Source organism: Gryllotalpicola daejeonensis, from assembly GCF_039538145.1.
Taxonomy (GTDB): Bacteria; Actinomycetota; Actinomycetes; order Actinomycetales; family Microbacteriaceae; genus Gryllotalpicola; species Gryllotalpicola daejeonensis.
This window is the reverse complement of the sequence record NZ_BAABBV010000001.1, coordinates 338,211-395,881: the sequence shown is the minus strand read 5'-3', so window position 1 is coordinate 395,881 and position 57,671 is coordinate 338,211. Positions and strand designations below refer to the sequence as shown.

The following is a 57,671-nucleotide window of genomic DNA, read 5'->3' as shown; positions in this document are numbered from 1 at the left end:
CGGAAGGCGAGCCGTACACCGTCGTCGGCTCGAGCCCCGAGGCGCTCGTCAAGGTCGAGGGCGGCCGCGCCTACTCGCACCCCATCGCCGGCAGCCGCCCGCGCGGCGCGACGCCCGAGAGCGATGCCGATCTTGAATCCAACCTCATCGCCGACCCGAAGGAGCGCGCCGAGCACCTGATGCTCGTCGACCTCGCCCGCAACGACCTCGCGAAGGTGTGCCGCGCGGGCTCGGTCGAGGTGACCGAGTTCATGCGGGTCGAGCGGTTCAGCCACATCATGCACCTGGTCTCGAGCGTCGAAGGGGACGTCAAGCCGGATGCCTCGGCCGTCGACGTCTTCCGCGCGACCTTCCCGGCCGGCACGCTCTCTGGCGCCCCGAAGCCGCGAGCGCTCGAGATCATCGACGAACTCGAGCCGGCCCAGCGCGGCGTCTACGGGGGAGTGGTCGGCTACTTCGGCTTCGCCGGCGACGCCGACCTCGCGATCGCCATTCGCACCGCGACCCTCATCGGCGGCATGGCCTACGTGCAGGCCGGCGCGGGCCTCGTGGCCGACTCCGACCCCGTCAGCGAGTACGAGGAGTGCCGAAACAAGGCCGCCGCGCCGTTGCGCGCCGTCGCGGTCGCCAACGCCATGAAGCGGGTCTCTGCCTCTGGAGTCGAGCAGTGACCGGCGGGCGCCTCAAGCTGATCACGATCGCAGTGGTGCTGGTGGGCGCCATCCTCGGCCTCGCCGGGGCGACGCAGACCTGGTTCACCGTGACGCTGACGAAGGCCTCAGGTCACCCGGCGCCGATCACGGTGAGCGGGTCGGATGCCTCGCCCGCACTCACCGCGCTGTCGCTGGCCGCCCTCGCCCTCGCTCTCGCCTTCGCGATCGCCGGGCGGGTCGCCCGCATCATCGTCGGCATCATCGGCGTGATCCTCGGGGCGTGCATCGTCTTCGCGGCGGCGGGCGACCCGAAGAACTCGGCCGGGGTGCGCGCGGCGATCTCGAAGGCGACCGGGATCACGGGCAACGCCTCGGTGCACCGCCTGACCGATCACGTCAGCGCCAGCGCGTGGCCGACGCTCGCGATCGTCGCCGGGGTGCTGGTCGCGCTGGCCTCTCTCGCGGCGCTCGTCACGGGCGGCCGGTGGCCCGGAGGGTCGCGGCGCTACCAGGCGGTGCACTTCGAAGAGGCCGTCGGCCAGGCATCCCCCGCGCCGAGAAAATCCACGCGCACGCAGCCGGAAGCCCGCCCCGGGGACGACGCCGTCGACGACTGGGACGAGCTGACCCGCGGCGACGACCCCACGGCCGACTAGCTAGACTTTCACCAGAAGCTCGAGACCAGGAGAGACATGAGCGGCACGACCAACGCGCACGAACACGAGGAACTCGGCGAAGGCCACTCGCCGGCCGCGTGGACGGCGGTGATCATCATGCTGCTGGGCTTCGTGCTGGGCACGCTGTTCTTCTGGTTCGACCAGCCGATCCTCGTCGCCGTCGTGGGCGGCGGCCTGGTGGTCGTCGGACTCATCGTCGGCTGGGTGCTCAAGAAGGCCGGCTACGGCGTGGGCGGGGAGAAGTACCAGCCCAAGGGTCACTAGTGTCGATCCTCGCCGACCTCACCGCCGGCTCGGTCGCCGACGCGAACGCCCGCAAAGAGCACCGCTCGAAGGCGGCCGTCGAGAAGGCGGCGCTCGAGCAGGCGCCTGCACTCGATGCGCTCGAGGTGCTCGCGCCCGCCGACCGCGTCAAGATCATCGCCGAGGTGAAGCGCGCGAGCCCGTCGCGCGGCCACCTCTCCGAGATCCCCGACCCTGCGCAGCTCGCCGTGACCTACGAGACCGGCGGCGCCAGCGCGATCTCGGTGCTCACCGAGGAGCGCAAGTTCAAGGGCTCGCTCGCCGACCTCGAGGCGGTGCGCTCTGCCGTCAGCATCCCGGTGCTGCGGAAGGACTTCATCGCCACCGAGTACCAGGTGTTCGAGGCGCGCGCCGCGGGCGCCGACCTCGTGCTGCTGATCGTCGCGGCTCTCGACCAGAAGAAGCTCGCGAGCCTGCACCAGCTGGTGCGCGAGCTCGGCATGACCGCACTCGTCGAGACCCACTCCGAAGACGAGATCGACCGCGCCCTCGAAGTCGGCGCGCAGCTCGTCGGCGTGAATGCGCGCGACCTCACGAATTTCGAGCTCGACAAGGACCTGTTCGGCCGGGTTGCCGACCGGATTCCTGCCGGGGTCGTCCGCGTCGCGGAATCCGCAGTGCTCAAGCGGAAAGACGTCGCGCGCTACCGCGAGGCCGGCGCCGACGTGGTGCTGGTGGGCGAGGCGCTCGTCACCGACGGCGACCCGATCCGCACGCTCGAGAAGTTCCTCTCGGTCTGACTCCGTCAGGCCCTCTCTGTTGGGAGAACCCATGACCCTCCGCGAAGTCGCCGGGCCTGATTTCGGCGCGTTCGGCGGGCGCTTCATGCCCGAGTCGCTGATCGCCGCTCTCGACGAGCTGACCGAGGCGTGGCACGCGTCGCAGAAGGACCCGGGGTTCGCCGCGGAGCTCGCCGAGCTGCACCGCACGTACTCCGGCCGCCCCTCGATCATCACCGAGGTGCCGCGCTTCGCCGAGCATGCGGGCGGCGCGCGGGTCATCCTCAAGCGCGAGGACCTGAACCACACCGGCAGCCACAAGATCAACAACGTGCTCGGCCAGGCGCTGCTCGTGAAGCGGATGCTGGGCAAGACCCGCCTCATCGCCGAGACGGGCGCCGGCCAGCACGGCGTCGCCACCGCGACCGCAGCGGCCCTGTTCGGCATGGAGTGCACCATCTACATGGGCGAGGTCGACACCGAGCGGCAGGCGCTCAACGTCGCCCGCATGCGTCTGCTGGGCGCCGAGGTCGTTCCGGTGAAGACCGGCTCGCGAACCTTGAAGGATGCCATCAACGAGGCGTTCCGCGACTGGGTGGCCAACGTCGAGACGACGCACTACCTGCTCGGCACGGTCGCCGGCCCGCACCCGTTCCCGACCATGGTGCGCGACTTCCACAAGATCATCGGCGAAGAGGCGCGCGCCCAGGTGCTCGAGCTCACCGGCCGCCTTCCCGACGCGGTCGCGGCGTGCGTCGGCGGCGGCTCGAACGCCATCGGCATCTTCCACGCCTTCCTCGACGACCCCGACGTGAAGCTCTTCGGCTTCGAGCCCGGCGGTTACGGAATCGAATCGGGCAAGCACGGCGCGACGCTCGAAGAGGGCCGCCCCGGCATCCTGCACGGGAACAAGACCTACGTCCTGCAGGACGAAGACGGCCAGACCCTCGAGTCGCACTCGATCTCGGCCGGCCTCGACTACCCGGGCGTCGGGCCAGAGCACGCCTGGCTCAAGGATCTCGGCCGCGCCGAGTACCGCAACATCACCGACGACGAGGCGATGCAGGCGTTCCGGCTGCTGTGCCGCACCGAGGGAATCATTCCCGCGATCGAGTCGGCGCACGCCCTCGCGGGCGCGCTGAAGCTCGGTCAGGAGCTCGGGCCCGACGCGCTGATCCTCGTGAACCTGTCGGGGCGCGGCGACAAAGACGTGGCGACCGCCGGGAAGTACTTCGGGGTTCTGGACGAAGGGGCTGGCCAGGCATGAGCGACACCACGACGTCATCCCCGGTCGCGCAGGCGGTCGCCGATGCTCGCGCGTCACGCAAGGGCGCGCTGGTCGGCTATCTGCCGATCGGATTCCCCGACCTGACGACCTCGATCGACGCGGCGGTCGCGCTCGTCGAGTCGGGTGTCGACATCCTCGAGCTCGGCCTGCCGTACTCCGACCCCGTGATGGACGGAACGGTCATCCAGGCGGCGGCGCAGCAGTCGCTGACGAACGGCTTCAAGATCCCGCACCTCTTCGAGGCGATCCGGCAGATCCGCGCGCAGGTCTCGGCGCCCGCGCTCGTGATGACCTACTGGAACCCGGTGCTGCAGTTCGGCGTCGAGCGCTTCGCCGACGAGCTGGCCGCGGCGGGCGGTGCGGGGCTGATCACACCTGACATCACTCCCGACTCGGCATCCGACTGGATCGCCGCCAGCGATCGCACCGGGCTCGACCGCGTCTTCCTCGCCGCGCCCACGTCGACCGACGAGCGCCTGCGTCAGGCGACGGAGGCCTCGCGGGGCTTCGTGTACGCCGTCTCGACCATGGGGGTCACCGGCGCTCGGGCGTCCGTCGACGAGGCCGCGCGTGGCCTCGTCGGCCGCCTGCGCACCGCGGGCGCCGACTCGGTCTGCGTCGGCATCGGAATCTCGACGGGCGAGCAGGTCAGCGAGGTGCTGTCGTACGCCGACGGTGCGATCGTGGGTGCGATGCTGGTGAAGTCGCTGGCCGACGGGGGAGTGGCGGGCGTGCGCGCCGCCGCATCGTCTCTCGCCGCCGGCACCGCGCGCTGAGTCGGGCGCTGAGCCGGGCGCTTCTGCGCCGATAGACTCCCCTCGCTGATTTCAAGGGCGAGAGAGGGTACCGGGGTGGCGGTTCTGCTGAGGCGTGCGGTCGTGCTGGTCGATGACCAGGATGCCGCGTTGAAGTTCTACACGGAGGCGTTCGGTTGCCGCGTGCTGCACGACGGGGTCGCCGAAGACGGGCAGCGCTTCGTGCACGTCGCTTTCGCGGGCGATGACGGGGGAGTGTGGCTGCTCCGCTCGCAGAGCGCGGAGGGCCTCGCCCGCGTGGGCGCGCAGACCGGCGGCGAGCCGGTCGCCGTGCTCTACACCGACGAGTTCGACCGCACCGTGGCGGCCTGGCGCGAGAACGGCGTCCGCTTCCGGATCGAGCCGACGTATGCCGCCGGCGCCCGGGTATGCCACGTGCTCGACCTCCTCGGCAACGAGTACGTCCTCGTCGAGAAGCAGGCCACCACCCGCGTCGGGACGGCGTTCGTGCCGGTGGCGGACCCCGCCGAGGCCGCGGAGTGGTACGCCAAGACGTTCAGGCTCTCTGCGGTAACCGTGACGCCGTGGTCGGCCGTGCTGGAAGGTGGCCCCGGGGCGACCCTCACGCTAATGGGGCCGCTCAGCGGGATGACCGCGCCCGGCCTCGGCTTCGCCACGCACAACCTCGTCGTCGCCGACCTCGACGCGACCCGAGCCCGGCTCGAGTCCGAGGGACTCTCGCCGACCGCGATCGAGGGCGACCCGGCGATGTGTCTCTTCTTCACACTGCGAGACCCAGACGGCAACATCCTGCTCGTCTGCGACCGCTGACCGCCCGTGAGCACAGCCGGTAGGACGTATCCCGAGCTGGCCGTGTGGCCCGCTGATGCAGGTGGTAGGTATCGGCGTTCCGAGATCTCTGCCGTCGTCGGCGACGGCGACAGCGCCTGGAAGCGCTGCCGGGACGCGCTGCTGCACTGGGGCGTCAAGACGCGCAGCGGCTTTCGTGTCAACTCTGCCGAGGCCGTGCGCCCCGGCACGCGGCTGACGATCACGGCGGGCGCTCTCGGCATCACGGTGCGCGAGCCGATCGAGGTCGTGCGGGTCGTGGACGAACCCGATCGAGTCGGCTTCTCGTACCGCACACTCCCGGGGCACCCAGTCGACGGCGAGGAGGCGTTCATTCTCGAGCGCTCCGCCGCAGGCATCCGTCTCATCGTCCGCTCGCTGACGCGCCCCGCCCCGAGCGGCGCCTGGCGCGTGCTCTTCCCCCTGTTGCTCATCGCGCAAACGATCGCCCACCGCCGCTATCTGCGAGCGCTTCGGTGAGCGAGGCAGCTGACTTCGACGCGGCACGGGCGGAGACCGTGCGCTATCACCGTGAGTTCTATGCGAGTGCCGATATCGGGACTCCGGGTTCGTGGCTCGCGAAGCCGCATCGGCTGGTTCTCGACGCGCTCGATCTCGTCGACCAGACGCGGCCGGTCATCGCCTATGACCTCGGTGCAGGCGTTGGTCGACACACGATCCCGATTGTCGAGCGTGTGCACAGTGGATCAACCGTCATCGCCGTGGATCTGCTGCCCGACGCGCTCGAAAGGCTGAAGTCGCACCTTCCGGCTTCTCCGCAGATCGAGGTGCAGACCGTCGCCGCCGATCTCGCGGACTATCAGTTCGACGAACCAGCCGATCTGGTTGTCGCCTTCTCAGCGATCGAGCACTTGCCTGACCTGGATACCATCGCCGCTCTTCTGGCGCGCATCGCCCGGGCGACTGCGCCTGGCGGTGTTGTTGCGATCGGCATCATCGGCGACAGACGCGAAGTCACCACGGACGGAGAGGAGCGACCGGCACTTCTCGAGAGCGGGATCACGAGCGATCAGGCATCGGCGCTCCTCAGCGGGGCGTTCACGGACTTCACCGTCATGCAGCAGTGGTCTGCGCCGGCGACGGTCAAGGAAAGGCGAGACGGTCAGGAGTACGTACTGACCTCGACGCTCGTGACGTTCCTTGCGCAGCGCCCCGCCTGAAGCATCCGTGGTTCGCCCCATCGAGGTGTTCCGAAGCGGGGGAATCAGCGCGCAAAGGCCCGTTTCGGCACACCTCGATGGGTGAGCACGCCGGCTCGCGAGGCGTCCGCCACCGCGTCCCGGCGTGAAGCACATAAGCTCGCCCCCTAGACTTCTCCCGGCCCCGCACCCCATCGGGGCGACTCCCCACGGAAGGCACCATCACCTTGCTGGAAGCGCTTGTCTCGAGCATCCCGAGCCCCACGGCCGCATGGCAGTCGTGGAAGATCGGACCCCTGACGATCCACCTCTACGCGCTGCTGATCCTGGCCGGCATCATCGTCGCCGCCTGGTGGACCCACGTGCGTCTGACGAAGCGCGGCGGCGAGCCCGGTGTGGTGCTCGATGTCGTGCTGTGGACGGTTCCGCTGGGCATCATCGGGGCGCGGTTCTACCACGTGTTCACGCACCCCCACGACTACTTCTACTCGGGCGCGAACCTCTGGAACGTGTTCGCCATCTGGGACGGCGGCAACGCGATCTTCGGCTCGCTGATCGGTGGCGCCGTCGGCCTTTGGCTCGCCTGCGCGCTGCCCAAGCACAAGCTGCGCTTCTGGTCGTTCGCCGACGCGCTCGTGCCCGGCCTGCTGCTCGCGCAGGCGGTCGGCCGCCTCGGCAACTACGTCAACAACGAGCTCTTCGGCCTGCCGACCAAGATGCCGTGGGGTCTGCAGATCTCGAGCGACAACAAGGCGTTCCCCGCCGGCCTGCCGAGCGGCACGCTGTTCCACCCGCTGTTCCTCTACGAGATCATCTGGAACCTCGTCGGCATCGCCGTGCTGCTGCTCATCGAGCGCAAGTACAAGCCGCGCTGGGGCATCTTCTTCGGCATGTACCTGATCTGGTACGGCGTCGGCCGCAGCTGGCTCGAGTCGATTCGCATCGACCCGAGCGAGTTCAGCTTCCTCGGCATCCCCACGAACGTCTGGGCCGCGTTCGGCGCGATCGTCCTCGGCATCGTGATCATCGCCGTGCAGAGCCACCGGCACCACGGCGCCGAGCCGAGCGTGTACCGCCGCGGCTACGAGTGGACGCCGGGCGAGAGCGCCGACCGCAACCGGGCAGGAGAGGGCGACCAGACCGGCCAGAGCGATGTCGTAGACTCGAACGAGCCCGTGCAGGGCGACGCCGAGGCCACAAGCCGCTCCGGCTCATAGAAATGCACTGTCGGCAAGGCACCCGCACCACTTAGACCGACTCCTCGTAGGGCCGAAGGCGTCCCCACCAGTCACTTTTCCCCATTCACGTGAGGACGGTTGAGAATGGCGCCTATGCAGCCCATGTCTTCCCAGGTCAGCGCTGTCTCGCGGTTCAGCACCATTCCCGCAGCACAGGGCATGTACGACCCGCGCTCAGAGAAGGACGCGTGCGGTCTCGCCATGGTCGCGACTCTGCGCGGCACGGCCGGTCACGACATCATCGACAACGCGCTCAACGCGCTGCGCCACCTCGAGCACCGCGGTGCCGTCGGCTCCGACGCGGGCACCGGTGACGGCGCCGGAATCATCACGCAGATCCCCGACGCGTTCCTGCGCGCCGTCGCGCCGTTCGAGCTGCCGGCGCTCGGCCAATACGCCGTCGGCAACGCGTTCCTTCCGATCGAGGAGGACGACCGCGCCACCGTCAAGGCCGCCGTCGAGAAGATCGCCGCGGAGGAGCAGCTGACCGTGCTCGGCTGGCGCGAGGTTCCCACGCGCCCCGAGGAGATCGGCAACCTGGCGCGCGGCGCCATGCCGGCGATCGAGCAGCTGTATGTCACGGCGGCGCACCCCGCCGACGACGGCTCGCCTCGCACCGGCATCCAGGTCGACCGCCTCTCGTTCCGCCTGCGCAAGCGCGCAGAACGCGAACTCGGCACCTACTTCGCGTCGCTCTCGGCGCGCACGCTCGTCTACAAGGGCATGGTCACCACGCTCCAGCTCGAGCCGTTCTACCCCGACCTCTCCGACGAGCGCTTCGCCTCGAAGCTGGCGCTCGTCCACTCGCGCTACTCGACCAACACCTTCCCGTCGTGGCCGCTCGCGCAGCCGTTCCGCATGATCGCGCACAACGGCGAGATCAACACGGTGCAGGGCAACCGCAACTGGATGCGTGCGCGCCAGTCGCAGCTCGAGTCGGAGCTGCTCGGCGACCTGCGCCCCCTGTTCCCGATCGTCACCGAGGGTGCGAGCGACTCGGCGAGCTTCGACGAAGTGCTCGAGCTGCTCAACCTCGCGGGCCGCTCGCTGCCGCACGCCGTCATGATGATGGTGCCCGAGGCCTGGGAGAACGCCACCGAGATCGACCCCGCCCGGAAGGCGTTCTACGAGTACCACTCGGCGCTCATGGAGCCGTGGGACGGGCCGGCCGCCCTCGTGTTCACCGACGGCGCGCTCGTCGGCGGCACGCTGGACCGCAACGGCCTGCGCCCCGCCCGCTACCTCGTCACGGACGACGGCCTGATCGTGCTCGGCAGCGAGACCGGCGTGCTCGACATCGACCCGGCGAAGGTCGTGCGCAAGGGCCGCCTGCGCCCCGGCCGCATGTTCCTCGTCGACACCGAGGCCGGCCGCATCATCGAGGACGACGAGATCAAGGCATCCCTCGCCGCCGCCGAGCCCTACGAGAAGTGGCTCGAGAACTCGATCAATCTCGCCGACCTGCCCGAGCGCGAGCACATCGTGCACACGCCCGCCTCCGTCCGGCGCCGCCAGCGCACCTTCGGCTACACCGAGGAAGAGGTCCGCATCCTGCTGACCCCGATGGCGAAGAACGGCGCGGAGCCGCTCGGCGCCATGGGCTCCGACACGCCGGTCGCCGTGCTCTCGAAGCGCCCGCGCCTGCTCTTCGACTACTTCACGCAGCAGTTCGCGCAGGTCACCAACCCGCCGCTCGACTCGATCCGCGAAGAGGTCGTCACCTCGATGCGCCTCGGCCTCGGCCCCGAGCGCAACCTGCTCACCGCCACGCCCGAGCACGCCCGCCAGGTGGTCCTCGACTTCCCGGTCATCAACAACGACGAGCTCGCGAAGATCCAGCACATCGACCCGCGCCCGGGCTCGAGCCTCACCACGGTGATCAAGGGCCTGTATCGACCGGATGCCGGTGAGAAGGCGCTCGAGGAGCGCCTCGCCGCGATGTGCGACGAGGTCGACGAGGCGATCGAGCGCGGCGCGGCCTTCATCGTGCTGTCCGACCGCGACTCGAACAAGGACTTCGCTCCGATTCCGTCGCTGCTCATGCTCGCGGCGGTGCACCATCACCTGATCCGCACCGAGAACCGCATGCGCGTCGGCATCGTCGTCGAGGCGGGCGACGTGCGCGAGGTGCACCACGTGGCGCTCCTCGTCGGCTACGGCGCCTCCGCGGTGAATCCGTATCTCGCCATGGAGACGGTCGAAGAGCTCGTCAACGCCGGCATGATCACGGGCATCACCGTCGAGAAGGCCGTCTACAACCTGATCAAGGCGCTCGGCAAGGGCGTGCTGAAGATCATGTCGAAGATGGGCATCTCGACCGTGGGGTCCTACGCGGGCGCCCAGGCGTTCGAGGCCGTCGGCCTCTCGCAGGAGCTCGTCGACAAGTACTTCACCGGCACCGTCAGCAAGCTCGGCGGCGTCGGCATCGACGTGATCGCTGCAGAGAACCTGAGCCGCCACCGCCAGGCCTACCCCGAAGAGAGCGCCGTGCGCGTGCACGAGCGCCTCAACACCGGCGGCGAGTACCAGTGGCGCCGCGACGGCAGCCCGCATCTGTTCAACCCCGAGACGGTCTTCCGCCTGCAGCACTCGACGCGCACGCGCCGCTACGACATCTTCCGCGACTACACCAAGCTCGTCGACGACCAGGCCGAGCAGCTCATGACGCTGCGCGGCATGTTCAAGTTCAAGCACGGCGTGCGGCCGCCGGTGCCGCTCGACGAGGTCGAGTCGGTGGCCTCGATCGTGAAGCGCTTCTCGACGGGTGCGATGAGCTACGGCTCGATCTCGCGCGAGGCGCACGAGACCCTCGCGATCGCGATGAACCGCCTCGGCGCGAAGTCGAACACCGGTGAGGGCGGCGAAGACAACGAGCGCCTGCTCGACCCGGAGCGCCGCAGCGCGATCAAGCAGGTCGCCTCCGGCCGCTTCGGCGTCACGAGCATGTACCTGACGCACGCCGACGACATCCAGATCAAGCTCGCCCAGGGCGCCAAGCCGGGCGAGGGCGGTCAGCTGATGGCGCAGAAGGTGTACCCGTGGGTCGCCCGCACGCGGCACGCGACGGCCGGCGTCGGCCTGATCTCGCCGCCGCCGCACCACGACATCTACTCGATCGAAGACCTGAAGCAGCTGATCTTCGACCTGAAGCGCTCCAACCCGAAGGCCCGCATCCACACGAAGCTCGTGTCGGAGAACGGCATCGGCGCGGTCGCGGCGGGCGTGGCGAAGGCCCTCTCCGACGTCATCCTGGTCTCCGGCCACGACGGCGGCACGGGTGCGAGCCCGCTGAACTCGCTCAAGCACGCGGGCACGCCGTGGGAGCTCGGCCTCGCCGAGACCCAGCAGACGCTCATGCTGAACGGCATGCGCGACCGCGTGGTGGTGCAGGTCGACGGCCAGCTCAAGACCGGCCGCGACGTCATCATCGGCGCCCTGCTCGGCGCCGAGGAGTTCGGCTTCGCGACGGCCCCGCTCGTCGTCGAAGGCTGCGTCATGATGCGCGTGTGCCACCTCGACACCTGCCCGGTCGGAGTCGCGACGCAGAACCCGGTGCTGCGTGAGCGCTTCACGGGCAAGCCCGAGTTCGTCGTGAACTTCTTCGAGTTCATCGCGCAAGAGGTGCGCGAGTACCTCGCCGAGCTCGGCTTCCGCTCGCTCGACGAGGCGATCGGCCACGCCGAGGTGCTCGACGTCGACCGTGCGATCGACCACTGGAAGGCCTCCGGCCTCGACCTGTCGCCGATCCTGCACGGGCCGGAGTTCTCCGACGACGAGCCGCGCAAGAACGTGCGCCAGCAGGACCACGAGCTCGAGAGGCACTTCGACGTGCAGCTGATCGATGCCGCTGCGGATGCCTTGAACAACGGCACCTCCGTCACGATCGCCCTGCCGATCCGCAACACCGAGCGCGCGGTCGGCACCATGCTGGGGCACGAGGTCACCCTGCGCCACGGCGAGAACGGCCTGCCCTCCGGCACGATCGACATCACGCTCACGGGCTCGGCCGGCCAGTCGTTCGGCGCGTTCCTGCCCGCGGGCATCACGCTGCGCCTGGTCGGCGACTCGAACGACTACGTGGGCAAGGGTCTCTCGGGCGGCCAGATCGTGGTGCGACCGGATGCCTCGGCCGGATTCGCGGCGGAAGAGAACGTCATCGCCGGAAACGTCATCGGCTACGGCGCGACGCAGGGCACGATGTTCATCCGCGGGATCGTGGGGGAGCGCTTCCTCGTGCGCAACTCGGGCGCCACGGCGGTCGTCGAGGGCGTGGGCGACCACGCTCTCGAGTACATGACCGGTGGTCTCGCCGTCATCCTCGGTGAGACCGGCCGCAACCTCGGCGCGGGCATGTCGGGCGGAACCGCCTACGTGTACCAGCTGCACGAGGGCCGGGTGAACCCGCAGTCGCTCGCCTCCGGCGAGCTACGGCTGCTTCCGCTCGAGAGCGTCGACGCCGAGATCCTGCGCGACCTGCTCGAGAAGCACGTGGCCGAGACGGGCTCACCGCTCGCCGCCGCGCTGCTGGCGGACTTCGAGGCGTCCGCCGCCAAGTTCGTGAAGGTGCTGCCCCGCGACTACGCCGCCGTCCTCGAGACGCGGCAGCAGGCGGTCAGCGAAGGGCTCGACCCCGACGGCGACGTCGTCTGGTCAAGGATTTTGGAGGCCACCAATGGCTGACCCGAAGGGCTTTCTGAAGGTCACCGAGCGCGAGCTGCCCAAGCGGCGGCCCGTCTCGGTTCGACTCATGGACTGGAAAGAGGTCTATGAGCAGGGCGACGCGACCCAGCTGCGCCGGCAGGCCGGCCGCTGCATGGACTGCGGCATCCCGTTCTGCCACCGCGGCTGCCCGCTCGGCAACCTGATCCCCGAGTGGAACGACCTCACGTGGCGCGGCGAGGGCCGCCAGGCGCTCGAGCGCCTGCACGCCACCAACAACTTCCCGGAGTTCACGGGCACGCTGTGCCCCGCCCCGTGCGAGTCGTCGTGCGTGCTCGGCATCAACCAGCCGCCTGTGACCATCAAGCAGGTCGAGGTCTCGCTGGCCGACGAGGGCTGGAGCAAGGGCTGGATCGAGCCGCACCCGCCGCAGCGCCTGACCGGCAAGACGGTCGCGGTCGTCGGCTCGGGCCCCGCCGGGCTCGCCGCGGCCCAGCAGCTGACCCGCGCCGGCCACACCGTCGCGGTCTACGAGCGCGACGACCGCATCGGCGGCCTGCTGCGCTACGGCATCCCCGACTTCAAGTTCGAGAAGCGGCGCCTCGACCAGCGCCTCGCGCAGATGACGGCGGAGGGCACGCGCTTCCGCGCGGGCATCGATATCGGCACCGACATCACGTGGAGCGACCTGCGGGCGCGCTACGACGCCGTCGTCGTCGCCACCGGCGCCATGGTGCCGCGCGACCTGCCGATCCCGGGCCGCGACCTGCCCGGCGTCCACTTCGCGATGGAGTACCTCACCCAGCAGAACCGCGCCGGGGCAGGCGACAGCGTCGCGAACCAGATCACCGCAGAGGACAAGCACGTCGTCGTCATCGGCGGCGGCGACACCGGTGCGGACTGCATCGGCACGGCGCACCGTCAGGGCGCGGCATCCGTCACCAACCTCGCCATCGGCGCCCGCCCGCCGCTCGAGCGCGCCGAGCACGAGCCGTGGCCCACCGACCCGCGCCTGTTCGAGGTGTCGAGCGCCCACGAAGAGGGCGGCAAGCGCGAGTTCCTCGCCTCGACCGTCGAGTTCCTGCGCAACGACGCCGGCGAGGTGCGCGCTCTGCGCGTCGCCGAGACCGAGTTCATCGACGGGCGCCGCGTGCCGAAGTCGGGCACCGAGCGCGAGATCCCCGCTGACCTCGTGCTGCTCGCCCTCGGCTTCACCGGCCCGGAGCAGCAGTTCCTCGCCGACCAGCTCGGCCTGCGCTTCGACGGCCGCGGCAACGTGGCGCGCGACGACGACTACGCGACGGCCGAGCCGGGCGTCTTCGTGGCGGGCGACGCCGGCCGCGGTCAGTCGCTCATCGTGTGGGCGATCGCCGAGGGCCGTGCCGCTGCCGCCGCGGTCGACCGCTACCTCGAGGGCGACACGGAGCTGCCCTCGCCTATCAAGGCGACCGAGCGAGGCATTAGCCTGTAAATGCGCTGAAGGCTGATCGCCCGCGCATTCCCCTCACGAAACGAAAGCTGAATACCAAGCATCATGAGACGAGCCAAGATCGTCGCCACACTCGGCCCTGCAACATCGAGCTACGAAGCGATCCGCGCGATCATCGAGGCGGGTGTCGATGTGGCTCGCATGAACCTGAGCCACGGCAGCTACGACGTGCACGAGGGCGTCTACGCGAACGTGCGCAAGGCGGCCGACGACCTCGGCAAGCCGGTGGCGGTCATGGTCGACCTGCAGGGCCCGAAGATCCGCCTGGGCAAGTTCGAGGCCGGGCCCTACGACCTGCGCGAGGGCGACATCTTCACGATCACCACCGAAGAGATCGTCGGCAACCAGGAGATCTCCGGCACGACGTTCAAGGGCCTGCCCGACGACGTGAAGCCCGGCGACCCGCTGCTGATCGATGACGGCAAGGTCGGCCTGCGCGTCGTCTCGGTCGACGGCCCGCGCGTCACGACCGAGGTCACGGTGCCCGGTGCCGTCTCGAACAACAAGGGCATCAACCTGCCCGGCGTGGCCGTCAACGTCCCCGCGCTGAGCGAGAAGGACGAGGCCGACCTGCGCTGGGGCCTGCGCCTCGGCGCCGACTACATCGCCCTGTCGTTCGTGCGCAACGCCAAGGACATCGACCGCGTGCACGAGATCATGGCCGAAGAGGGGCGCAAGATCCCCGTCATCGCGAAGATCGAGAAGCCGCAGGCGGTCGAGGCGCTCGAAGAGATCATCGACGCGTTCGATGCGATCATGGTCGCCCGCGGCGACCTCGGCGTCGAGCTGCCGCTCGAGCAGGTGCCGATCGTGCAGAAGCGCGCGGTCGAGCTCGCCCGCCGCATGGCCAAGCCGGTCATCGTGGCGACGCAGGTGCTCGAGTCGATGATCTCCAGCCCGCGCCCGACGCGCGCTGAGGCATCCGACTGCGCGAACGCGATCCTCGACGGCGCGGACGCCGTGATGCTCTCTGGTGAGACCAGCGTCGGCGAGTTCCCGACCATCACCGTGCAGACGATGGCGAAGATCATCGAGTCGACTGAGGAGCACGGCCTCGAGCGCGTGCCCCCGCTCGGCACCAAGCCGCGCACCCAGGGCGGCGCGATCACGCTCGCCGCGGCCGAGGTCGCCGAGTTCGTCGGCGCGAAGTTCGTCTGCATCTTCACCGAGTCCGGCGACACCGCCCGCCGCATGGCGCGCCTGCGCCACGCGATCCCGATGCGCGCATTCGCGACCGACGAGGCGACCCGCCGCCGCATGGCGCTGGTCTGGGGTGTGCAGTCCTCGCTCGTCGACACCGTGACCTACACCGACGAGTACTTCCGCCAGGTCGACGACGCCCTGATCGGCGAGGGTCTCGCGACCTACGGCGAGAAGGTCGTCGTCATCTCCGGTTCGCCTCCTGGGCTGCCCGGCACGACCAACGACATGCGCGTCTACACGGTCGGCCACGCTCACAACGAGGTCGCGCCGGCGTACGCCCAGTCCTGACCGCCCAGCGCGGCCCGCACCTCGTCTTCTGACACCTCGGGAAGTTCGGCGTACCACCGCCGAACGCTCGAGAGGGGTTCGGGCCGCGCGATCGCGTAGAGGTCGGCCGCGAGCCGCCCGAGGCTGAGCCGCCTCGGTGCGACGGGCGCGGCGGCGAAGACCTGCCTGGGGTGAGCCGCTGCGACGGTCTCGAGCGCGGCGCGCATCGTCGCGCCGGTGTTGACGCCCTCGTCGACGACGAGGACGGTTCGGTCTTCGAGGTCCGTCTCGGTCAGGCATCCGCTCGCCACTGCACCCAGCGGCGCCCCCAGCTCACGCGCGACGACCTGCGCGACCAGCACGCCGCCGGCCGGGATGCCGAGCACGACGGGCCTCGCCGCCCTCAGGTTCAGCAGCAGATCGGCGAGCATTCGGCCCGCCTCGTCGCGGTCGCGGAACAGCACGCTGGCAGGTTACGCGGCGCCGGCCTCGGGTGCGATAGGGCTCGGCTGTGAATCGGATTCGCGGTGGCTCAGGATCGCGACCGCGGCGCTCACCACGACCAGCGCGATGCCGGCGACCATCGCCAGGGTGAAGTGCTCGTGCAGCACGAGCCACCCGAAGACCGCCGCGACGGCCGGCCCGAACGCGGTCACGACGGCATAGATCCGCGGCGTCAGGCGTCGCAGCACGAACGCGTCGAGGCTGTAGGGCACGGCGCTCGACAGCAGGCCGAGCGCCAGCAGAAGCATCCAGTCGCGCATGCTCACGCTCTGCCACGAGATGGTGACGAGCGCGAGCGGCAGCGAGATCACGGTGGTCACGATGCTCGCGATCGTGATGCCCTCGAGCCCGGGCAGCGCGAGCGCGACGCGGCGCGAGAACAGGATGTAGGCGGCCCAGAACGCGGCGGCGGCCAGCGCCGCGACGACGCCTGCGGCGTTCAGGTGACCGGATGCCTCAGACAGCAGCACCACGCCGGCCGCGGCGCCGACGGCGCACGCCCCGTCGATGATCCTGCGCGAGCCCAGCACCGCGAGCGCGAACGGGCCGAGGTACTCGAGCACCGCGGCGATGCCGAGACCGAGCAGGTGCACGGCGAGATAGAACGTCAGGTTCATGGCGAGCAGGGCGACGCCGAGCGCGAGTGCCGGCCAGAGCCGGCGCCAGGTGAACCCCACTCGAGTGGGGCGCCAGAACGGCACGAGGGTCGCGACCGTCACCAGCTGACGCGCGGTGACGACCGGGACGACACCGACGGCGGGGATGATCAGGCCGGCGATCGCCGAGCCGAAGTTGACGCTGACCAGGCTGCCGAGCTGCACCGCCGAGCCGCTCCAGAGGCGGCGGCGTGCGGTCATTACTTCACCCTAGAGCGCAAGGGCCCTGCGGATGTCGGTGGTCGTTGCTTCACTGTCGGCATGGACACCGCAGATCTGCAGACCGTCTTCCCGAAGATCGTGGCGACCGTGCTCGACACGACCGATGTGCGCCGCCTGGCCGAGTTCTACCGAGAGCTGCTGGGCTACTCCTACTTCCCGGGCGATGAGCCGCCCGCCGAGGGCCAGCCCGACACCGCCGACTGGCTGCGCCTGCGTGAGAACGGCGGCTCGTTTCGGCTGTCGTTCCAGAAGGTCGAGAAGGTCGACCCGCCCACCTGGCCAGAGGGCCCGATTCCGCAGCAGCTGCACCTCGACTTCGCCGTCAGCAGCCCGGAAGAGCTGCAGCGGCAGAAGGGTCGGGCGCTCGAGCTCGGCGCCACGCTGCTGCGTGATCGCTTCGACGACCCCGACGAGCCGCTGTTCGTGTTCGCCGACCCGTCCGGGCATCCGTTCTGCATCTTCGTCGGCTAGCGTCGGAAGGGTGCGCCTGCTGCTCATCCGTCACGGTCAGACCCCTGCCAACGTCCTCGGCTCGCTCGACACGGCGGCCCCCGGGCCGGGCCTGACCGAACTCGGGCAGCAGCAGGCTCAGGCCGTTCCGGCGGCTCTGCGCGACGAGAACGTGCAGGGCATCTACGCCTCGCGGCTCGTGCGCACCCAGCTCACCGCCGCGCCGCTGTCGGCCGCGCGCGAGCTCGAGGTCGTCGTGCACGACGGGCTGCACGAGATCGAGGCCGGGGCCTTCGAGGCCAAGACCGACGAGCAGTCGGTGAAGGCCTACCTCGGCACGATCCTGAAGTGGGGAACAGGCGAGCTCGATGCGCGCATGCCCGGCGCCCACGACGGCCACGAATTCTTCGGCCGCTTCGACGCGGCCATCGCCGAGATCGCGACTGAACACGACGACACCGCGGTCGTGTTCAGCCACGGCGCGGCGATTCGCGCGTGGGTCGGCGCCCGCGCCCTCAACATCAGCGGCGAGTTCACGCTGCACAACCCGCTCGACAACACCGGTGTGGCGGCGCTCGAGGGCTCGGTCGAGCAGGGCTGGCGACTCGTCAGCTGGGCCGACCAGCCGGTCGGCGGCGCGCAGCTGCACGACGAACTCGCTCCGGATCCCACGGGCGAGCGCGTGTAGCGAGGTCGAGTTGGCCGCCGTCGACGTCGAGGCCGAGGGCCGTCGCGTGGGTCGAGAGCTCTGGCCCGCGGGGGCGAGCTGGGTGCCGGACGAGGTGCTTGATGCCTGGCAGGAGCTCGCGGCGAAGCATCCCGCCATCGCCACGGATGCCACGCGGGCGGCGTTCCTCAACGCGGCACGTGCCGCCCGCAAGTCGGCGCCGACCGCGCAGGAATTGCGGGGGAGAGGCGAGCTGCTCGCACGCCTCGCCGCAGCCAACGCGGCCCGCACGGCAGCGACCCGCGCGGCCAATGACGTGGCCGGGGCCGAGCGCGACCCCGATGCCGCGGTGATCGCCCGCCGCCGCAGGGAATCCCTGGAGCGCCGCAGAGCCCGACACGAGAAGGGGTGACGGGCAACCGGCCCGACGCGGCGCTAAAGTCGGCGCATGGCGGGGATCGTCCTGTTCGATTTCGACGGCACACTCGCGCGTCGGCCGTGGATCAGCTTCGGCCGAATCCTGCTCGACGCGATCAGGAAGTCACAACCGGACACGGTCGTGACGGCGAGCGACCTGTGGGCCGGGCTCGAAGACGGCTTCCCGTGGCACCACCCCGATGTTGCGCACCCTGAGTTGAACGGCGACGCCGACGCCTGGTGGGCCCGGCTCGAGCAGGTGCTGCTGATGGCGTGCGTCTACGCGGGCGTCGACGCCGAGCTCGCACGGGCCGCGGTCGCCGAGGTGCGTCCGAGGTTCTCCGATCCGGCGGAATGGGAGCTCTACCCCGAGACCGTCGACGCCCTTGAGGCCCTGCGCGAAGAGGGCTGGCGGCTCGCGATCGTGAGCAATGCGGTGCCCGAACTGCGACACACCGTTCGCGGCCTCGGCATCGCCGACTACTTCGACGCGATCATCGCGAGCGCCGACGTCGGTTACGAGAAGGGGCACCCCGAGATCTTCCGCGTCGCCCTGCGCGCGCTCGGCGAACCCGATCCCACCGGCCCCGTCTGGATGGTCGGCGACAACCTCGAGGCCGACATCGAGGCGGCCACGCGGCTCGGCTTCGGCACGGTGCTGGTGCACTCGCCGACCTCCAGCGGCGTGGCCCACGACCTGCGCGACGCGGCCTACATCATCCTGATGGCGGCAGAGCGCGCATGAGCCCGGCACACGCGGGGCGCCTTGCCGAGCGCCCGCGCGACTTCGACCCGCTCGCCGGCCGCGGCGGACTCGGCCGGCGCTGGCACGACTTCCGCCTCAAGGAATGGGTCGGCTTCACCCTGTTCCACCCCGAGCTGTACGGCTCGATGATCATCCAGGACGCGAAGTACCTCGCCACCTCCGAGCTGTACATCCACGACCGCGCCAGCGGCCGACTCGACGAGCACGCGGCGAGCGGCCGCCGCAGCGAGCTCGAGCTGCCGAGTGCCGGGCTGATGTTCGGCGGCACGTGCGCGTTCACGGCACGGGGATTCGAGCTGGGCTACCGATTCGATGAGGATGCCGGCAGCCACAGCATCCGTGTCGAGATCGCCGCGACGGCAAAGGCGCAGGCCATCCGCGGCGAGCTGATCCTCGATGCGGCCGGCGCATCCGCCCCGCTCGTCGTCGACACGCCGCTGGGCGCAAGCGCGTCGATGTTCACGCACAAGCGCATCTATCCGATCGCGGGAACGCTGACGGTAGGGGAGCGCGCGTACCGCTTCGACCCGGCACGCGACCTCGTCATCATCGACGAGCATCGCTCGCGCCTGCCGTATCGCACCGAGTGGACGTGGGGTACCTTCGCGCTGCGCACGGAGTCGGGCGGCATCGTCGGGGCGAACTTCGCCGACCGCGAGCAGCCTGCCGGCGCGGAAGAGGAATCCGGCATCTGGGTGCCGGACGCCGTCGAGCCGCTCTCAGACGTGGCCTTCGCGCCCGCGTCGGCCGACCCGCTCGCACCGTGGACCGCGCGCTCTGCCGACGGGCGCCTCGACGTCGAGTTCGTGCCGGAGGGACGAAAGGGCGTCCGCCGGAACTTCGGAATCGTCGCAATCGACTACTTCCAGCTCTACGGCGTGTATGAGGGAACTGTCGCCGGCTTCGCCGTCAGGGGCACCCACGGCGTGCTCGAGCGCATGCGCATGCGCTCGTAGCTACTCCGCAGCCGCCAGCTGCCCGCACGCCCCGTCGATCTCTTTGCCGCGGGTATCGCGCAGCGTGGTCGGGATGCCTGCGGCCTCGAGCCTCCTGATGAACTCGTTCGTCACCTCGGGCTCGGACGACGTCCAGATCGACCCCGGCGTCGGGTTCAGCGGAATCGGGTTCACGTGCACCCAGCCGCGCCCGCGGGCGTTCAGCTTCTCGGCGAGCAGGTCGGCTCGCCAGGCGTGGTCGTTCATGTCCTTGATGAGCGCGTACTCGATCGAGACGCGGCGACCGGTCTTCTCGAAGTAGTAGCGCGCGGCATCCAGCGCCTCATCGACCTTCCAGTGGTCGTTGACGGGGATCAGCTCGTCACGCAGCGTGTCGTCGGGCGCGTGCAGCGACAGCGCGAAAGTCAGCGGCAGATCCTCGTCGGCGAGCTTGCGAATCGCGGGCACCAGCCCGACCGTCGACACGGTGATGTGCCGGGCGCTCATGCCGAGCCCCTCCGGTGCCGGTGCGACCATGCGACGCACGGCGTTCATCAGCCGCTTGTAGTTGGCGAGCGGCTCACCCATGCCCATGAAGACGATGTTGGTCACGCGCGGCGAGTCGAAGCCGCCGTCTTTGCGCAGACCGCCGAGCTCGCCGTTGGCGATGGCGCGGTTCGCCGCGACGACCTGGTCGACGATCTCTGCGGTCGACAGGTTGCGGGTGAGACCCGCCTGGCCGGTGGCGCAGAACGGGCAGTTCATGCCGCAGCCGGCCTGGCTCGACACGCACAGCGTGACGCGGCCCGGGTAGCGCATGAGCACCGACTCGACGAGCGCGCCGTCGAACAGGCGCCACAGGAATTTGATCGTCTCGCCCTTGTCGGTGCGCAGGCGCCGCACCTCGGTGAGCAGGGGCGGCAGCATCTTCTCGACGATGTCGTGACGAGCGGATGCCGGCAGGTCGGTCATCTCGTCGGGGTCGCTCGTGTAGTGCTCGAAGTAGTGCGTGCTGAGCTGCGTCGCACGGAAGGCCGGGTAACCGAGCTCGACGAGCTTCGCCTTGCGCTCCGCGAGCGTCAGGTCGGCGAGGTGCGTTTCGGGCTGGGTGCGGCGGGGGCTCTGGAACTGCAGCAGAGGCCGGCCGCCGGCATCCGTCGCCTGCGTCCAGCCCTCGGCCTTGGGGCGGACCTGCGGGCGCGAGCGGTGCGCAGCCGTCGTGTGCTCAGTCATGCGTTCATTCTCGCAGGCGCGCGCTGGGCGAGCACCCCTGCAGGCCGCGGCCGACGCTAGCGTGAGCCTGTGACAGCGTGGCCGCGCTCGAGGTGGCCGGCGACGAGATCGAGTGGGGCGACGTGGAATTCACAGGCAGTGGTGCGAGGGATGCCGCGGCCGCAGGGCTGATTGAGGAGTGGGTCCACGCCTTCATGCGTGGCAAGGGCGACAACGTGCCCCTGTCTGACGGTCTCGCGCTTCAGCAGCGTTGGTGGCTCGGTCCGGTTGCCGCGCCCGCTCATGCGCTTCGGCGGAAAGTCGGTCCCGAACCAGGCCTGCCTTATCCCGTCTCCGAGGCAGAATGGGCCGAGAGCCTGCCGGGCTACGTCGGAAGTATCGAGAACGGCTGGGACGTGCCGCCGTCGATCGTCGAGTATGTCGGGGCTGACCAGTTCCCGATCGCGGACGGCAGCCACCGCGTAGAAGCGCTCCGGTCGCTTGGCCGGCAGGCGGTCGAGGTGGTCGTCTGGTTCAATTCCGAAGCCGAGTGGCGCTCCTTCTCGGCGCCGTGGGCCCACGGCGCCGTGCGCAACGCTGGCAGGAAGGTGGGCTGAGACAGACGCTCAGTCGTCCGTATTGTCCACGTAATCGACCTCGCAGTCGTCGCACCTCAGCGCGGTTCCCGCGTGCCGAAGGGTGGTGCCGCAGATCGGGCAGACCGCCGCGGTCGCAGCCATGGACGTCTCCGTTGTCGTCATAGCGGGCCACGCTACCCACGGCCCCTCGCACACCTCGACACCTTGCACATCCGAGAAGCGGTTGCTAGCGGCCGCCGCAATCGGCGACAGCCTCACCCGCGGTACATCTACCTTTGCCTTATGGTCAATCGGCACGCCCACTCCCACTCCGATGGCCCATCGCCGGCTCTGCACGTCAGAACGTGGCCGCGTGTCGCGATCATCGGGCTCATCGTGCTCTGCGGGTTGGCGGCGGTCCTCGGCGTTGTGCACTGGTGGCCCGATGCCAACAGGGTCGACAGCGTGCGCAATCTCGTGCCCTTCGCCGTCAGCGGCACCAAGGTCGTGCACGGCGAGGTGCTCGAGGTCGTGCCGTCGTGCACGGGGAAAGAGACGTCGCCTGACCTCTGCGGCGACTCACCGGTGCACATCAGCGATGGCCCGCACGCGGGCACGACGGTGAAGGTGGCGCTCACTCCCGACGTCATCGCCACCGGCATCCAGCCCGGCGACCACATCCTGCTGCTCGACACCTCGGGCGCAACGAACGGGCCGACCCAGCCGCTGGCGTTCTACCGCTACGACCGCGGCTCGGCGATGCTGTGGTTCGCGATCCTGTTCGGGGTCGCGGTCGTGCTGGTGGCGTGGCGGCGCGGAGTCATGGCGCTCGTGAGCCTCGGCTTCGCGGGTGTCGCCGTCATCGCCTTTCTCGTGCCGGCTCTGCTCAGCGGCGAGCCGGCAGTGCCTGTCGCGCTGGCGGCATCCGTCGCCATTCTGATCGCGATGCTCTATCTCACCCACGGCTTCTCCATGCGCACGTCGGTGGCGCTGACCGGCGCGCTCGTCGGGCTCGGCCTGTCGACGCTGTTCGCCTGGCTGGCGGTGACGGGCTGGCGGCTCGCGGATCTTGGCGATGAGTCCGCCGGTCTGCTCGCCAACAACGTCCCGTGGGTCAACGTGCAGCAGCTCGTCATCGCATCCGTGGTCCTCGCAGGCCTCGGCACCCTCAATGACGTGACCGTCACCCAGGCATCCGCCCTCTGGGAGCTGCGCGCCGCCTCGCCGACCATGACCAGATGGCAGCTCTTCTGGCGCGCCATGCGCATCGGTCGCGATCACGTCGCCTCGACTGTCTACACGCTCGTGTTCGCCTATCTCGGCACGGCGCTAATCCTGATCGTCGCGGTTCAGCTCTACGGCGGCACGGCGCGCGACTTCGTCACGGCCGAGGACGTCGCCGAAGAGATCGTGCGCGCGCTCGTGGGTGGGCTCGCCCTGGTGCTCGCGATGCCCGTCACGACGGCGATCGGGGCCCTCGTGGTCGCCGAACCCGAACCGACACGGCGCACGGCAGACGATGGCGCAGGAGACGGACGCGGCGCACGGCAGCCGGGTCGGCCGTCGGAAGCCGCCCCCGTTGCGCCGCCGGTGACCATCGCAGTTTCGCCGACGAAGGACGACCTGCTGCGTCTTCCGGAGAACCCGTGGGACGGCGACTGAGCGGGCAATCACCCCACCGCGTGCGCCACGTGTGAGGAAACCGTTAGGGAACGGCGTGCGCCCGTCCGGCTTCCGTTAGGAGCGCCCTGAGGGTACGCGAACGGCGCTTCACTCGTCCCTCGTGGACATTCTGTGGATCTTGGGCGTGATCGCCCTCACGATCGTCGTGGCGCTCACCGCCAAGGGGGCCGAGAAGCTGTGATCTTCTTCGACATCCTCGCCGCGGCCCTCGCCATCGCGTCGCTCGCGTACCTCGTGTACGCACTTCTGAAGCCGGAGAAGTTCTAGTGCAGCCGGATCTTGCCGCTGGGCAGGCTGCCCGGCTCTTCCTCGCGCAATTCGCGACGCTCGCAGTGGTGCTCGGGCTCACCTACCGGCCGCTCGGCGACTACCTGGCGCACACCTTCACGACGACGCGCGACCTGAAGATCGAGCGCGGCTTCTACCGCGTGATCGGGGTGCGATCGGATGCCTCGCAGAGCTGGCCCGCCTACCTGCGCGGCGTCCTCGCGTTCTCTGTCGTCGGCGTGTTCCTCATCTACGTGCTGCAGCGCGTGCAGCACTGGCTGCCGTACTCGCTGGGGCTGCCGAATGTTCCCTCGGGCCTCGCTTTCAACACGGCGATCTCGTTCGTGACGAACACGAACTGGCAGTCGTACTCGCCCGAGCTCACGCTGGGCTACACGGTTCAGTTCGCCGGCCTCGCGGTGCAGAACTTCGTCTCGGCCGCCGTCGGCCTCGCCGTGGCGATCGCCCTGGTGCGTGGTTTCGCGCTGCGGCGCTCGGGCACGATCGGCAACTTCTGGGTCGACCTCACCCGCGCGGTGACGCGCGTTCTGCTGCCGATCGCAATCGTGGCAAGCGTCGTGCTGATCGCCGGCGGCGTCATCCAGAACGTCAACCCGGTCGAGACCATCCACACGATCGCGGGAGGCGTCCAACACCTTCCGGGCGGCCCGACCGCTTCGCAAGAGGCCATCAAGGAACTCGGCACGAATGGCGGCGGGTTCTTCAACATGAACTCCGCGCACCCGTTCGAGAACCCGACCGCGTGGACGAACCTCTTCGAGACGTTCCTCATGCTGCTGATCCCGTTCGCGCTGCCGCGCACCTTCGGCCGAATGGTCGGCGACAACCGCCAGGGGTACGCAGTGCTCGCGGCGATGGGCGTGCTGTTCGCGGCATCCCTGCTCATCGGCACGCTCTTCGAGCTGCACGGCGGCGCCGACAGGGCGATCGCCGCCGCGGGCGGCGCCATGGAGGGCAAGGAGCAGCGCCTCGGCATCATCGGGTCATTGCTCTTCGACACCACCGGCACGAGCACCTCAACCGGCGCGGTCGCGTCGATGCACGACTCCATGACGTCGTTCGGCGGCATGATGATGCTCGTCAACATGATGCTCGGCGAGGTGTCGCCGGGCGGAGTGGGCACCGGCCTCTACGGCATGCTCGTCATGGCGATCGTCGCGGTGTTCCTCGCCGGCCTGATGATCGGCCGCACCCCGGAGTACCTCGGCAAGAAGATCGGCGCCCGCGAGATCAAGCTCGCCTCGCTGTACTTCCTCACCACGCCGACCATCGTGCTCATCGGCCTCGGGCTGAGCTTCGCGATTCCGCCTCTCGCGCACGATCTCGAGCACACGAGCATGTGGAACCCGGGGCAGCACGGCTACAGCGAGGTGCTCTACGCGTTCACCTCCGCCGCCAACAACAACGGCTCGGCCTTCGCCGGCATCACGGCGAACACCCCGTGGCTCAACGCCTCCCTCGGCGCCGCGATGTTCCTCGGCCGGCTGCTGCCCATCGCCTTCGTGCTCGCCCTGGCCGGCTCTCTCGCCGCTCAAGACAAGATCCCGGCCACGACCGCGACCCTGCCCACGCATCGCGCGCAGTTCGTCGGACTGCTCGTCGGAACGGTGCTGCTGGTCTCGGCACTCACCTATTTCCCCGTGCTCGCGCTCGGACCCATCGCAGAAGGACTGCACTGATGACCGCCGTTCCCACCCGCGCCCAGGCGGGCGCCTTCAACCTGCGGCAGCTCTGGACGAGCCTGCCCGACGCCCTGCGCAAGCTGAGCCCCCGAGAGCTGTGGCGGAACCCGGTGATGTTCATCGTCGAGGTCGGCGCGGCCCTCACCACGGTGCTCGCTGTGGCCCGGCCGAGCACGTTCACCTGGTGGATCGCCGTCTGGCTGTGGCTGACGGTGCTCTTCGCGACGCTCGCCGAGGCCGTCGCGGAAGGGCGCGGCAAGGCGCAGGCGGCGACCCTGCGCAAGACCCGCACGACGACGCTCGCGAACCGCGTGCTCGATTATGACGAGCGAACGGATGCCGGCGCCGAGAGCGCCCGCGTCGAGTCCGTCGCATCGGCAGAGCTCATGCTGAACGACATCGTCGTGGTGTCGGCGGGCGAGCTGATCCCCGGCGACGGCGACATCGTCTGGGGCATCGCCTCGGTGGACGAGTCCGCCATCACGGGGGAGTCCGCACCGGTGGTGCGCGAGTCGGGCGGTGATCGCTCGGCGGTCACCGGAGGCACTCGTGTGCTCTCCGACCGCATCGTCGTCAAGATCACGTCGAAGCCGGGGGAGACCTTCGTCGACCGCATGATCGCGCTTGTCGAGGGCGCCGCCCGCCAGAAGACCCCGAATGAGATCGCCCTGAACATCCTGCTCGCGAGCCTCACGATCGTCTTCGTGGTGGTCGTGCTCGCGCTCGGCCCCACCGCCGGCTTCGCGCACGCGGCACCGACGGTGACGGTGCTCGTCGCACTGCTCGTCTGCCTCATTCCGACGACGATCGGCGCACTGCTCTCGGCCATCGGGATCGCCGGCATGGACCGCCTCGTGCAGCACAACGTGCTCGCGATGTCGGGTCGCGCCGTCGAGGCCGCGGGCGACGTCAACACGCTGCTGCTCGACAAGACCGGAACGATCACCTACGGCAACCGCCAGGCCGCAGAGTTCCGGGCGGTGCCCGGCGTCGCTGCGAGCGAACTCGTCGAGGCCGCGGCGCGCGCGTCTATCGCCGACCCGACGCCCGAGGGTCAGTCGGTGGTGGCGCTGGCCGCAGAGCTCACCGCGTCAGGAGAGGGTTTCGATACGGTCGCAGAGCGACCTACTCAACCATCGGAGAACGTCGTGCCGTTCACCGCGCAGACGCGCATGAGCGGAGTCGACTTCGCCGACGGCCGCCAGCTGCGCAAGGGCGCGCCGAGCGCCATCCGCGCGTGGGTCGTGGAAAGAACGGCAATACCTGCCGACATCGAGCGTGTTTTCGACGACCAGGTGGCCGAGATCTCACGGCTCGGCGGCACCCCTCTCGGCGTCGCCACCGTCGACGCCACCGGGTGCGCCCGCCTGCTCGGCACCATCTACCTGAAGGACGTCGTCAAGACCGGCCTCAAGGAGCGCTTCGCGGATCTGCGCCGCATGGGGATCCGGACGGTGATGGTGACGGGTGACAATCCGGTGACGGCATCCGTCATCGCCAATGAAGCGGGTGTCGACGATGTCCTCGCCGAGGCGACGCCTGAGGACAAGCTCGCTCTCATCCGCCGCGAGCAGGAAGGCGGCCACCTCGTCGCGATGACGGGCGACGGCACCAACGACGCGCCCGCACTCGCGCAGGCCGACGTCGGCGTCGCGATGAACACGGGCACGAGCGCCGCCAAAGAGGCCGGCAACATGGTCGATCTCGACAGCGACCCGACCAAGCTCATCGACATCGTGACGATCGGCAAGCAGCTGCTCATCACGCGCGGGGCGCTCACGACGTTCTCGATCGCCAACGACGTGGCGAAGTACTTCGCCATCATCCCGGCGATGTTCGTGACGGCCTTTCCCGGCATGCAGGCCCTCAACGTCATGCGGCTGCACTCGCCCGACTCGGCGATCCTCTCGGCGGTCATCTTCAACGCACTCGTCATCGTCGCGCTGATTCCGCTCGCACTGCGAGGCGTGCGCTACCGGCCGTCGACGGTCTCCACGCTGCTCGGCCGGAACCTGCTGGTGTTCGGGCTCGGCGGCATCATCGCGCCGTTCATCGGCATCAAGCTGATCGACCTGGTCATCAGCCTCATCCCCGGTTTCTGAACCGGACTGAAGGAGAACTGACATGCCTTCCACTACCCGCGCCACCGTTCGCCAGTACTGGGTCGCGATCAGGGCCATGGTCGTGCTGACCGTCGCGCTCGGCGTCGCCTACCCGCTCGTCATCACGGGCGTCGGGCAGCTCGCGTTCCCCGCGCAGTCGAACGGATCCAAGATCACGGGGGATGCCCCGGGCTCCGGCAACCCCGTCGTGCTCGGCTCCGCGCTCATCGGCCAGTCCTTCACCGACGGGGAAGGCAAGCCGCTCACGCAGTGGTTCCAATCCCGCCCGTCGGCGGCCACCTCGGACTCCGCGCCGAACGGCTATGACGCGAACGCCTCGCTCGGCTCGAACTGGGGCCCGAACAATCCGGATCTGGTCAACGCGATCAACGACCGCAGGAACATCATCGAGAGGACCTACGGCGTCAGCGCCGACCAGATCCCCGTCGACGCGCTCACCGCCTCGGCATCCGGCCTCGACCCCGACATCTCGATCGCCTACGCGAGGCTGCAGATCGAGAAAGTCGCATCGACGCGCGGCCTCAGCGAGGCATCCGTTCGCAAGCTCGTCGACCGCAACACGCACGGGCGCGATCTCGGCTACCTCGGCCAGCCGTACGTGAATGTCGTCCAGTTGAACCTCGACCTGTCCAAGATGGACCCTGACGGCGATAACTAGGAGTCGGGGTCTGGTGGCGAGAGGCAAGCTGCGCGTTCTGCTCGGGGCGGCGCCGGGGGTGGGCAAGACCTACGCCATGCTCGAAGAGGGCCGGCGCCTGCAAAGCGAAGGCAAGGACGTCGTCGTCGCAGTCGTGGAGACGCACGACCGCGCGGCGACGGCCGCCATGCTCGAGGGCCTCGAGGTGGTGCCGCGGCGCACGGTCGAGCACCGCGGCGTCTCGCTGAGCGACCTGGACCTGCACGCCGTGCTCGCCCGGCATCCCCAGATCGCCCTCGTCGACGAGCTCGCGCACACCAACGCGCCCGGCCTCGCACACGAGAAGCGCTGGCAAGACGTTCACGACCTGCTGGATGCCGGGATCACGGTGTTCACGACCGTGAACATTCAGCACATCGAGTCGCTCAACGACGTGGTCGAGCAGATCACGGGCGTGGTGCAGCGCGAGACGATCCCCGACTCGGTGCTGCGAGCGGCTGACCAGATCGAGGTGGTCGACCTGGCCCCGCAGGCGCTGCGCGACCGGCTCGCCGAGGGCCTGGTCTACCCCGCAGCTCGCATCGACGCGGCGCTGTCGAACTATTTCCGCCTCGGGAACCTCACGGCGCTGCGCGAGCTCGCGCTGCTCTGGCTCGCCGATGAGGTCGATACGGCCCTGCAGGCGTATCGCGCCGAGCACGGCATCGACTCCAAGTGGGAGGCGCGCGAGCGGGTGGTCGTCGCGCTCACCGGCGGCCCGGAGGGCGAGACGCTGCTGCGGCGTGGGGCGCGCATCGCCGCCCGCTCGTCAGGCGGGGAGCTGCTGGCTCTGCACGTGGTGAGCGACGACGGCCTGCGCGAGCCCCACCCCGCCTCGCTGGCCGCCCAGCAGTCGCTCGTTGAAAAGCTCGGCGGAACGTACCACCAAGTCGTCGCCGAAGACGTGCCGCGTGCACTCGTCGACTTCGCGCGTGCGTCCAACGCGACCCAGCTCGTGATCGGCGTCTCGCGGCGCAGTCGGCTCTCGGCGTTCCTCACCGGTCAGGGCGTCGGCGCGACAGTCATCCGTGAATCGGGCGACATCGACGTGCACATCGTGACGCACGACGCCGCCGGCAGCCACCCGATCGTGCTGCCGCGCGCCCGCGGCGCGCTGTCGTGGCGGCGGCTGACGCTCGGCTTCGTCTTCGCCGTGCTGGCCGGCCCGCTGCTGACGTGGTTCCTCTGGTCGTTCCGCTCGTCGGACGCGCTCACCGCCGAGGTGCTCGCGTTCCAGTTGATCACCGTGATCGCCGCGCTCATCGGGGGCATCTGGCCCGCGCTGTTCGCGGCGGTGCTGTCGGGGGTGACGCTCGACTATGTCTTCGTCGAGCCGTATTACACGATCACGATCGCCCGGCCGCTGCACCTCGCGGCGCTGCTGCTCTACGTCGTGATCGCGGCGCTGGTCAGCTTCGTGGTCGACCAGGCGGCGCGCCGCACCCGTGCCGCGCGGAGGTCTGCGGCCGAATCCGAGGTGCTCGCAACCGTCGCCGGCGGCGTCATCCGCGGCGACGACGCCGTCGAGGCACTGGTCGCGCGCGCTCGCGAGGCGTTCGGGCTGAATGCCGCGCGACTGGTCGGCGCCGACGGCAGCGTGCTGTTCGAGGTGAGCTCGCGGGTCGACGCGGCGACCCCGCCGGTCGACTCGGCCACCCCGCCCGTCGACGCGGCGAAGCCGAATGGAGACCGCCCCACCCAGCCCACGCACGTCGAGCCCGTCGGCGACCGGGCGCGGCTCGAGCTCTTCGGCCCCGCGCTCGAGAGCTCCGACCGGCGCATCCTCTCCGCGATCGCCACGCAGCTCGACGCCGCCCTCGAGCACCGTGACCTCGCCGACACCGCAGAGGCGCTCAAGCCGCTGGCCGAGACCGACCGGGTGCGCTCCGCGCTGCTCGCAGCCGTGGGTCACGACCTGCGCCGACCGCTGGCCGCCGCGACGGCGGCGGTGACGAGCCTGCGCTCGCCAGGCATCCGTCTGTCTGCGTCCGATCGCGACGAACTGCTCGACACGGCGCAAGCCGGGCTCGAGAGCCTCGGAAGCCTCGTCACCAACCTGCTCGACGTGAGTCGGGTGCAGGCCGGGGTGCTCGCCGTGAATCTCGCCCCGGTCGACATCGACGACGTGCTGCCCTCTGCGCTCGAAGAGCTCGGCGTGGCGCCCGGTGCAGTCGTGCTCGATGTCACCGACGACGTTCCCGCCGTCAGCGCGGACCCCGTGCTGCTGCAGCGGGTCGTCGTGAATCTGCTCGCGAATGCGCTGCGCTACTCGGCGAGCGCGCCGCGCCTCGCGGTCAGTGCGTTCGGCGACGACGTGCAACTGCGCATCGTCGACGCGGGCCCCGGCGTGCCCGACGACCGCAAAGAGGCGATCTTCCAGCCATTCCAACGCGAAGGCGACACCGACAACACGACCGGCATCGGCCTCGGGCTCGCGTTGTCGCGCGGCTTCGTCGAGGGCATGGGCGGCACGCTCGCCGTCGAGGACACCCCGGGTGGCGGCCTGACAATGGTGGTCACCCTGCACACCGCGCCCATAGGAGGCACCCAGTGAGAATCGTGGTCGCCGACGACGACCGGCAGATCCTGGGCGCGCTGCGCATCATCCTGTCGGCGCGCGGCTACGACGTCGTGCTCGCGAAAGACGGCAGAGAGGCGCTCGACAAGGTCGTGAACGACCACCCCGATGTCGTCGTTCTCGATCTGGGGATGCCTGGACTCGACGGCCTCGCAGTGATCCAGGCCATCCGCGGCTGGTCGACGGTGCCGATCCTGGTCGTGTCGGGACGCTCGGACTCGGCCGACAAGGTCGAGGCGCTTGACCTCGGCGCCGACGACTACGTCACGAAGCCGTTCCAGGCCGACGAGCTGCTCGCCCGCATCCGGGCGCTGGGGCGACGCAAGGGCGGGGGAGAGGACTCACCGGTGGTTCGCTTCGGGAACGTCACCGTCGACCTCGGGGCGCGGCGCGTCGTGCGCGGTGAGCCGGGGGCTGAGGCATCCGTTCGCCTCACGCCCACCGAGTGGCAGCTGCTCGAGCTGCTCGTGCGCAATCCGGACCGCCTCGTGACGCGCGAGACGATCCTCACCGAGATCTGGGGACCGAATCACACGGCCGACACGGGCTACCTGCGGCTGTACCTTTCGCAGCTGCGAAAGAAGCTCGAGCCGGAGCCGTCGGCGCCACGGTACCTGCTGACGGAGTCTGGCATGGGCTATCGCTTCGTGCCGGGCGACGCGGGTCGAGGGTGACCGGGGCGATTGCGACGCCGAAGTCGCGCACCGCCTGTGGGAGCGCAGCGGTGCCCGCGCGTTGCGGCACCAGACGATCGCACTGAGTCCTCTAGCCTGAGCCAGTGACCGCCGCGGACCCCGAGCTCGTGCTGCGGCGCATTCCCGACTTCCGGCGACTGTGGGCCTCGAACGCCCTCGGCGACGTCGGCGCCGCCTTCGCCTCGCTGGCGCTCAGCGTGACCGCCGTCGTTGCGCTGCATGCGAGCGCGTTCGAGGTCGCGGTCATCACCGCGCTCGGCAATGGCGCGTACCTGGTCCTCGGCGTTCCGGCCGGCGTATGGGCAGATCGGATGCCTGCCAAGCGGCTCCTCGTCGCCGCCGATCTCGCCCGGTTCGCCGCGGTCGGAAGCGTTCCCGTCGCCTACTTCGCGCACGCCCTGACGGTGCCGCACCTGATGCTCGCCGCGGCCGTGACGAGCGCCGCGAACGTCGTCTTCGAAGTCGCCCACACGACCGCGCTGCCGACCGTCGTCGGGCGCGGCCGCGTGGCGCAGGCATCCGCGGCCCTGCAAGGTGCGGATTCGACGGTCAACGTCATCGGCCCCGGAATCGCCGGCTGGCTGATCGCCCTCACGTCGGCGCCCGCCGCGTTCCTGGTGACTGCCGTCGTTCACCTCGCCTCGTCGCTCAGCGCGGCGTCGATGTCCGCCTCCCGCACGCGGATCGAGACGCCGTATCCGCCGTTCTGGACTTCAGTCGCGACGGGCCTGGGCTTCGTGTTCCGCAGGCCGCTGCAGCGCACCTTCATGCTCGCGGCGGCGACCATCAATTTCGGTGCCGGCTTCATCTCGGCCGCCTATGTGCTGTTCGCGCTGCGCACGCTTCATCTGAGCCCAGCGACCTACGGCGTCATCCTCGCGATCGGCGCCGTCGGCGGCATCCTCGCGTCACTCATCGCGATGCGCGTGCGCAAGCGCGTCGGCGAGATCCGCACGCAACTGCTCTGCTACGCCCTCATCCCGGTCGCGTTCGCGCCTGCGCCGCTCGCGCAGCACCTGCCGGTGCCGCCTGCGGTGTCGATGACGGTCGCAGAGTTCCTGCTCAACCTGATCATCGTGGTCGCGGCGATCGCGAGTTCCGGCGTGTACCCACGGATCACGCCCCCGGAGCTCTTCGGGCGCGTCACCGCTGCCCGCCGCACGATCACGATGGGGGTGCTTCCGCTCGGGACGCTGCTCGGCGGGGCACTCGCCACCGTGATCGGCTACGCCCCGACGCTCTGGGTCGGCACCGGGGTCATCGCGTGCAGCGCCCTCGTCATGACGGCCTCGCCCATCGTCGGGATGCGCGACCTGCCGCCCGAGCTCGAGGTGCACACCGGCTAAGTGAGGCTGGTGCTCCTCGCTGCGCTGGTGACTACGCTCGAATCGAGACCATGGCAACAACGGCGTCAACTGACAAGGTCTCCAAGAAACCCACGACGTTCCATTCCGAATGAGGGCCCGGAGAGGGAAGCACAATGTCGAAGGAAACGAAGTCACTGACGCTGAACCCGCAGTTGGAGGAGTTTCAGACCTCGCTCATCGCAAAGTACGCGGCGGCGAACCGGACGGCGAAGCGCGGCCAGATCGTCTTCGTGGGCTCCAGCCTGATGGAGATCTTCCCCATCGAGCAGTGGGAGGAGGCGGGAGAAGTCGCCTTCGACAAGTACATCTACAACCGCGCCGTGCGAGCCACGACCACGGCGTTCCTGTTGAAGCACATCGACACGCAGATCTTCGATCTCGAGCCGTCGAAGATCTTCATCAACATCGGCACGAACGACATCGGGTTCCAGGTACCGGAGGATGAGTTCCTGGCCAACGAGCGCGAGATCTTCCGCCGGATCGCTGAGCGACTGCCCGACTGCGTGACCTACGTGCTGAGGTACTACCCGATCAACACGGTCGACTTCCAGAACGACGAAGACGAGAAGACGCTCTTCGCGACCCGCTCAAACGCAGCCTTCCAGGCCGCCTCGGACAAGATCGAGGCACTCGCAGGCGAGTTCGGCTTCCACTTCATCGACGTCAACGCGGGCCTGGCCGACGAGCGCGGCAACCTGAAGAAGGAGCTGACCTTCGACGGAGCCCACCTCAACCCCGACGGCTACCGAGTGGTGTTGAACAACCTCACGCCGTATCTGTAGCAGGTTCGCCTTTTCCGACCTCGCAGCTGCACTCACCGATCACGACCGTTCGCGCCGTCTGAAAGCACCACGCGTGGCCTCAGCTCAGTCACTCAGCGAAGACCAGCGTCGCCTGGTAGCGGCGTGGGCCGCCGATTGCGCCGAACGAGTGTTGCCCTTGTTCGAGTCCGAAGCTCCTGAGGATGGTCGCGCGCGAGACGCGATCGCCAGGGCACGCGCCTTTGCTCGTGGCGAGCTCGGGACGGCGGGCGAGATCCGGCGTCGGTTTGTCGACGGTCGAGCCGCCGCCTCGGTGACATCTGCTGCGGCCGTCGCGGCCGCCCGATCTGCAGCTCAGGCATCCGGCGTTGCTCACATGGGCGCGCATGCTCTCGGGGCAGCGGCATACGCGGTGAAGGCTGTCGGCATCAGCCGGCCGATGAGCGTGAGCGCCGAGCTCGACTGGCAATGGCAGCACATGTCGCCCGAGGTTCGGGACGCCCTTCGCCTGCTCCCAGCTCTCGGTGAGGATCCCGCAGGACCTCTCGCAGCCGGCGGTCTGCTGGCACGTGGAGACGTGGGCGACGCGATCCGGGTGCTTCAAAGCCTGCTGTCCGGCGAAAGCTAGAACTCTGGCGTCGAGATCGCGCATCCGGCTACGACTAAGACATGAACGGCGGAGTCGCTGTGCGCACCGTGCATCGCACCCGCCAACGGAAGGGGGCCGACATGGCCGAGCACATTGAAAACATCGATCGGCCCGGTCGGCCGCCGATCGTCGACATGTCCACCTGGCAGCAGGCGCGCGCCGAGCTGCTCGTGCGCGAGAAGGCGCACACCCGCGCGACCGACGCCCTCGCGGCAGCCCGCAGGCGACTGCCCATGGTCGAGATCAACCCGACGGTCGAAGTGGTCGGCGCGGCGGGGCCGGTGCCGTTCCTTTCTCTGTTCGAGGGGCGGAACGAGTTGCTGATCTATCAGCACATGTGGCACGACGGCGCCCCGGCTCAGGGACAGTGCGAGGGCTGCACTCTGGTCGTCTGGCAGCTGAAGGACGCGGTCTACCTCAATGCGCGCGGTGTCTCGTTCGCGATCCTCACGACGGGCCCCTGGGAGGAGGTCGCTCCGTATCTCGATTTCATGGGATACACGCAGCCTTGGTATTCAGCGCGCGGACTCGGGGCTCCGCTGGACGGCGGAGGCGGCCGCTTCGCCTGCTTCCTGCGCGACGGTGATCGCGCGTTCATGACCTACGACACAACTGGGCGCGGCAACGAGCAGGGCACGCCCTCCTTCGGCCTGCTCGACATGACGCCGTACGGGCGCGGCGAAGCGTGGCAAGAGACGCCCGACGGGTGGCCTGAAGGGCGCGGCCCCTGCTGGTACTGGCGAACGGATGCCGACGGCAAACCCGGCTGGGAGACGACTCGGCCCACCCCGCAGTGGACCCGACCGGGCGCCACGCCCGTCGACCACCTCGGTCGACACGAGCACCACCATGCACTTGGGAACGTCGCCAGCCCTCGCGCGCGGCTTCCACGCGCTGTTTCCTAATCGGACTCAAGCGATGCAAGGCGACGACCGCGTCGCCGCATTCGGCTCCAAGATCGAGGCCTTTAAGCCAGAAGTGACGGAGGGATGGCACCTCGTCGACGAACAGGATTCGGTGCCGGCGGTGGGACTCGAACCCACACGCCCTCTCGGACAAAGCATTTTGAGTGCTCCGCGTCTGCCATTCCGCCACGCCGGCCGACACCGCCCTTTGAAGATACCGCAGGCCAGGCATCCGGCCCGCCCTCACGCCCTGCACGCAAGCCGCGCCTTCGGAACCGCACCGGCCTGCTCGTATACGCTTGAACCGTGACTGACCAGCCGGAGAACAACGCGCCCCGCCGCGTCGTCGTTGCCGAAGACGAATCCCTCATCCGCCTCGACATCGTCGAGATCCTGCGTGACAACGGCTTCGAGGTCGTCGGCGAGGCCGGTGACGGCGAGACCGCCGTCGCACTCGCGACCGAGCTGCGCCCCGACCTGGTCGTGATGGACGTTCGGATGCCCAAGATGGACGGCATCGAGGCCGCCGACCGCCTCGGCAAGAACCACATCGCGCCCGTCGTGCTGCTGACCGCCTTCAGCCAGAAGGAGCTCGTCGAGCGAGCCTCTGAGGCCGGCGCCCTCGCCTACGTGGTCAAGCCGTTCACACCCAACGACCTGCTGCCGGCGATTGAGATCGCGCTGGCCCGCTACCAGCAGATCATCACGCTCGAGGCCGAGGTCGCCGACCTCGCCGAGCGCTTCGAAACCCGCAAGCTCGTCGACCGCGCCAAGGGCCTGCTCAACGAGAAGATGGGCCTGACCGAGCCCGAGGCCTTCCGCTGGATCCAGAAGGCGTCGATGGATCGCCGCCTCACCATGCACGATGTCGCCAAAGCGATCATCGACCAGCTCGCACCGGGCACGGCGAAGAAGAACGCGGACTAACCAGCGGATGCCTGCGCTCGCCACTCCTCGGCGAGCACGAACTCCTCGCGGCGGACGCTGAGACGCTCCGTCATGCCGCACGACGACTCGTTGGCGGCGACGCACTCGCGCATCGCGCGGTGCAGGGCCCTCGGACCCGGCGCGCCCCCGTTCGGGTGCAGATGCGCTCGCAAGGGCAATTCCTAGGACGTTTCCCAGCCTCAGGCTCAGTAGCGTTCCCACATGGCCAAGAGCTCGACCGCGCCCTCGCCCGCACCCCGGCACGGGCGAGGGCGCCGACGCGCCGCCCCAACGCCCCTCAGCAAGGGCAGACGCGCGCTGATCTGGACGGCTTCAGCCCTCATCTTCGTGCTGCTGCTCGGCGGCGGCTACGTGGTCTACAACTACTTCCACTTCGTCGGCAGCGTGCACAAGGTCGACGGCGCGCTGCCCGACGCGGGGAAGGCCAAGACATCGTCCGGCGCCGACGAGAACATCCTGATCATCGGCACCGATCAGCGACCGGCGAACATGACCGCCGCGCAGTACAAGCAGCTGTCGACGACGCCCGACGGCGGCGGCATCAACACCGACACGATGATCCTGCTGCACATCCCCGCCGACGGCAGTTCGGCCACGCTCGTGTCCTTCCCGCGCGACTCCTACGTCGACATCCCCGGCTACAGCAAGAACAAGATCAACGCCGCCTACGCCGACGGTTACCAGAGCACCACGGGCACTGCAGACCAGAAGAACGCCGCAGGGGTCAGAGTGCTGGCCAGCACCATCACTCAGCTCACCGGCCTGCCGATCGACCACTACGTCAAGGTGAACCTGATCGGCTTCTACAACATTGCTAACGCGCTCGGGCCCGTGGACGTTTGCCTGAAGAACCCCGTCAACGACCACTATTCCGGCGCCCACTTCCCAGCAGGCCCGCAGAAGCTCAACGCGACGCAGGCGCTGCAGTTCGTCCGCCAGCGGCACGGGCTCCCCAACGGAGACTTCGATCGTGCCGTGCGCCAGCAGTACTTCCTGACGGTCGAAGCGCAGCAGGTCCTCAGCGCGGGCACGCTGCTCAACCCCGTCAAGCTCAACACGGTGATCGGCGCAATCGGCAGGTCGCTCGAGACCGACTCCGGCCTCAACATGATCCAGCTCGCCGGCAAGCTCAAGAACCTGCAAGCGTCAGGCATCCGATCTGCCACGATTCCGCTCGCGAATCCGCGCACGTCGACCCAGGAGATCGGCGGGCTGCCCCTCGACGTCGACAACGTCGACTATGACGCGATGCCCGACTTCATCGACTCGATCACGGGCCGGCCCACCACGGCGCAGCGCATCGCGAAGGCGGCCGCCGCAGCGCCGAGCGCGGTCACGGTCGATGTGCTGAACGGTGCGGGCACAGCCCACGGCTCGAGCGACGCGGCGGCAGTGCTCGCGACCGCGGGCTTCCACACCGGGGCACCCGCAGACGCGCCGCAGACACAGCACACCACCACGATCTACGTCCCCGCCGGCGACGAGGCGCAGGCCAAGGCGCTGCTGCCGTACCTTCCGCGCGCGGCCCTCGTCGGCACGACCACCTACAAGCAGCTCACCATCGTGCTCGGCACGGACGGCATGACGCCGACAGCCCCGTCTCAGCCGAGTGGGGTGACGACCCCGACGACGGCACCCAGCACCGCGCCGACTGCGGCGCCGACACCGACCTCGACGCCGGCGACCAACGCGTACAACGCGGCCACCTGCATCGACTAGGGCTACGGTCGGCGAGTGAGCGACTTCTTTGTGGCAGGCAGCTGGCGTAATCGGGCGGCGATCGAGGGGGTGCTCCTCACGCTCGATTGCGCCGGGTTCAGCTCGTACAGCTTTGTGCGAGCGCCATACTCGCCAGAGGCATCGGTGCTCGCGGTGCCCGGGGGAGCCGACTCGGCAGACCTTGACAGCGAAGCGGTACAGGAACTGTTCGAGCAGGACCTTGCCGCGCTGAAGGCGGCAGATCGCTTCCTGCTCGTGCTTCCCGCGGGCCAGGCTGGGCATATCGAGGCCGGTATCGCCTACGGTTTGGGCGAACCATGCATCGCGGTTGGGGCATCCGACCGCTCCGACACCCTGTATCGCATCTTCGAGCACATGTTCCCCAGCGTCGAGCAGCTGGAATTGTGGCTTTCTGAGAGCTGATTGGACCGCTGATCCGTTCGAGTGGTCGCCGCTACTCGACTTTGATGCCCCAGCCGAAGTGACTCTCGGCGATCCAGTCGGCGATGTCGCTGGCGAAGTGGGCATAGAGGCGCTCCGGCTCCCCGAGATGCGGGCCGTGCACATAGCTGACGAGAAGCGACTCGCCGGGCACCTCCGCTGAGCAGTAGAAGTTGTCGCCGTCGGCCGCTCGGTCGCTCGCGCACACGATGTCGGTGACCGCCACCTCGCTCAGAGAGGGGCTCACCGAGGCCGCAGCTCGCAGACCGGCCTGGAGCGCCTGACAGAACTGGGGGAGCGCGATCGCGGCGACGTCGACCAGCTGCATGGCACGACACTAGCCGTCGGTGAGCTCACCGCCTTCGGCGATCGCCGACAATGGACTCGTGGCGTTTGAACGAGTGGAAGCCGCTGATGTCGACGAGTTGCGCGAGTTCTTGCGCGAGGTCGACCTGACGCTCGCCGGGCTGGAGGAGCCCGCAGTCCACCTCTGGATTCAGCGAAACGCCGGCGGCGACATCGTCGGCAGCACGGGCTTTGAGCTGAGCGAGGACGGACGGCACGCGCTGATCCGCAGCGTGGCCGTCGCGCCCGAGCATCGCACCGCCGGCGCAGGGTCCCTGCTCGCACGTCACGCAATCGAGCAGGCGCAGCTTTCGGGTGCGACTCGGGCGTGGCTGTTCTCGCGCCGCTCAGGGCCGTTCTGGCAGAAGCTCGGCTTCACGAGCGCCGACCGACACGAGCTCGCCGCTGCGCTGCCGGATGCACACCAGGTGCGCCTCTTCGTCGAGACCGGCCAACTCGAGCGGGAAGTCGCCTGGTCCCAGGCTCTGTGATCCCGCGCGTTCAGATCGTCGCCAGTTGTGGCGGTATCGCGAGCAATATTCGAGCCGAAACTGGCGACGACTTGTCCCGGGCCCCGGCCCGGTCCCGCCGGCGGCAAGCCAGCCCCGCCTACTTCCGCTCTCGGATCAGGTTCGTGATGCGGATCGTCGAGCAGCGCCGCCCGGCGTCGTCGGTCACCACGATCTCGTGCACCGTGATGGTGCGGCCGGCCGAGAGCACCCGGCACGTGCCGGTCACCCAGCCGGAGGTCGCCGACCCGGTGTGCGTCGCGTTGATGTCGACGCCGACGGCGAAGCGGTTCTCATCGACGCGCTGCGCGAGGTAGTTCGCGTGCATCGAGCCGAGCGACTCCCCGAGCACGCAATAGGCGCCGCCGTGCACGAGACCGAGGGGCTGCGTGTTGCCCTCGACAGGCATCCTGGCCACCGCATGCTCTTCATCGAATTCGAGAATCTCGATGCCCATGCGATCGGCAAGCGCGCCCTGCCCGCGCGAGATGTACCAAGAGACGTCGTCGTCGGCCACTGAGGTCCTTTCGAGAGGGGCCGGTGTCGGTAGCCGTCGCTAGGCTGACACCCGTGCCAGATACGCCCAAGAAGCCTACTTTGATGATCATCGACGGCCATTCGCTGGCGTTCCGCGCTTTCTTCGCGCTGCTGCCGGCCGGCCGGTTCATCACCGACGACGGGCAGCACACGGAGGCAATCCACGGCTTCATCTCGATGCTGTTGAAGCTCTTGAAAGACCACGAGCCGACACACCTGGGCGTGGCCTTCGACATCAGCCGCTACTCGTTCCGCACTCGCGAGTACCCGGAATACAAGGGCGGTCGCGGTGAGACGCCGCCCGAGTTCATCGGGCAGGTTCCGCTGCTGCAGGAAGCGCTCACCGCGATGAACGTGCCGTGGCTCCAGAAGGAAGACTTCGAGGCCGACGACATCCTCGCCACCCTCGCCAGGCAGGGCGCAGAGCAGGGCTTCGAGGTGCTGGTCGTGTCTGGCGACCGCGACAGCTTCCAGCTCGTCAACGACACCACGACGGTGCTCTACCCGAGCGTGCTCGGCGTCAGTGAGCTGAAGCGCTACGACGCGCAGGCCGTCTACGACAAGTACGAGGTGTGGCCGCACCAATACCCCGAGCTCGCCGCGCTCACAGGTGAGAAGGCCGACAACCTTCCCGGCGTCGACAAGGTCGGTCCGAAGACGGCCGCGAAGTGGATCGCCCAGTGGGGCACCGTCGACGAGATCGTCGCCCACGCCGACGAGATCAAGGGCGTCGTCGGCGAGAAACTGCGCGAGCAGAAAGAGAACGCGCTGCGCAACCGCCGCCTCAACCGGCTCGTCACCGACGTCGAGCTGCCGGTCGGCCCGGCCGATCTCGAGCGCCGCGCCGTGAACGAGCAGGCGGTGCGCGAGGTGTTCGGCCGCCTGCAATTCCGCACGCTTCTCGACCGGGTGCTGAAGAGCACGCCGACGGATGCCGCGCCCGACGGCGTCTCGACAGAGCCGGTCGTCGAGCCCGAGCTCGAGACCGCGCCGCCGGTGCGCACGCTCGTCGACGAAGAGCTCGCCCACTGGCTCGCGAAGGCCTCCGTCGACAAAGAGGGCGGGAAGCAGGCCGTCGCGGTCCAACTCGACTACGGCCCAGCAGGGGTCGCCGGCTACGGCCTGTCTACGGCCGACGAGAGCGCCTACGTGCCGTTCAAGGAAGGCACCGGCGACTACGCGGCGTTCGCGGCGTGGCTGGCCGACCCGTCGCAGCCGAAGCTCTTCTTCCACGCGAAGCCGCAGATCGAGGCATCCGCTCGCATCGGCCTGCCCGTGCGCGGCGTGGCGGGCGACACGCGCGTAGCCGGCGCGATCCTCAACCCCGCCAAGGCGCCGGCGAGCCTCGCCGACCAGGTCTACGAGGTGCTCGGCGAGAACCTGCCGACCCCCGACCCGAACCAGCTCGTGCCCGACTCAGAGCCGATCAGCGTCGCGAGCCAGGCGTGGTACGTGCAGCGCATCGCCGACGACCTCGACATCGCGTTCGCCCCGGGAACCAAGCAGGTCTACGAGACCATCGAGGTGCCGCTGATCGAGGTGCTCGCGAAAATGGAGCTCACCGGCGTCGCCGTCGACGCCGAGGTGCTGAAGAGCCAGCGCGAGGCCCTGAGCGGCTGGGTCGACACCTACCAGCAGGCGGCCTATGCGGCCATCGGCCACGAGGTCAACATGGGCAGCCCGAAGCAGCTGCAGACGGTGCTGTTCGACGAGCTGCACCTGCCGTTCACTCGCAAGACCAAGACGGGGTATTCGACGGATGCCGACTCCCTCGCCGACCTGCAAGAGAAGGTCGAGGCCGACACCCCCGGCTACGTCTTCCTCGATGCGCTGCTGCGCCACCGCGACGCGACCAAGCTGCGGCAGATGATCGAGACGCTCGAGAAGTCGATCGACGCGGGCGGGCGCATTCACACCACCTACGACCAGGTCGGCGCCGCCACGGGCCGCATCTCGTCGAACGACCCGAACCTGCAGAACATCCCGGTGCGCAGCGAGACCGGGCGCCAGATCCGCTCGGCGTTCGTCGCGGGCGAGGGCTTCGAGTGCCTGCTGACCGCCGACTACTCGCAGATCGAGATGCGCATCATGGCCCACCTCTCGGCCGACGAGGGCCTGATCGCCGCATTCACCGAGGGCGAGGACCTGCACCGCTACGTCGGCTCGCACGTGTTCAACGTCGCGCCTGAGGACGTCACGCCGCTCATGCGCTCGAAGGTGAAGGCCATGTCCTACGGACTTGCGTACGGTCTCGGCCCGTTCGGCCTCGCCAAGCAGCTGCGCATCTCGCAGGGCGAGGCGAAGCAGCTCATGACCGACTACTTCGAGCGCTTCGGCGGTGTGCGCGACTACCTGCGCAACGTCGTCGCCCAGGCGAAGGTCGACGGCTACACCGAGACGATCTTCGGCCGCCGCCGGCCGTTCCCCGACCTCAACAGCCTGAACCGCGTGCTGCGCGACAACGCCGAGCGGGCGGCGCTCAACTCGCCGATCCAGGGCTCGGCGGCCGACATCATGAAGATCGCGATGCTGGGCGTCGCAAGTGACATGGCGGATGCGTCGCTCGAGTCGCGCATGCTGCTGCAGGTGCACGACGAGCTCATCTTCGAGGTGGCCCCGGGGGAGTGGGACACGCTGGAAGAGATCGTGACGCGGCGCATGGCCGGCGCGGCCGACCTCAGCGTTCCGCTGACGGTTCAGGTCGGCCGCGGCTCCAACTGGGACCAGGCCGCGCACTAGTTTGGATACCGCTGGTCGGCTCGCCTCACGCGGGTCGCAGCCGACGCAGTGACGAGAGGACAGAGGATGACTGAGGAACGCACCCCGACAGAGATCGACGCGATCGCCGAGCGCTGGGTCGACACAATGCTCGAGCTGCAGCCTGAGACGCGCGTGTACCTCGGCGTCCCCGGCGATGAGGGTGCCTACGGCGACATGTCGCCCGCGGGCCAGCAGCAGCTCGCCGACGCCACCAAGCGCGCCCTCGCCGAGATCGAGGCGGCCACGCCCGTCGACGACGTCGACACCATCACCAAGCTCGACCTGACGCGCGACCTCTCGCTGCAGCTCGAGAAGCACGACGCCGGTGTCTGGCAGCGCGACCTCAACAACATCGCCTCACCGCTGCAGAACGTGCGCGACACGTTCGACCTGCTGCCGACCGCCACGGAAGACGACTGGGTGCGAGTGGCGAAACGCCTGGCGAACGTGCCCGACGCGATCCGCGGCTACATCGAGTCGCTGCGCGTCGGCATGTCCAGCGGCAACGCTCCCGCCGTCCGGCAGGTGCGCATCGGCATCCAGCAGGCGGACGAGCTCAACTCTCGCGACGGCTTCTTCTTCAAGCTCGCGAACGAGGCGAAGGCCGAGGGCGGCGCCGAGCTGCCGGAGTCGCTCAAGGCCGACCTGCAGCGCGGCGCGCAGGCCGCCGCCGCCGCCTACGGCGAACTGAGCTACTTCCTCGACGACGAACTGCAGCACGAGGCGCCCGAGCGCGACGCGGTCGGCCGCGACCTCTACGCGCTCGCGAGCCGCGGCTTCCTCGGCGCGAAGATCGACCTCGACGAGACCTACGAGTGGGGCATCGAAGAGCTCGCCCGCATGGTCGCCGAGCAAGAGGCGATCGCCAAGCAGATCAAGCCCGACGCGTCGGTGCGCGAGGCCATCGAGTTCCTCGACTCCGACCCCAGCCGCAAGCTGCACGGCACCGACGCCCTGCAGCGGTGGATGCAGGAGACGTCCGACCGCGCCGTCGCCGAGCTCGGCAAGACCCACTTCGACATCCCCGAGCAGATCCGCCGCCTCGAGTGCATGATCGCGCCGACCCAGAACGGCGGCATCTACTACACGCCCCCGGCCGACGATTTCTCGCGCGCGGGCCGCATGTGGTGGAGCGTTCCGCCGGGCGTCACCGAGTTCGACACCTGGCGCGAGCTGACGACCGTGTACCACGAGGGCGTCCCCGGGCACCATCTGCAGCTCGGTACCGCCGTTGCCAACAAGGCGCAGCTGAACCGGTGGCGCCGCTTCTCCGGCACGTCCGGGCACGCCGAGGGGTGGGCGCTGTACGCCGAGCGGCTCATGGAAGAGCTCGGCTACCTCGACGACCCGGCCGACCGGCTCGGCATGCTCGACGGCCAGCGCATGCGCGCCGCCCGCGTCGTGCTCGACCTCGGCGTGCACCTCGAGAAGCCGCTGCCCGATGGCTCCGGCATCTGGAGCGGCGATTACGCCTTCAGCTTCATGGGCCGCAACGTCAACATGGACCAGGGCTTCGTGAACTTCGAGGTGAACCGCTACCTCGGCTGGCCCGGCCAGGCCCCGTCGTACAAGGTGGGCCAGCGCGTCTGGCAGCAGATCCGCGACGAGCTGGCGTCCCGCGAGGGCGACGCGTTCGACGTCAAGGCGTTCCACAAGAAGGCCCTCGACATGGGCAGCGTCGGTCTCGACACGCTGCGCACCGCGCTGCTCGGCTGAGCGCGCGGCAGAGGTGAACGCGCCGGGCGAGCCGGGCGGTGTCTACCGCTCGGTGCTCGGCGCGTCCTTCGCGGAGCTGCACCCCAGGCTGCGCACCTATTTCTCGCCGATACCGGCCGGCTCGGTCGGCCGCGGCGCAGGCGTCTTCGAGCGCGTCGGCACGCGGCCGGCGTGGCTGCGCCCGCTCGTCAGGCTGCTGTTCGACCGCAGCCACGTCCTGACCGCGCGCTGGGGCGAGCGCGTTCCGTTCACGGTCGTGAACAGGCCGGCGAGCACGGATGCCGGTGCCGCAGCCGTTGCCGCCGAGCGCCGCATCGCGTTCCCGTCGGGGGAGTGGACCATGGTCGACGAGATCAGCGCCGCGGGCCCACACCCGCGCGTCGGCGACGGTGCAGGCATCCGCGACCTCATCGGCTCGCCGCCGCGTCTCGACGTGCTGCTCGACGCCCAGGTGCAGGGCGGGGCGCTCGAGATGCGCTCGCGTGCGGCGACGCTGATTCTGGGGCGCGTGCGGATGCCGGTGCCGCGCCCCCTCGCCCCGACGGTGACCCTCACCGAGCAGTGGGATGATTCGGCGGCAAAGCAGCGCGTGTCGGTGACGGTCCGCGCACCGCTGTTCGGGACGATCTATGAATACGCGGGCACGTTCAGCTACGCGATCGAGTCAGCGGGGGAGAGCGCGTGAGCGAGCGCATCGTGATCGGCGGGGCATCCGGATTCATGGGCAGGCGGCTGGCCGCATCGTTCCGCGCCGACGGCGCCGAGGTCGTCACCATCGGGCGATCCGCCGGCGAGATCCCATGGAGCGACGCCGGGCTGATCCGACGCGCCGTCGACGGGGCATCCCTCGTGATCGGTCTGTCTGGCAAGAGCGTCGACTGCCGCTACAACGCGGCCAACCGCGCCGAGATCCTGCGCTCGCGCGTCGAGACGACCGAGGCGCTCGGCGCGGCGATCGCCGCTTCAGACAACCCCGCGCCGCTGTGGGTGAACGCCTCGACCGCGACGATCTATCGGCATGCGGAGGACCGCCCGCAGACGGAGTCGACGGGCGAGCTCGGCGAGGGTTTCTCCGTGGGCATCGCGAAGGCGTGGGAAGCCGCGTTCTTCGCACCGGAGCTTCCGGCCACGCGCCGCGTCGCGCTGCGCACCGCGATCACGCTCGGCGACGGCAGCGCGCTCGTCCCGCTGATCAACCTCGCGCGCAACGGCTTCGGTGGCCCGGCGCTCGACGGCCGTTGGCCCGCGACCCAGGGCCGGCTCGACGCCGGGACCTATCACCGCTTCCGCGCCCGCGGCGGGCGGCAGAAGTTCAGCTGGGTGCACCTCGACGATGTGGTCGGCGTGATCCGCTTCCTGCGCGCGCACGCCGAGCTCGACGGCGTCGTCAATGTGACCTCGCCGAACCCCACCGACAACCGCACCATGATGGCGACGCTGCGGCGCGTGCTCGGCGTGCCGTTCGGGCTGCCGTTGCCGCGGTGGGTGCTCGAACTCGGGGCCGCCGCGATCCACACCGAGACCGAGCTCGTGCTCAAGAGCCGGTGGGTGCTGCCCGAGCGGCTGCTCGCCGCAGGCTACGAGTTCCACTACCCCGAGCTCGAGCCGGCGCTGCGCCAGATCGTCGCCGAGCGCCGTGGAAAATAGCTTCTCGACGAGGGAATGCCCGCGTTGAGGCATCCGTTTCAAATCAGGTAAACTTGAACGTCACATTCGTGACTTCTATATCCGCTCGCCTGAAGCGGGGCGTGTCTTCACAAACACTCAAGTTCCAGTTTCGGGCCTGATTCATGTCCATCCCGGAGTAACCACTCAATGACTACCACTACGACCGAAAAGGCAGCCAAGCAGGTCGCCATCAACGACATCGGCTCTGCTGAAGACTTTCTTGCCGCGGTCGAGAAGACTCTGAAGTTCTTCAACGACGGTGACCTCATCGAAGGCACCGTTGTGAAGGTCGACCGTGACGAGGTCCTCCTCGACGTCGGCTACAAGACCGAGGGTGTCATCCCCTCGCGTGAGCTTTCCATCAAGCACGACGTCGACCCCAGCGAGGTCGTCGGCGTCGGCGACACCGTCGAGGCACTCGTTCTCCAGAAGGAGGACAAGGAAGGCCGTCTGATCCTGTCGAAGAAGCGGGCTCAGTACGAGCGCGCCTGGGGCGACGTGGAGAAGATCAAGGAAGCCGACGGCGTCGTGACCGGCCAGGTCATCGAGGTCGTCAAGGGCGGCCTGATCGTCGACATCGGCCTCCGCGGCTTCCTGCCCGCGTCGCTGATCGAGCTGCGCCGCGTGCGCGACCTGACGCCGTACCTCGGCCAGGAGATCGAGGCGAAGATCCTCGAGCTCGACAAGAACCGCAACAACGTGGTCCTCTCGCGCCGCGCTCTGCTCGAGCAGACGCAGTCCGAGTCGCGCACCACCTTCCTCAACAACCTGCACAAGGGCCAGGTCCGCAAGGGCGTCGTCTCGTCGATCGTCAACTTCGGTGCGTTCGTCGACCTCGGCGGCGTCGACGGCCTCGTCCACGTCTCCGAGCTCAGCTGGAAGCACATCGAGCACGCCAGCGAGGTCGTCGAGGTCGGTCAGGAAGTCACCGTCGAGATCCTCGAGGTCGACCTCGACCGCGAGCGCGTCTCGCTGTCGCTCAAGGCGACCCAGGAGGACCCGTGGCAGGTCTTCGCCCGCACCCACGCGATCGGCCAGGTCGCCCCGGGTAAGGTCACCAAGCTCGTTCCGTTCGGTGCGTTCGTTCGCGTCGCCGACGGCATCGAGGGCCTCGTCCACATCTCCGAGCTGTCGGGCAAGCACGTCGAGCTCGCCGAGCAGGTCGTGTCGGTCGGCGAAGAGGTCTTCGTCAAGGTCATCGACATCGATCTCGAGCGTCGCCGCATCAGCCTCTCGCTGAAGCAGGCGAACGAGGGCGTCGACCCCGAGGGCACCGAGTTCGACCCGGCGCTCTACGGCATGCCGACCGAGTACGACGAGCAGGGGAACTACAAGTACCCCGAGGGCTTCGACGCCGAGACCGGCGAGTGGAAGGAAGGCTTCGACGAGCAGCGCGCCAAGTGGGAGGCCGACTACGCGGCCGCTCAGGCCCGCTGGGAGGCTCACAAGAAGCAGGTCGCCCGCCAGCTCGAGGAAGAGGCGAACAACACCGGCCAGTCCAGCTCGTCGTCGTTCTCGACCGAGTCGGCTGCCACCGGCACCCTCGCCGACGACGAGTCGCTCGCCGCTCTGCGCGAGAAGCTCTCGAGCAACTAAGGCCGCGCGGCTGAGGCCGTCGAGTTGAATCCGGGGCCGGGTCCGCAAGGACCCGGCCCCTTTTTCGTGCGCGCCTTCCCTCCTTTCCCGCGGCGACACTAGATGCCGACTCGAGCGCGACGCGGCGACAATGGATGCGGAATCCGCACGGCGAAGCCGCATCTGTTGTCGCCGCGCGCTTGCAGCCGCCCGGTAGCGTGGAACGCGTGAAGCTCATCGCGCTCACCGGCGGCATCGCCTCCGGAAAGTCCACCGTCTCAGCCCGCCTCGCCGAGCACGGCGCCGTGATCCTCGACGCCGACAAGCTCGCCCGCGAGATCGTCGAGCCCGGGCAGCCCGCGCTGGCGAAGGTCGTCGCCGAGTTCGGCGAGCACCTGCTGCTGCCCGACGGCTCGCTCGACAGGCCGGCGCTCGGCTCGATCGTCTTCAACAACTCGGCGGCGCTCAAGACGCTCAACGACATCACCCACCCCGCCGTGTGGGAGCTCGGCCAGGCGAAGCTTCGAGCGATCGAGGCGGAGGACCCGAACGCGATCGTCATCTATGACGTGCCGCTGCTGGTCGAGGCATCCGCAGCCCGCCCCATGCAATTCGAGAAGATCATCGTCGTCAACGCGCGCCGCGACGAGCGCATCCGCCGCATGGTCGCCGACCGCGGCATGAGCCAGGCTGAGGCCGAGGCCCGCGTCGGCGCGCAGGCGACCGACGCCGAGCGCCTCGCCATGGCCGACTACGTGCTCGACAACGACGGCACCCGCGAGGAACTGCTCGACGCCGTCGACGAGCTCTGGGCGACGCTCAGCGCCTGACGCGGCTCCCGGCCCGGTCCCGAAATCGGAAACGGGCCGATACGCAGACCGCCTGAGCGGAATGGTCTGCGTATCGACCCGTTTCTGCGTATCGCCCCGGGCGCAGGCTTACGGCTCGAGCAACGGCTCCGACCGCTCGATCTCGACGACCTTCGGGTCGTTCTCGTCGGCGTCGAAGTCCGACGGGCGCGTCTGGTCCGCGACATCCTTGACGCGGAACGCGCGCAGGATGAGGGTGCCGAGCACCGCGATGACGGCGTTGAGCAGGAACGCGGTGACGCCGATGTACACGGTGGTCGACGTGCCGGGGAAGGCCGCGATCGAGCCGCCGAAGTGCGCGTGCGTCGCCGGGTTCACGACATCGTACGCCGTGATCGTGCCGTACAGGATGCCCGCGGCCCAGCCGACCAGCAGCGCCCACTTGTTGAACCACCCGGTATAGAGGCCGGCGACGATCGACGGGAACGTCTGCAGGATCCAGATGCCGCCGAGCAGCTGGAAGTTGATCGCAGACGACTGGTCGAGCCCCAGCACGAACACCAGCGCGCCGACCTTCACGATCAGCGACACGAGCTTCGACACGTTGGCCTCGTGCTTCGGCGTCGCATCCTTCTTGAAGAAGTCGCGGTAGATGTTGCGCGTGAACAGGTTCGACGCCGCGATGGACATGATCGCCGCGGGCACCAGAGCACCGATCGCGATCGCGGCGAGCGCGACACCGCTGAACCACGACGGGAACGAGTCGAGGAACAGCTGCGGCACGACGAGCTGCGCGTTGATCGCGCCGTTCGTGTCGATCGGCTGAGTGCCTGCCTTGATGGCGACGTAGCCGAGCAGGGCGAGGAAGCCGAGCATCAGCGAGTAGAGCGGCAGCACCATCGCGTTGCGACGGATCGTGTTGCGGCTCTTGGTCGCGAGCACGCCCGTGATCGAGTGCGGGTACATGAAGAGCGCCATCGCGCTGCCGAGCGCGAGCGTCCAGTACGCGTTGAAACCGGCGGCACCGGGGATGACCGCGCCGAACGGCGCCCCGGTCGCGGGGTTCGTCGCGCTGAGCTTCTTCTCGGCCGCGTCGAAGATGCCGCCCCAGCCGCCGAAGTGGGCAGGCAGGTAGGCGATGGCCACGATGATCGCGATGTAGATCAGCACGTCTTTCACGACCGCGATGAGCGCGGGCGCGCGCAGACCGCCGGTGTACGTGTACGCCGCGAGCACGACGAACGCGATGATGAGCGGCAGGTCTGCCATGAGCGGGTTCGAGTTCGAGCCCAGACCCAGAACCGTGAGAACCGCGCGGATGCCGACGAGCTGCAGCGCGATGTAGGGCATGGTCGCGACGATGCCGGTCACGGCGACCGCGAGCGACAGCCAGCGGCTGCCGTAGCGGCCGCCGACGAAGTCGGCCGGCGTGACGTAGCCGTGCCGGTGCGACACCGACCACAGTCGGCTCATCAGGATGAACACGATGGGGTAGAGCACGACGGTGTACGGCACGGCGAAGAATCCGCTCACCGCTCCGGACGCCCACATCGCGGCCGGAACCGCTACGAAGGTGTAGGCGGTGTACAGGTCGCCGCCGAGCAGGAACCACGTGACCCAGGTGCCGAAGCCGCGGCCGCCGAGGCCCCATTCGTCGAGCGTGTGCAGGCCGCGGGCGCTCGGGTCGGTGCGCCAGCGGGCGGCGAGGAATCCGATCACCGCTACCAGCACGAACAGCACGACCACGACGATCAGCGCGACCCAGTTGACAGGCCGGTGGCCGTTCGCCGCAGGTGCGGCTGCGGCTGCGGCTGCCAGCGCAAGCAGGTGAGCGCTCATCGCGTGCCTTCCCCTCGCACAGCGGCGCGACGGCGCCGGTCTTCACGCGTGACGATCACGTAGGCCACCGCGAGCAGCCCTGCGGCGATGAACACCCACAGCAGCTGATACCAGTAGAAGAACGGCATGCCCCACAGCTCGGGCGTCGCCCGGGCGTAGATGGGCACGGTCAGTGGCATCACGATCGCGATGGCGACCAGGATGCCGGCGATGAGATAGGGGGCGACGCGCGCAGGGCCGCGCGTTGGAACATCGGGAGCAGACACCATTGTCTCCTTATGGGATTCCTAGCACCCCCGTAGGGGGGCGATGCAGAACACACCATAGCGACTCAGCGACGCCCGTTAGCCTGGATAAGTGGGTCATAGCGCGAAAAGTTCGGATGGGGGAGTCGGCGAGAGTATCGCCGAACTGATCGCGAAGAGGGCGGCGGAGACACCTGAGGCGGTGTTCCTCGAGGACGCACGCGGCGACCGTGTCGTGCGCTATGGCGAACTTGCGGGGCTCGCCGCGCACGCCGGCGCGCTCGATGCCGGAACGGCCGTGGTGATCACCGCTGAGGACCCGATCGACTTCGCGCTCACCTATCTCGGCGCACTGGCCGCAGGGCGCTGTGTCGCGCCCGTGGCCCCTGACACCTCGCCGGCGGTCGTCGCGACCCTGCGCGAGCAGCTCGATGACGCGCCCGCGCGCAACGGCGGCAGCGTGGTGCTGTTCACCTCGGGCTCGACGGGAACGCCGAAGGGCGTCGAACTCTCCGTGGCGCAGCTGCTGCACGTGGCGCGGGCCGTGGCGGCGCACAACGAGCTGACGGCCGCCGACCGCGGGTACAACCCGCTGCCGCTGTTCCACATCAATGCCGAGGTGGTCGCGCTGCTGGCGACGCTGGTCGCGGGCTCGGCTCTGGTGCTCGACCGGCGATTCCACCGGACCGGATTCTGGCAGCTCATGCGCGACCGGCGCATCACCTGGATCAACGCGGTCCCCGCGATTCTCGCCATCCTCGCGAAGGATCCGATCGAGGCGCCGCCCGGCCTCCGCTTCATCCGCAGCGCCTCCGCCCCGCTGCCCGCACCGGTGGCCGCCGCGTTCGACGGCATCCCACTGGTGGTCAGCTACGGCATGACCGAGGCGGCGAGCCAGATCACGGCGACGCCGCTCGACGGCTCGGCGCCCGACGGCTCGGTCGGCCGAGCGGTCGGAGCGCAGGTCGAGGCACGCGATGAGAGCGGGAAGCCGCTGGGTGAGGCATCCGTCGGCGCCTTGTGGATCCGCGGCGACGGCGTGATCTCGCGCTACTTCAAGAACGCCGCCGCCGATCGCTTCGACGACGACGGCTGGCTCAGCACGGGCGATCTCGGCAGCGTCGACGCCGACGGCTTCGTCACCCTGCTCGGCCGCAGCGACGACGTGATCAACCGCGGCGGCGAGCTCGTCTACCCGGCCGACGTCGAGAACGTGCTGCTCGGCGACCCGCGCGTGCGCGAGGCGGTCGTGGTCGCGAAGCCCGACGCCGTGCTCGGCGAGGTGCCCGTCGCGTTCGTCGTGCCCGCGGATTCCGATGGGGGCGAGACGGATGCCTCAGGCCTGCGCGCCTCGCTGCTGGAGCGCGCCTCGGCCGAGCTTCCTCGGCATCTGCGCCCCGTCGAGATCACCGTGACGAGTGAGCTGCCGCGCGCGGCGACCGGGAAGGTGCAGCGCGCCCGGATGCGCTCGGCTCTGCAGGGGGAGCGCCGTTGACCGAGGCCACCGAACCGACGGCCGAGCCGAAGAGCACACCGGTGCGAAAGCGCCGGCACATCCACGAGATCGACGTCATCCGCATCCTGACGTTCGCGTCGGTGATCGGCGTGCACACGATCAGCCACACGGTGGCGGCCGACGACGTTCCGCTTCATGTGCTGCTCGGGCTGCTGCACTTCACGCGCGAGCCGTTCTTCTGGATCACCGGGTTCGTGCTCATGTGGAGTTACTTCCACAAGCCGGTGCCGATGCGGAAGTTCTGGCCGCGGCGCTTCCTGCTCGTCGGCGTGCCCTACCTCGTGTGGTCGCTCGCCTACATGCTGATCTACGACTACCCGCGCACACATCACGACCCTTCGGTCGGCGGTTTCGTCCTCGACTACGTGCGGGTCGTGCTGACGGGTGACGCCTGGTACCACCTGTACTTCCTGCTCGTGACGATGCAGGTCTATCTGCTGGTGCCGGTGATCGCATGGCTCGTCAGGCGAGGTCTGAGAGCGCAGCTCACGATCCTCGGCGTGGCGGCGGTGGTGCAGCTCGCACTCATGAGCTGGTACCACTACTGGCCGCAGGTGCTGCCGGGCTTCGTGCACTACGACGCGCAGTACTTCTTCAGCTACAGCTTCTTCATCCTCGCGGGCGCCGTGTGCGCCGACCACGGCGAGGGCTTCCTCGGGTGGATCGCGCGCAACCGCGGCAAGGTGGGGCTGATCACCCTGGCCTGCGCGGTCTTCTATCTCATCGTCTTCGCGGTGCAGCATGCCGCGGGCGCGAGCCTCTATTCGGCGGGCTCGCCGGTGCAGCCGGCCATCGTCGTGTGGGGCGTCGGCGTGGGGCTCGGCTTCACCGCGCTCGGCAGAATCTGGTCGGACCGGCGACGCGAGGGCTCACTGCTCGCCCGCTCCGTCGACACCGCGACCGACCGGTCCTTCGGCATCTTCCTGTCGCACCCACTCATCCTGTGGACCCTGCTCTGGCTCGGCGACGGGTGGTTCGCCCGCACCCTTCCGGACCCGTGGCGCAGCCTCGTCGCCTATGTCGTCGTCGTGCTCGGCGCGATCGGGCTCACCGAGCTGCTGCGCCGCAGCCCGGCAAGCCTCTGGTTCACCGGGCGACCGCGACGTCGTCGACCCCGCGAGGCAGCACCCGCCGCGGCTTCATCACCGTAGCGACCACGGCCGACAGCGCGAGCAGCCCGATCGAGATGCCGAACGGCCACTGCCAGCCGACCGAGTCGACCATCGCGCCGAAGACGATCGGCGAGAAGATGCCGGCGAGGCCGAAGCCGGTGTTCATCATGCCGCTCGCCGTGCCGGACCACTCGGGCGCGACGTCCATCGGGATCGCCCACAGCGTCGCGTTGCACAGCTCCAGGAAGAAGAATGACAGCGAGAGCGAGACGGTCGCGACCACCAGCGTGTGCGCGAAGAGCAGCGGCACGAGCCACAGGAGCGAGCCGACGAGTCCGACGAGCAGCACCGTGCGGCGCGAGTTGCGCAGGTTCCCCGTGCGACGCAGCAGGAAGTCGGCGAACATGCCGCCGACGGTGTCACCGACCACGCCGCCGACGAGGACGACCGAGGTGAACAGCGCGTACTTCGACAGTGGCAGGTGGAAGGTGTCGGTGAGGAAGGTCGGGATCCAGGTCAGGAACACCCACAGGACCCAGCCGTAGCCGAAGTCGACGACCGCTACCGGCAGGATCGTGCGCATGAGCCTGCGCCACGGCGTCGCCGGCTGTGCCGCGCGCTCGAGCTCGCGGGGGATCTCGGACAGCTCCTCCTTCGTCACCTTCGGGTGGTTCTGCGGGCGGTCGCGGTACGACCACATCCACAGCAGAGCCCACACGACGCTGAGCAGGCCGATGAGCAGGAAGGAGATCTGCCAGCCAGCCAGGACGGTGTGCAGGCTGTTGCCCCAGATGATCAGGCCGCCGACGATCAGGGGACCCGCCGCGTTGCCGAGGCGCGAGGCGGAATGGACGACGCCCTGCGCGAATCCGTTGCGGTCGGCGGGGACCCAGCGCGACATCGCGCTCGTGGCGGTCGGGAAGGCCGCCGCCTCGGTCAGACCCAGCAGCAGGCGGGCGCCGACCAGTGACAGCAGCCCGATCGAGAAGCCTGTCGCGATCGTCGCGACGCCCCACAGCACGCCGATCCAGAACAGGGACTTGCGCGCCCCGAAGCGCTCACCGAGGTTCCCGCCGAACACCTGCAGCAGCGCGTAGGGGATCGAGAACGCCGACACGGCGATGCCGAACTGTGTGGCATTCAGGTGCAGAGCCGACATGATCGTCGGGCCGGCCGTGGAGATGTTGGTGCGGTCCAGATACGAGATCGCGTACATCACGCACAGCAGCAGCAGGACCTTTCCGCGCACCCTGTGCAGGATCGGCGTCGCTTCCGGCTTTGCGGGGGCTGTGGTGGTCTGACTGCTCAACTGTGTGGTTCCGATCCGAGTCACATGCGGGTTCCGTACAAACCCTTGTTATCAGTCCGTTACCCGCTCAGCGTCGCCTTCAGTTCAGAATCCGTTCAAGATTCTGCGGTGGCGCGCGGCAGCTAGCGTGTCGGTATGACAACGGAGTCGCAGCCAGAATCCACCCCGCCTCGGCCGTTGCACGCGGCTCGCACGATGGCCGAATCCTTCGGCAGCGACCCTGAGGGGTACGACCGCGCGCGACCCTCGTACCCTGACGGGCTGATCGCCCGCATCGTCGCCGCGAGCCCCGGGCACGAGGTGCTCGACGTCGGCTGCGGCACCGGCATCGCCGGCCGGCAGCTGCAGGCGGCCGGCTGCGAGGTGCGCGGCGTCGAGCCGGACGCGCGGATGGCTGAGTTCGCGACATCGCGCGGCCTTCCCGTCGAGGTTGCGCGATTCGAGACGTGGGATGCCGCGGGGCGGCGCTTCGACACGGTGACCGCCGCGCAGTCCTGGCACTGGATCGACCCTGAGGCCGGCGCAGCGAAGGCCGCCGATGTGCTACGCCCTGGCGGTCTGCTCGCAATCTTCGGCCACGTCTTCGAGCCGCCGATCGAGGTCGCCGAGCCGTTCGCCGCGGCCCTCCGCCGCGTGCTTCCGGACTCACCGTTCGCCGCTATGCCGGCACGGCGCCCGTTGACGACCTACGAAGCGCTGTACGCGAAGGTCGGCGACTCACTGCGCGCATCGGGGCGCTACCGCGAGCCGGAGTTGTGGCGGTTCGACTGGACGTGCCGCTACACGCGGGACGAGTGGCTCGCGCTGCTGCCCACTACCGGTGGCCTGACTCGCGTCCCCGCCGAGCCCCTGGCCGAGATCCTCAACGAGGTGGGTGCAGCGATCGATGGACTCGGCGGTGCGTTCACCATGGAGTACACCACCTTGGCGACGGCCGCCGTCACGCGCGGCTGAGGCGAGCCACGCGGGGAGCGACGGCCTCGGCGTCCGCCCCGGCGACCGCGGTGACCGCAGAGGCCAGCACGCTGTCGGGCACGACCTGGCGCGCGTCGTCGTCGGCGAGCAGCTCGACGAGCAGGGCGACGGCTTCTTCCGCGCGACTCGCGATCGGGAACCACGGCAGTGCCGTGCGCCACGCTTTGAACGCCATCAGCACGATGTGGTGGTGCTGCGTGACGTGCGCCCGCTCGTGCGCGACGACGGCGGCGAGCTCGTCGTCGGAGAGCAGGCGGATCAGCCCGTCCGAGAGCACCGTGACTGAACGCGGCGCGCCGGGCAGGCAGTAGGCGACGGGTGCCTCGTTCTCGATGAGGCGCGTTCCTGGGCGGTCGGGCATCGGCGTCGAGAGCAGATCCACGAGCTGGCGGTGGCGGCGGCGCTGCCTGCTCGTGCCGACCGCGGTGAGCCCGAGGTTCAGCAGAAGGTGCAGCGCGAGCAGCGCAGCGGCGCCCTTCGACACGAACCACAGCGCGCCGATCATCGACAGACCGCCGGCGACGGCGACGGCCTGCCAGCAGAGCATGGCCAGCGCAGGCATCCGATTCGCCCAGCGCGCACGCGCCAGGAAAACGGGCACAGGCCAGGCCAGCGTGACCGCGATCGCGGCCAGAACGAGGACCTCTGTCACGGCCGCGGCCGCCTACGACCCGAGCAGCTTGCGCAGGTGATCGGTCTCGGTCTTGCTCGCGCGACCGAGGAACCGAGCGAGGACCGCCTCGCGGTCTGGGGCAGAGGTGAGCACCTCGTGCATCAGCTCGGCCATGTAGTCGTCGCGGCTGAGCGTCGCGCCGAAGAGGTGCGGGCGACGGTCGCGCTCGCGCGTGACGAAGCCCTTGCCCTCGAGGCGGGTCAGCACCGTCAGCACCGTCGTGATCGCGGGGGACCCGGGCAGCGCGTCGCGCACCTCGGTCGCGGCCAGAGGCTCGGGCGACTGCCAGAGCAGATCCATGACCGCGCGTTCCAGTTCCCCAAGTGATGCCACGGCGCTATTCTACGCGTGGTAGAAAGTAATGAGTTCTACGTCATGTAGAAGTCGGCGAGAGCCGATGCCTTTCTTATCAACCGCCCGGAAGGGCAGCCCGCGAGGGCGAACGTCCGAGAGGACACGCAGTGCATCTGAACGCGCTGGACCCCGTGCTGATCGCCAGATGGCAGTTCGGCATCACGACCGTCTACCACTTCTGGATGGTTCCCCTGACGATCGGCCTCGGCCCGCTCGTCGCCTACTTCCAGGTGCGCTGGCACCGCTCCGGCGATGCCCGCTTCTACCGGGCGACGAAGTTCTGGGGGAAGCTCTACCTGATCAACTTCATCATGGGCGTCGCCACCGGCATCGTGCAGGAGTTCCAGTTCGGCCTCGCCTGGGCGCAGTACTCGCGCTTCGTCGGCAACATCTTCGGCGCGCCGCTCGCGATGGAGGCGCTGCTCGCCTTCTTCCTCGAGTCGACGTTCCTGGGCCTCTGGATCTTCGGCTGGGGCCGGCTGCCGAAGGCGCTGCACACGGCGACGCTCTGCATCGCGGTGGCCGGCTCGATCGTGTCGGCGTACTTCATCATCGTCGCGAACTCGTGGATGCAGCATCCGGTCGGCGTCACGATGGAGCACGGGCAGCCGGTGATGACGAACGTCTGGGCGATCCTCGGCAACAACACGGCGATCTGGTCGTTCCTGCACACGATCCTCGGGTCGCTGATGGTCGGCGGCATGTTCCTGCTCGGCATCAGCTGGTACCAGCTGTGGCAGCGCCGGAAGGACGGGATCGACGGCATCGACGTCGACGGGCGCGTGATCCCCGGCGAGAACGCGGCGATCGCGGGCCGCGACCGCGAGGACCACCGGCTGTGGCTCGGCTCACTGCGCGTCGGCGCGTTGGTGACGATCGTCGCCTTCGCGTTCGTGTTCCTGACTGGCGACCAGCAGGGCAAGCTCATGTTCGTGCAGCAGCCGATGAAGATGGCCGCCGCGGAGGCCGCGTGCGAGACGACGACCGACTTCTCGGTGCTGTCGTTCGGTGCCTGGAACGCCGAGAGCTGCCACAGCGTGCACGACGTCATCGTCGTCCCCGGCGTGCTGTCGTTCCTTGCGAACGGCAACTTCGACACCCCGGTCAAGGGCGTGAACCAGCTCATCCCCATCTATCAGGAGCGCTACGGCACGCACGCACCGAACGGCAACGAGATCAACTACGTGCCGCTGATGCCGGTGACCTATTGGGGGTTCCGCGTCATGATCACCCTCGGCGGCCTCACCGCCTTCGCGGCACTGGTCGCGCTGTGGCTGACCCGCAAGGGCACGGTGCCGCGGTCGAAGTGGATCATGCGGCTCGCCCTGCTGGGCATCCTCGCCCCCTTCGCCGCCAACTCGGCCGGATGGGTCTTCACCGAGATGGGGCGACAGCCGTTCGTGGTCGCCCCGAACCCGACCGGCGACGACAACCTCTTCCTGCTCACGCAGGTCGCGAACTCGCCCTCGGTGGGCGCGGGCGAGCTGATCTTCTCGCTCTCAGCACTCGGGGGCCTCTATCTGATCCTGATGATCGTCGAGGCGTGG

General features: G+C 69.0%; 55 protein-coding genes and 1 tRNA gene (2 of these 56 cut by a window edge). 44 read left to right on the top strand and 12 right to left on the bottom strand.

All coding sequences use genetic code 11. The annotated features are described in order from the left end of the window. The 13 genes from ABD736_RS01980 to pyk form a co-directional block, all read left to right on the top strand. Positions 1-671, top strand: the final stretch of a protein-coding gene (locus ABD736_RS01980) for an anthranilate synthase component I (RefSeq protein WP_344790062.1). Its footprint begins 874 nt before the window's first position; 671 of the gene's 1,545 nt are visible here — the last part of the coding sequence; the start codon falls outside the window, past its left edge; the stop codon is at positions 669-671. After that, complete coding sequence (locus tag ABD736_RS01975; protein WP_344790061.1) at positions 668-1,309, top strand: Trp biosynthesis-associated membrane protein; 642 nt, start codon at positions 668-670, stop codon at positions 1,307-1,309. Before ABD736_RS01980 ends, ABD736_RS01975 begins: the two co-directional genes overlap by 4 nt. A 36-nt stretch (positions 1,310-1,345) precedes the next feature. Continuing rightward, positions 1,346-1,594 carry an HGxxPAAW family protein gene (locus ABD736_RS01970; RefSeq protein WP_344790060.1) on the top strand — a complete coding sequence of 83 codons (249 nt, stop codon included), beginning with the start codon at positions 1,346-1,348 and terminating at the stop codon, positions 1,592-1,594. Positions 1,595-1,599: 5 nt separating this feature from the next. Next, positions 1,600-2,373, top strand: a complete 774-nt coding sequence (trpC, locus tag ABD736_RS01965; RefSeq protein ID WP_344792188.1) for an indole-3-glycerol phosphate synthase TrpC — start codon at positions 1,600-1,602, stop codon at positions 2,371-2,373. Positions 2,374-2,404: 31 nt separating this feature from the next. Further along, positions 2,405-3,619, top strand: a complete 1,215-nt coding sequence (trpB, locus tag ABD736_RS01960; RefSeq protein ID WP_344790059.1) for a tryptophan synthase subunit beta — start codon at positions 2,405-2,407, stop codon at positions 3,617-3,619. Further along, positions 3,616-4,416, top strand: a complete 801-nt coding sequence (gene trpA, locus ABD736_RS01955) for a tryptophan synthase subunit alpha (protein ID WP_344790058.1) — start codon at positions 3,616-3,618, stop codon at positions 4,414-4,416. The genes trpB and trpA overlap by 4 nt, the downstream gene beginning before the upstream one ends. Positions 4,417-4,491: 75 nt before the next feature. Continuing rightward, on the top strand, positions 4,492-5,226 hold the full coding sequence (locus ABD736_RS01950; protein ID WP_344790057.1) for a VOC family protein: 735 nt from the start codon (positions 4,492-4,494) through the stop codon (positions 5,224-5,226). Between the two features lie 6 nt (positions 5,227-5,232). After that, positions 5,233-5,724 (top strand): DUF1990 domain-containing protein, encoded by a 492-nt coding sequence (locus ABD736_RS01945; RefSeq protein ID WP_344790056.1) that lies wholly within the window; start codon positions 5,233-5,235, stop codon positions 5,722-5,724. After that, entirely contained in the window at positions 5,721-6,425 is a 705-nt protein-coding gene (locus tag ABD736_RS01940) for a class I SAM-dependent methyltransferase (protein ID WP_344790055.1), read from the top strand. Before ABD736_RS01945 ends, ABD736_RS01940 begins: the two co-directional genes overlap by 4 nt. A 209-nt stretch (positions 6,426-6,634) precedes the next feature. Then, complete coding sequence (gene lgt / locus ABD736_RS01935; protein ID WP_425555018.1) at positions 6,635-7,621, top strand: prolipoprotein diacylglyceryl transferase; 987 nt, start codon at positions 6,635-6,637, stop codon at positions 7,619-7,621. A 123-nt stretch (positions 7,622-7,744) separates the two neighbouring features. Next, positions 7,745-12,322: a glutamate synthase large subunit gene (gene gltB, locus ABD736_RS01930; protein ID WP_344790053.1), complete on the top strand. Its 4,578-nt coding sequence runs from the start codon at positions 7,745-7,747 to the stop codon at positions 12,320-12,322. Next, positions 12,315-13,772: a glutamate synthase subunit beta gene (locus ABD736_RS01925; protein WP_344790052.1), complete on the top strand. Its 1,458-nt coding sequence runs from the start codon at positions 12,315-12,317 to the stop codon at positions 13,770-13,772. The genes gltB and ABD736_RS01925 overlap by 8 nt, the downstream gene beginning before the upstream one ends. Positions 13,773-13,835: 63 nt before the next feature. Continuing rightward, the gene (gene pyk, locus ABD736_RS01920) at positions 13,836-15,281 is read left to right on the top strand and encodes a pyruvate kinase (RefSeq protein WP_344790051.1); all 1,446 of its coding nucleotides are present in this window, start codon (positions 13,836-13,838) and stop codon (positions 15,279-15,281) included. Here the strand turns inward: pyk and ABD736_RS01915 are convergent. Both ABD736_RS01915 and ABD736_RS01910 read right to left on the bottom strand, forming a co-directional pair. Then, the gene (locus ABD736_RS01915) at positions 15,245-15,724 is read right to left on the bottom strand and encodes a phosphoribosyltransferase family protein (RefSeq protein WP_344790050.1); all 480 of its coding nucleotides are present in this window, start codon (positions 15,722-15,724) and stop codon (positions 15,245-15,247) included. The genes pyk and ABD736_RS01915 overlap by 37 nt on opposite strands. 9 nt (positions 15,725-15,733) lie before the next feature. Then, positions 15,734-16,621 carry an EamA family transporter gene (locus ABD736_RS01910; RefSeq protein ID WP_344790049.1) on the bottom strand — a complete coding sequence of 296 codons (888 nt, stop codon included), beginning with the start codon at positions 16,619-16,621 and terminating at the stop codon, positions 15,734-15,736. A gap of 60 nt (positions 16,622-16,681) precedes the next feature. Between ABD736_RS01910 and ABD736_RS01905 the strand changes: the two genes are divergently transcribed. Genes ABD736_RS01905 through ABD736_RS01885 form a run of 5 tightly spaced genes read left to right on the top strand, consistent with a single transcriptional unit; the run spans position 16,682 to position 19,898 of the window. After that, on the top strand, positions 16,682-17,113 hold the full coding sequence (locus tag ABD736_RS01905; RefSeq protein WP_344790048.1) for a VOC family protein: 432 nt from the start codon (positions 16,682-16,684) through the stop codon (positions 17,111-17,113). Between the two features lie 10 nt (positions 17,114-17,123). Beyond that, entirely contained in the window at positions 17,124-17,780 is a 657-nt protein-coding gene (locus tag ABD736_RS01900) for a histidine phosphatase family protein (RefSeq protein ID WP_344790047.1), read from the top strand. Positions 17,781-17,790: 10 nt separating this feature from the next. Next, positions 17,791-18,171 carry a hypothetical protein gene (locus ABD736_RS01895; RefSeq protein ID WP_344790046.1) on the top strand — a complete coding sequence of 127 codons (381 nt, stop codon included), beginning with the start codon at positions 17,791-17,793 and terminating at the stop codon, positions 18,169-18,171. 36 nt (positions 18,172-18,207) lie between these two features. Next, the gene (locus ABD736_RS01890; RefSeq protein WP_344790045.1) at positions 18,208-18,921 is read left to right on the top strand and encodes an HAD family hydrolase; all 714 of its coding nucleotides are present in this window, start codon (positions 18,208-18,210) and stop codon (positions 18,919-18,921) included. After that, a complete protein-coding gene (locus tag ABD736_RS01885; RefSeq protein WP_344790044.1) occupies positions 18,918-19,898 on the top strand; it encodes a DUF2804 family protein in 981 nt (326 codons plus the stop codon). The genes ABD736_RS01890 and ABD736_RS01885 overlap by 4 nt, the downstream gene beginning before the upstream one ends. Here the strand turns inward: ABD736_RS01885 and rlmN are convergent, their stop codons facing one another. Next, complete coding sequence (gene rlmN, locus ABD736_RS01880) at positions 19,899-21,110, bottom strand: dual-specificity RNA methyltransferase RlmN (protein ID WP_344790043.1); 1,212 nt, start codon at positions 21,108-21,110, stop codon at positions 19,899-19,901. It abuts the gene before it with no gap. A gap of 77 nt (positions 21,111-21,187) precedes the next feature. Here rlmN and ABD736_RS01875 point away from each other — a divergent pair, with 77 nt between their 5' ends. From ABD736_RS01875 to ABD736_RS01820, 12 genes are all read left to right on the top strand, one after another. Continuing rightward, entirely contained in the window at positions 21,188-21,706 is a 519-nt protein-coding gene (locus ABD736_RS01875) for a hypothetical protein (protein ID WP_344790042.1), read from the top strand. 264 nt (positions 21,707-21,970) lie between these two features. After that, positions 21,971-23,329, top strand: a complete 1,359-nt coding sequence (locus ABD736_RS01870) for a YibE/F family protein (RefSeq protein WP_344790041.1) — start codon at positions 21,971-21,973, stop codon at positions 23,327-23,329. A 198-nt stretch (positions 23,330-23,527) separates the two neighbouring features. After that, complete coding sequence (gene kdpF, locus ABD736_RS01865; RefSeq protein WP_344790040.1) at positions 23,528-23,617, top strand: K(+)-transporting ATPase subunit F; 90 nt, start codon at positions 23,528-23,530, stop codon at positions 23,615-23,617. Positions 23,618-23,682: 65 nt separating this feature from the next. Continuing rightward, positions 23,683-25,317, top strand: coding sequence for a potassium-transporting ATPase subunit KdpA (gene kdpA, locus ABD736_RS01860; protein ID WP_425555017.1), 1,635 nt, complete (start codon positions 23,683-23,685; stop codon positions 25,315-25,317). Next, complete coding sequence (gene kdpB / locus ABD736_RS01855; RefSeq protein ID WP_344790038.1) at positions 25,317-27,422, top strand: potassium-transporting ATPase subunit KdpB; 2,106 nt, start codon at positions 25,317-25,319, stop codon at positions 27,420-27,422. Before kdpA ends, kdpB begins: the two co-directional genes overlap by 1 nt. 22 nt (positions 27,423-27,444) lie before the next feature. Further along, positions 27,445-28,101 (top strand): potassium-transporting ATPase subunit KdpC, encoded by a 657-nt coding sequence (kdpC, locus tag ABD736_RS01850; protein ID WP_344790037.1) that lies wholly within the window; start codon positions 27,445-27,447, stop codon positions 28,099-28,101. A gap of 13 nt (positions 28,102-28,114) precedes the next feature. After that, positions 28,115-30,673, top strand: coding sequence for an ATP-binding protein (locus tag ABD736_RS01845; RefSeq protein WP_344790035.1), 2,559 nt, complete (start codon positions 28,115-28,117; stop codon positions 30,671-30,673). Continuing rightward, complete coding sequence (locus tag ABD736_RS01840; RefSeq protein WP_344790034.1) at positions 30,670-31,371, top strand: response regulator transcription factor; 702 nt, start codon at positions 30,670-30,672, stop codon at positions 31,369-31,371. The genes ABD736_RS01845 and ABD736_RS01840 overlap by 4 nt, the downstream gene beginning before the upstream one ends. A 104-nt stretch (positions 31,372-31,475) precedes the next feature. Next, positions 31,476-32,738: an MFS transporter gene (locus ABD736_RS01835; RefSeq protein WP_344790033.1), complete on the top strand. Its 1,263-nt coding sequence runs from the start codon at positions 31,476-31,478 to the stop codon at positions 32,736-32,738. 134 nt (positions 32,739-32,872) lie between these two features. Then, complete coding sequence (locus ABD736_RS01830; protein WP_344790032.1) at positions 32,873-33,541, top strand: SGNH/GDSL hydrolase family protein; 669 nt, start codon at positions 32,873-32,875, stop codon at positions 33,539-33,541. A gap of 73 nt (positions 33,542-33,614) precedes the next feature. Next, positions 33,615-34,148, top strand: coding sequence for a putative immunity protein (locus tag ABD736_RS01825; protein ID WP_344790031.1), 534 nt, complete (start codon positions 33,615-33,617; stop codon positions 34,146-34,148). Between the two features lie 101 nt (positions 34,149-34,249). Next, on the top strand, positions 34,250-35,074 hold the full coding sequence (locus ABD736_RS01820; RefSeq protein WP_344790030.1) for a DUF899 family protein: 825 nt from the start codon (positions 34,250-34,252) through the stop codon (positions 35,072-35,074). Between the two features lie 113 nt (positions 35,075-35,187). Here ABD736_RS01820 and ABD736_RS01815 read toward each other — a convergent pair. Beyond that, positions 35,188-35,270 (bottom strand) — tRNA-Leu (locus ABD736_RS01815). 110 nt (positions 35,271-35,380) lie between these two features. Here ABD736_RS01815 and ABD736_RS01810 point away from each other — a divergent pair. Next, positions 35,381-36,001, top strand: coding sequence for an ANTAR domain-containing response regulator (locus tag ABD736_RS01810; RefSeq protein ID WP_344790029.1), 621 nt, complete (start codon positions 35,381-35,383; stop codon positions 35,999-36,001). Here ABD736_RS01810 and ABD736_RS01805 read toward each other — a convergent pair. Beyond that, positions 35,998-36,174: a hypothetical protein gene (locus tag ABD736_RS01805; RefSeq protein WP_344790028.1), complete on the bottom strand. Its 177-nt coding sequence runs from the start codon at positions 36,172-36,174 to the stop codon at positions 35,998-36,000. The two genes, ABD736_RS01810 and ABD736_RS01805, sit on opposite strands and share 4 nt — an antisense overlap. A 49-nt stretch (positions 36,175-36,223) precedes the next feature. Between ABD736_RS01805 and ABD736_RS01800 the strand changes: the two genes are divergently transcribed. After that, positions 36,224-37,741 (top strand): LCP family protein, encoded by a 1,518-nt coding sequence (locus ABD736_RS01800; RefSeq protein ID WP_344790027.1) that lies wholly within the window; start codon positions 36,224-36,226, stop codon positions 37,739-37,741. A 15-nt stretch (positions 37,742-37,756) separates the two neighbouring features. Continuing rightward, positions 37,757-38,164 (top strand): hypothetical protein, encoded by a 408-nt coding sequence (locus ABD736_RS01795; protein WP_344790026.1) that lies wholly within the window; start codon positions 37,757-37,759, stop codon positions 38,162-38,164. Between the two features lie 31 nt (positions 38,165-38,195). Here the strand turns inward: ABD736_RS01795 and ABD736_RS01790 are convergent, their stop codons facing one another. Next, entirely contained in the window at positions 38,196-38,510 is a 315-nt protein-coding gene (locus ABD736_RS01790; RefSeq protein ID WP_344790025.1) for a hypothetical protein, read from the bottom strand. Between the two features lie 58 nt (positions 38,511-38,568). On the opposite strand from ABD736_RS01790, the gene ABD736_RS01785 reads away from it, so the two are divergent. Next, positions 38,569-39,018 (top strand): GNAT family N-acetyltransferase, encoded by a 450-nt coding sequence (locus ABD736_RS01785; RefSeq protein ID WP_344790024.1) that lies wholly within the window; start codon positions 38,569-38,571, stop codon positions 39,016-39,018. 118 nt (positions 39,019-39,136) lie between these two features. Here the strand turns inward: ABD736_RS01785 and ABD736_RS01780 are convergent, their stop codons facing one another. Next, positions 39,137-39,493: a PaaI family thioesterase gene (locus tag ABD736_RS01780; RefSeq protein ID WP_344792187.1), complete on the bottom strand. Its 357-nt coding sequence runs from the start codon at positions 39,491-39,493 to the stop codon at positions 39,137-39,139. Positions 39,494-39,636: 143 nt separating this feature from the next. On the opposite strand from ABD736_RS01780, the gene polA reads away from it, so the two are divergent. The 6 genes from polA to coaE all read left to right on the top strand — a co-directional run bounded on the left by polA (position 39,637) and on the right by coaE (position 48,122). Then, positions 39,637-42,312, top strand: coding sequence for a DNA polymerase I (polA, locus tag ABD736_RS01775; protein WP_344792186.1), 2,676 nt, complete (start codon positions 39,637-39,639; stop codon positions 42,310-42,312). A gap of 66 nt (positions 42,313-42,378) precedes the next feature. Beyond that, positions 42,379-44,049, top strand: a complete 1,671-nt coding sequence (locus ABD736_RS01770; RefSeq protein WP_344790023.1) for a DUF885 domain-containing protein — start codon at positions 42,379-42,381, stop codon at positions 44,047-44,049. A gap of 13 nt (positions 44,050-44,062) precedes the next feature. Further along, positions 44,063-44,734 (top strand): DUF4166 domain-containing protein, encoded by a 672-nt coding sequence (locus ABD736_RS01765; RefSeq protein ID WP_344790022.1) that lies wholly within the window; start codon positions 44,063-44,065, stop codon positions 44,732-44,734. Then, positions 44,731-45,696, top strand: coding sequence for an epimerase (locus tag ABD736_RS01760; protein WP_344790021.1), 966 nt, complete (start codon positions 44,731-44,733; stop codon positions 45,694-45,696). Before ABD736_RS01765 ends, ABD736_RS01760 begins: the two co-directional genes overlap by 4 nt. A 168-nt stretch (positions 45,697-45,864) precedes the next feature. Continuing rightward, a complete protein-coding gene (gene rpsA / locus ABD736_RS01755; protein WP_344790020.1) occupies positions 45,865-47,313 on the top strand; it encodes a 30S ribosomal protein S1 in 1,449 nt (482 codons plus the stop codon). A gap of 206 nt (positions 47,314-47,519) precedes the next feature. Beyond that, positions 47,520-48,122: a dephospho-CoA kinase gene (gene coaE, locus ABD736_RS01750; RefSeq protein ID WP_344790019.1), complete on the top strand. Its 603-nt coding sequence runs from the start codon at positions 47,520-47,522 to the stop codon at positions 48,120-48,122. 108 nt (positions 48,123-48,230) lie between these two features. Here the strand turns inward: coaE and mctP are convergent, their stop codons facing one another. Together mctP and ABD736_RS01740 are read right to left on the bottom strand one after the other, a co-directional pair. Continuing rightward, a complete protein-coding gene (gene mctP / locus ABD736_RS01745; RefSeq protein ID WP_344790018.1) occupies positions 48,231-49,940 on the bottom strand; it encodes a monocarboxylate uptake permease MctP in 1,710 nt (569 codons plus the stop codon). After that, positions 49,937-50,206 (bottom strand): DUF3311 domain-containing protein, encoded by a 270-nt coding sequence (locus ABD736_RS01740; RefSeq protein WP_344790017.1) that lies wholly within the window; start codon positions 50,204-50,206, stop codon positions 49,937-49,939. Before ABD736_RS01740 ends, mctP begins: the two co-directional genes overlap by 4 nt. A gap of 91 nt (positions 50,207-50,297) precedes the next feature. Between ABD736_RS01740 and ABD736_RS01735 the strand changes: the two genes are divergently transcribed. Together ABD736_RS01735 and ABD736_RS01730 are read left to right on the top strand one after the other, a co-directional pair. Next, complete coding sequence (locus tag ABD736_RS01735; protein WP_344790016.1) at positions 50,298-51,680, top strand: class I adenylate-forming enzyme family protein; 1,383 nt, start codon at positions 50,298-50,300, stop codon at positions 51,678-51,680. Continuing rightward, positions 51,677-52,852: an acyltransferase gene (locus ABD736_RS01730; protein WP_344790015.1), complete on the top strand. Its 1,176-nt coding sequence runs from the start codon at positions 51,677-51,679 to the stop codon at positions 52,850-52,852. Before ABD736_RS01735 ends, ABD736_RS01730 begins: the two co-directional genes overlap by 4 nt. Here ABD736_RS01730 and ABD736_RS01725 read toward each other — a convergent pair. Beyond that, positions 52,788-54,062: an MFS transporter gene (locus tag ABD736_RS01725; RefSeq protein WP_344790014.1), complete on the bottom strand. Its 1,275-nt coding sequence runs from the start codon at positions 54,060-54,062 to the stop codon at positions 52,788-52,790. The genes ABD736_RS01730 and ABD736_RS01725 overlap by 65 nt on opposite strands. Before the next feature lie 255 nt (positions 54,063-54,317). On the opposite strand from ABD736_RS01725, the gene ABD736_RS01720 reads away from it, so the two are divergent. After that, positions 54,318-55,076, top strand: a complete 759-nt coding sequence (locus ABD736_RS01720; protein ID WP_344790013.1) for a class I SAM-dependent methyltransferase — start codon at positions 54,318-54,320, stop codon at positions 55,074-55,076. On the opposite strand, the gene ABD736_RS01715 is transcribed toward ABD736_RS01720, so the two are convergent. After that, positions 55,063-55,749 carry a M56 family metallopeptidase gene (locus ABD736_RS01715; RefSeq protein WP_344790012.1) on the bottom strand — a complete coding sequence of 229 codons (687 nt, stop codon included), beginning with the start codon at positions 55,747-55,749 and terminating at the stop codon, positions 55,063-55,065. The two genes, ABD736_RS01720 and ABD736_RS01715, sit on opposite strands and share 14 nt — an antisense overlap. 12 nt (positions 55,750-55,761) lie before the next feature. Further along, positions 55,762-56,103 (bottom strand): BlaI/MecI/CopY family transcriptional regulator, encoded by a 342-nt coding sequence (locus ABD736_RS01710; protein WP_344790011.1) that lies wholly within the window; start codon positions 56,101-56,103, stop codon positions 55,762-55,764. Between the two features lie 143 nt (positions 56,104-56,246). On the opposite strand from ABD736_RS01710, the gene ABD736_RS01705 reads away from it, so the two are divergent. Then, positions 56,247-57,671, top strand: the 5' portion of a protein-coding gene (locus ABD736_RS01705) for a cytochrome ubiquinol oxidase subunit I (RefSeq protein WP_344792185.1). It continues 135 nt past the right edge of the window; 1,425 of the gene's 1,560 nt are visible here — the first part of the coding sequence; its start codon is at positions 56,247-56,249; its stop codon lies beyond the right edge, outside the window.

What these genes read in the sequence shown, in the direction of transcription:
- trpB (WP_344790059.1), top strand. Translation starts at nt 2,405, where the DNA reads ATGACCCTCCGCGAAGTCGCCGGGCCTGATTTCGGCGCGTTCGGCGGG.
- ABD736_RS01910 (WP_344790049.1), bottom strand. Translation starts at nt 16,621, where the DNA reads ATGACCGCACGCCGCCGCCTCTGGAGCGGCTCGGCGGTGCAGCTCGGC.
- rpsA (WP_344790020.1), top strand. Translation starts at nt 45,865, where the DNA reads ATGACTACCACTACGACCGAAAAGGCAGCCAAGCAGGTCGCCATCAAC.
- pyk (WP_344790051.1), top strand. Translation starts at nt 13,836, where the DNA reads ATGAGACGAGCCAAGATCGTCGCCACACTCGGCCCTGCAACATCGAGC.
- ABD736_RS01790 (WP_344790025.1), bottom strand. Translation starts at nt 38,510, where the DNA reads ATGCAGCTGGTCGACGTCGCCGCGATCGCGCTCCCCCAGTTCTGTCAG.
- ABD736_RS01770 (WP_344790023.1), top strand. Translation starts at nt 42,379, where the DNA reads ATGACTGAGGAACGCACCCCGACAGAGATCGACGCGATCGCCGAGCGC.
- kdpC (WP_344790037.1), top strand. Translation starts at nt 27,445, where the DNA reads ATGCCTTCCACTACCCGCGCCACCGTTCGCCAGTACTGGGTCGCGATC.
- ABD736_RS01720 (WP_344790013.1), top strand. Translation starts at nt 54,318, where the DNA reads ATGGCCGAATCCTTCGGCAGCGACCCTGAGGGGTACGACCGCGCGCGA.
- ABD736_RS01830 (WP_344790032.1), top strand. Translation starts at nt 32,873, where the DNA reads ATGTCGAAGGAAACGAAGTCACTGACGCTGAACCCGCAGTTGGAGGAG.
- ABD736_RS01870 (WP_344790041.1), top strand. Translation starts at nt 21,971, where the DNA reads ATGGTCAATCGGCACGCCCACTCCCACTCCGATGGCCCATCGCCGGCT.
- ABD736_RS01800 (WP_344790027.1), top strand. Translation starts at nt 36,224, where the DNA reads ATGGCCAAGAGCTCGACCGCGCCCTCGCCCGCACCCCGGCACGGGCGA.
- ABD736_RS01780 (WP_344792187.1), bottom strand. Translation starts at nt 39,493, where the DNA reads ATGGGCATCGAGATTCTCGAATTCGATGAAGAGCATGCGGTGGCCAGG.
- ABD736_RS01970 (WP_344790060.1), top strand. Translation starts at nt 1,346, where the DNA reads ATGAGCGGCACGACCAACGCGCACGAACACGAGGAACTCGGCGAAGGC.
- kdpB (WP_344790038.1), top strand. Translation starts at nt 25,317, where the DNA reads ATGACCGCCGTTCCCACCCGCGCCCAGGCGGGCGCCTTCAACCTGCGG.
- rlmN (WP_344790043.1), bottom strand. Translation starts at nt 21,110, where the DNA reads ATGACTGAGCACACGACGGCTGCGCACCGCTCGCGCCCGCAGGTCCGC.
- ABD736_RS01885 (WP_344790044.1), top strand. Translation starts at nt 18,918, where the DNA reads ATGAGCCCGGCACACGCGGGGCGCCTTGCCGAGCGCCCGCGCGACTTC.
- mctP (WP_344790018.1), bottom strand. Translation starts at nt 49,940, where the DNA reads ATGAGCGCTCACCTGCTTGCGCTGGCAGCCGCAGCCGCAGCCGCACCT.
- trpA (WP_344790058.1), top strand. Translation starts at nt 3,616, where the DNA reads ATGAGCGACACCACGACGTCATCCCCGGTCGCGCAGGCGGTCGCCGAT.
- ABD736_RS01820 (WP_344790030.1), top strand. Translation starts at nt 34,250, where the DNA reads ATGGCCGAGCACATTGAAAACATCGATCGGCCCGGTCGGCCGCCGATC.
- ABD736_RS01925 (WP_344790052.1), top strand. Translation starts at nt 12,315, where the DNA reads ATGGCTGACCCGAAGGGCTTTCTGAAGGTCACCGAGCGCGAGCTGCCC.
- ABD736_RS01890 (WP_344790045.1), top strand. Translation starts at nt 18,208, where the DNA reads ATGGCGGGGATCGTCCTGTTCGATTTCGACGGCACACTCGCGCGTCGG.
- gltB (WP_344790053.1), top strand. Translation starts at nt 7,745, where the DNA reads ATGTCTTCCCAGGTCAGCGCTGTCTCGCGGTTCAGCACCATTCCCGCA.
- polA (WP_344792186.1), top strand. Translation starts at nt 39,637, where the DNA reads ATGATCATCGACGGCCATTCGCTGGCGTTCCGCGCTTTCTTCGCGCTG.
- ABD736_RS01905 (WP_344790048.1), top strand. Translation starts at nt 16,682, where the DNA reads ATGGACACCGCAGATCTGCAGACCGTCTTCCCGAAGATCGTGGCGACC.